Source organism: Halobacterium litoreum (assembly GCF_021233415.1).
Classification (GTDB): domain Archaea; phylum Halobacteriota; class Halobacteria; order Halobacteriales; family Halobacteriaceae; genus Halobacterium; species Halobacterium litoreum.
The window spans coordinates 1,418,112-1,472,772 of sequence record NZ_CP089466.1 but is presented as its reverse complement, the minus strand read 5'-3'; the positions used below and the strand labels follow the sequence as shown (position 1 = coordinate 1,472,772).

Genomic DNA, 54,661 nt, shown 5'->3' with positions numbered 1-54,661 from the left:
GCTCGTGAGATTGATCTCCTGGACGTTCGCGCCCTCGACCTCTTCGCCCTCGTGGACGACCGGAATCTCCGCGGCGGTGTCCAACTGCTGGATTTCGAGCGCCTCGTAGGCGTTCACGGTCGGCTTGTACCCGCCCTTCGGGCCGGGGACGCCCTCGACCAACTGGAGGGCTTTCAGGCTCTGCATCTGGTTCCGGATGGTGCCCGCGTTCCGGTCGACCTCCTCGGCGATGTCCTCGCCCTTGACCGCCTCCTCGCGCTGGGTGTAGAGGTCGACCAGCGCCCGGAGAATGGTCTTCTGGCTAGAGGTCAACTCGATTGATGACATACCGAGAACTTCGCCGCTGTTTTTCTTAAAACCCCCGATGGCGAAGGTCGATGCGGTAGGTTTTACGGGGGGAACGACGACCCCCACGTATGAACGGGAAACGCGTACTCGTGACCGGTGGCGCGGGGTTCATCGGATCGAACCTCGCGAACCACCTCGCGACCGACAACGACGTGGTCGCGCTGGACAACGGCTACCTCGGCACCCCATCGAACCTCGACGACGGCGTGGAGTTCGTCGAGGCGGACGTGCTCGACGACGACCTGCCGACGGACGTGGACGCCGTCTTCCATCTCGCCGCGCTCTCCTCGCGCGCGATGCTCGAAGACGACCCGCAACTCGGCGCGCGCGTCAACGTCGAGGGGTTCGTGAACGTCGTCGAGCAGGCCCGCGACGACGGCTGTGACACCGTGGTGTACGCCTCCACGTCGTCGTTCTACGACAACGACCCGCCGGGCCGCGAGACCGACGACCTCACCGCGAAAACCGGCTACGAGGCGTCGATGCTCTCGCGGGAGCGCTACGGTGAGTACTACAACGACTTCTACGACGACCTCGCGGTCGCCGGCACGCGCTTTTTCTCCGTCTATCAGGGCTACGGCGGTGCCGAGGAGCACAAGGGCCAGTACGCGAACACGGTCTCGCAGTGGGCCGAGAAGATGGCCAACGGCGAGGCGCCCGTGCTCTGGGGCGACGGCGAGCAGACCCGCGACTACACGCACGTCAGCGACGTGGTTCGCGCGCTCGAACTCGTCGCCGACGAACGCCTCGAAGGCGTCTACAACGTCGGCACCGGCGAGAGCGTGTCGTTCAACGAGACGGTCGAATTGCTGAACGACGCGCTCGGCACGGACATCAATCCCGAGTACGAGCCGGTCCAACTCTCGAACTACAACTTCGAGCAGCGCTCGGACGCGTCGAAACTCCGCGAGGCGACCGGCTGGGAGCCGTCCGTCTCCTTCGAGGAGGGCGTCGAACAGGTCTGTGCGCCGTACGCCGACGACGCCTAACGGTTCCGCGAACCCGATTCTCGGTGAGCGTCCCGGTTCTCGCTACGCGTGCGTGAGATGCCAGTCGAGGAGGAGCGTTCCGACGACGAGCGTCCCGCCGAGCGCGACGCCCATCGCGCTTCCCATCGTGAGTACGACCTTGAACTCGGTCGGCATGTTCAACGCGAGGTGGACGGCGACGCCGGCCACGAGGACGAGCGGGAGGGCGTGTGCGAGTAACTGCTTCGGGGTGAGGCGCCGGAGTTGTCCGTACGTCCGGTCGTGGTTCACTCTCCCGGTCAGCACCACCCACACCGCCCACACGGCGACGCCGCGGACGATGTGACGGAGGTCGGTCAGGGCGGACATACGACCCAAACAGTGTTGTCTTTCTATAAAAAATCTCGGTGACGTGAGCCGGTGAACCGGACGTACTAAACCCTGCTCGCCGTACACGCGAACGTGACCAGGACTGTCCACCTCATCGGTGCGCCGATGGACTACGGCGCGGACCGACGCGGCGTCGACATGGGACCGTCGGCGATTCGGTACGCCGACCTCGCCGACGAACTCGCGGCCGCGGGCGTCGAAGCGGTCGACGCCGGCGACCTGCTCGTCCCCCGTGCCGAAGAGCGCGACCCCGGCGACGAATCCGCGAAGTTCCTCCCCGAAATCGAAGACCTCTGCACCCGCCTCGCGGACGAAGTTGCGGACGCCATCGACGGCGACCGCACCCCGCTCGTCCTCGGCGGCGACCACGCCGTCGCCATCGGCTCGATGGCGGGCTGTGCCCGCGACGCCGACATCGGCGCCGTCTGGTTCGACGCGCACGGCGACTTCAACACCCCCGAGACCTCCCCGAGCGGGAACGTCCACGGGATGCCGCTGGCCGCCGCGCTCGGCCGCGGCGACTTCGCGAACATGCCGTGGGCGAACGCCGCCGGCCTCCGCGAGGAGAACGTCGTCTACGTCGGCCTCCGCACCCTCGACGAGGCCGAACGCGACGCCATCCGCGACAGCGACATGAAGGCGTACACGATGAGCGACATCGACGAAGACGGCATCACCGAAGTCGTCGAAGCAGCCCTCGACTACGCCACCGACGGCGTCGACGGCATCCACGTCTCCTTCGATATGGACTGGCTCGACCCCCACGAAGCCCCCGGCGTCGGCACCCCGGTCCGCGGCGGCGCCACCTACCGCGAAGCCCACGCCGCCCTCGAAACCGTCGCCGAACGCGACCGCGCCGAGGACGTCCTGCGCTCCATGGACATCGTCGAAGTCAACCCGATTCTGGACGAATCCAACCGCACCGCCGACATCGCCGCCGAACTCGCCGCCAGCGCGCTCGGGAAGCGTATCCTCTGAAACCCACTTTTTGCGCTGCGTGAGGCGCGGCTCTGCCGCGCCTCACTCGGCAAAAACTTGGGGAAAAAGCGCCGTCGCACCCCCTGCCGGGGGTGCTCGGCGCCTGCGCTCATTCGCGTTGCTCACTCGCGCAGAGAACCGCTTCGATCGGGTTCTTCGAACCACTCGCTCGCGGATGCTAGCCGCAGAAAGTGTGGGTTAGCGCGCTACTCGTCGGCTTCTTCGGCTTCGGTCTCTTCTTCGGCTTCGTCCTCGTCGTCGCCCGCGTTGGGGTTGTAGACGGAGACGGCGGCGACTTCGTCGCCCTCCTCGACGTCCATCACCTTCACGCCCTTCGTGTTCCGGCCGTACGTCGAGATTTCGTTGACCGGCATGCGGATGATTTGTCCGCCCTCGCTCATCGCGACGAGGTTGTCGTCGTCCGCGACGGTGTCCAGTGAGACGACGTTGCCGTTCCGGTCGCCGGTCTTGATGTCCACGAGGCCCTTCCCGTTCCGGGACTGCTTGCGGTACTCCGAGAGGTTCGTGCGCTTCCCGTACCCGAACTCGGTGACGGTGAGCAGGGTGCGGTCGTCGTCGGGCGCGACCGCGGCGACGCCGGCGACCCGGTCGTCGCCCTCGAGGTCCATCCCGCGCACGCCGCGGGCGTTCCGGCCCATCGGACGCACGTCGTTCTCGTCGAAGCGAATCGCCATCCCGTGTTCGCTCCCGAGGATGACGTCGCTCGCGCCGTTCGTCACCTCCACGTCCGCGAGTTCGTCGCCGTCCTCAAGCGAGATGGCGATGATGCCCGTCGAGAGGATGTTCCCGAACTCGGAGACGTTCGTGCGCTTCACGTAGCCGTCGCGGGTCGCCATCGTGAGGAACTCGTCCTCGGCCTCGAAGTCGAGGTCGTCGGCGGTGACGACGGCGGAAATCTCCTCGCCGTCGTCCAAATCGAGGATGTTCACAGCCGAGGTGCCCCGCGCCGTACGGGACATCTCGGGCACCTCGTAGACCTTCAGGCGGTAGACCTGCCCCTGATTCGTGAAACAGAGCAGGTAGTCGTGCGTGCTCGCGGAGAACACCGTCGAGACGCGGTCGCCCTCTTTCAGGTCGGTGCCGATGATGCCCTTCCCGCCGCGGTGCTGGGCGTCGAACGTGTCGGCGGGCACGCGCTTGATGTAGTCGCCCTCGCTGAGCACGACCACGACGTCCTCCTCGGGGATGAGGTCCTCGTCGGTGACGGTGCCCGCGTCCTCGATGAACGAGGTGCGGCGCTCGTCGTCGTACTCATCTTTGACCTCGCGGAGTTCGCCTTTGATGACGTCGAGGAGTTCCTGCTCGCTGCCGAGAATCTCGTTCAGGCGCTCGATGCGCGCCGTCACGTCCTCGTACTCGGCCTCGATTTCCGCCGACTCCATCGACGTGAGGCTCCCGAGTTGCATCCGGACGATGTGGTCGGCCTGCTCTTGGGTGAACTCGAACGTCTCCTTCAGCGCTTCCTTCGCAGCGTCGCGGTCCTCGGCGTTCTGGATGGTGTCGACCACGTCGTCGACCTCTTCGAGGGCCTTCAGGCGGCCTTCGAGGATGTGCGCCCGGTCCTCGGCCTCGGCGAGGTCGTGCTCGGAGCGCCGCCGCACCACTTCCTTCCGGTGAGCGACGTACTCCTCGAGCATCTCCTTGAGCGTGAGGACCTTCGGCTGGCCGTCCACGAGCGCGAGGTTGATGACGCCGAACGTGCGTTCGAGGTGGGACTCCAGCAGGCGGTTCTCCACCACGTCGGTGTTCGCGTTCTGCTTGAGTTCCACGACGATGCGCACGCCGTTCCGGTCGGACTCGTCTCGCAGGTCCCGAATCCCCTCGAGTTTCCCGTCGCGAACGTCGTCGGCGATGCGCTCGACGAGCTTCGACTTGTTCTGCTGGTAGGGGAGTTCGGTGACGACGATGCTCTCGTTTCGCTTCCCCTCCTCGACGTGGTACTCGGCGCGCATCCGGACGCGACCGCGGCCCGTCTGGTAGGCCTGCTTCACGTCCGAGCGCCCGACGATGTTCCCGGCGGTCGGGAAGTCCGGCCCCTTCACGTACTCCATCAGGTCGACGACCGTGCAATCGGGATTGTCGATGAGGTGAATCGTCGCGTCGATGACCTCGCCGAGGTTGTGCGGCGGGACGTTCGTCGACATCCCGACCGCAATCCCCGAGGAGCCGTTGACGAGCAGATTCGGGAACGCCGACGGCAGCACCGTCGGCTCCGTGAGGCGGTCGTCGTAGTTCGCCTCGAAGTCCACCGTGTCCTTCTCGATGTCAGTCAGCAGTTCCTCCGCGATGGGCGCCATCCGGGCCTCCGTGTACCGCATCGCCGCGGCCGGGTCGCCGTCGACGCTCCCGAAGTTCCCCTGGCCGTCCACGAGCGGGTGGCGCATCGAGAAGTCCTGTGCCATCCGCACGAGCGCGTCGTAGATGGCGGAGTCGCCGTGCGGGTGGTAATCGCCCATCGTGTCCCCGACGATGTTCGAGGACTTCCGGTGGCTGGAGCCACTCGTCACGCCCGCCTCGTGCATCGCGTACAGGATGCGGCGGTGGACGGGCTTCAGGCCGTCGCGGACGTCCGGGAGCGCGCGCCCCGCGATGACGCTCATCGCGTAGTCGATGTACGACTGCTCCATCTCCTCGTCCACGCGGACGTTCTTCACTCGGTCCGCGACGTCGTCTGGTAGGTCTGGTGTGTCCGAACTCATCGTTAGATGTCCACCCACTCGGCGTCCTGCGCGTGGTCCTGGATGAACCGCTTGCGCGGCTCGACGGCGTCACCCATCAGCACGGAGAACATCTTGTCCGCCGCCGCCGCGTCCTCCACGGTGATGCGCTTGAGGATGCGGTTGTCGGGGTCCATCGTCGTGTCCCAGAGCTGCTGGGGGTTCATCTCACCGAGGCCCTTGAACCGCTGGACCTGCGTCGGGTTGCCGTTGCACTTCTCCTCGATAATCTGTTCGCGTTCGGCCTCGGTCATCGCGTCGTACGTGTTCCCGCGGTACCGGATGCGGTACAGCGGCGGCTGGGCGGCGTACACGTAGCCCGCCTCCAGCAGCGGCTTCATGTGCCGGTAGAAGAACGTCAACAGCAGCGTGCGGATGTGCGCGCCGTCGACGTCGGCGTCCGTCATCATCACGATCTTCTTGTACCGGAGGTCGTCGATGTCGAACTCGTCGCCGATGCCGGTGCCGAGCGCGGTGATGATGTGACGCAGTTCCTCGTGTTCCAGAATCCGGTCGAGGCGGTGTTTCTCGACGTTCAGAATCTTCCCGCCGAGCGGGAGAATCGCCTGGAACTCGGGGTTGCGTCCCTGCTTCGCGGAGCCGCCCGCGGAGTCGCCCTCCACGATGAACAACTCGGCGTCGTCGGGGTCTTTCGTCTGGCAGTCCGCGAGCTTCCCGGGGAGGCTCGTAGAAGACAGCGCGGACTTCCGGCGCGTCAGCTCCTCGGCCTTCTTCGCGGCCTTTCGGGCTTTCGCGGCCTCGACGGCCTTCCGCACGACGACCTCGGCGGTGTCGGGGTTCTCCTCGAAGAACGTCCCGAGTTCCTCGTGGACCGCGCTCTCGACGATGCCACGGACCTCGCTGTTCCCGAGTTTCGTCTTCGTCTGCCCCTCGAACTGCGGGTCGGGGTGTTTCACGGAGATGACGGCGGTGAGCCCCTCGCGGATGTCCTCGCCCTTGAGGTTCTCGCCGTCCAACTCCCCGAGCAGGTCGTTTGCGTTCGCGTAGTCGTTGACCGTGCGCGTCAGCGCGGTCTTGAACCCCGTGAGGTGGGTGCCGCCCTCGCGGGTGTTGATGTTGTTCGCGAACGCGTGGGTCGAGGACTGGAGGTCGTCGGTCGCCTGCATCGCGATTTCGACCTGGATGCCCTCCTCCTCGTCCTCGAAGTAGATGACGTCCTCGTGGAGCGCGTCGCGGCTCTCGTTGAGGTATTCGACGAACTCCCGGATGCCGCCGTCGTACTTGAACGTCGACGTGCGGCCGTCTTCGCCGTCGCGCTCGTCGGTGAGCGTGATTTCGACGCCGGAGTTCAGGAACGCGAGTTCACGGAGGCGGGTTTCGAGCGTGGAGTAGTCGAACTCCAGGGTCTCGAAGATGTCGCCGTCCGGTCGGAACCGAATCAGCGTCCCGGTCTCGCCGTTCTCGACGTCGCCGATGCGTTCGAGGTCGGTGACGGGTTCGCCGCGCTCGAACTTCTCGCGGTACTTCGCGCCGTCGCGAGCGACCTCCACGGCGAGGCGCTCGGAGAGCGCGTTCACCACGGAGACGCCGACGCCGTGCAGGCCGCCCGACACCTGGTAGGACTTGGCGTCGAACTTCCCGCCGGCGTGCAGGACGGTGAGGATGACTTCGACCGCCGGGCGGTCGTACTCCTCGTGGGTGTCGACGGGGATGCCGCGGCCGTCGTCTTCCACGCTGACGGAGCCGTCCTCGTGGAGCGTCACCTCGATGTGGTCGCAGTACCCTGCCAACGCCTCGTCGATGGAGTTGTCCACGACCTCGTAGACGAGATGGTGGAGGCCACGAGCGTCAGTGGACCCGATGTACATCGCCGGCCGTTTCTGTACGGCTTCCAGGCCTTCGAGGACCTGGATTTGGCCAGCGCTGTACTCACTTTGGTCAGACATGAACGTTGAACCTTCGTAGACGCCCCGGGGGTAAAAAAGGCTCGCACGCGTGTGCGCGCGAGCGTCGCCGGTCGCCAGAGTCAAGACGCAACTCTGCGAGGATTCGTCCGTGCGACTGTTCACGACGCAACGGGACCGAACGCGCGCGCTGGCCGCGCTCGCACTCCTCGCGACCCTCCTGTTCGCGGGGAGCGCGTTGTTCTCCCAGTTGCTCCCGTCCGACCCGCAGGCGGTGCGGACGTGGGTGCTCTCGTTCGGGCCGTTCGCGCCCCTCGCGTTCGTCGCCCTGCAGGCGTTGCAGGTCGTCGTCGCGCCGATTCCCGGACAGGTGCTCGCGTTCGCCGGCGGCTATCTGTTCGGGAGCGTCTGGGGAACCGTCTTCAGCGTCGCCGGCGCGGCAGTCGGGAGCGTCGTCGTGTTCGCGCTCGCGCGCCGCCTCGGCCGGCCGTTCGTCGAGGACGTCCTCGACCCCGACGTACTCTCGGAGTTCGACAGCCTCGTCGCGGGCGACGGCGTCGTCGTGCTCTTCCTCGTCTTCCTCGTGCCCGGCCTCCCCGACGACGCAATCTGCCTGCTCGCCGGCGTCACGCGCGTCCCCATCTGGCAGCTGACTGTCGTCGCGATTCTGGGTCGCCTCCCCGGCTACTTCCTCGTCGCGTACGCCGGCGCGCAGGCCGCCGCGGACCAGTTCGTCACCGTCGGCGTCGTCCTCGGCGCGCTCGCGTTGCTCTCGGTCGTCGTCTACTGGCGGCGTGACGCCGTCCTCGAAGCGGTCCGGTGACGCGCCCGCATCGTTCACTTTCACTTTCACTCCGCACACCGCGCCGGTTTTATCCCCCCGACTGGAAAAGAAACGCACTGAATGACGTCCTTCCAGTCGACACTCGGCGAGGAGGAGGGCATCGCGGAGGAGTTGGCCGCGAGCCAGCGGGAGATCTCCATCGCCGAGTTCTTCGAGAAGAACAAGCACATGCTCGGCTTCGACAGCGGAGCGCGAGGGCTCGTCACGGCCGTCAAGGAGGCCGTGGACAACGCCCTCGACGCCACCGAGGAAGCCGGCATCCTCCCCGACATCTACGTGGAAATCGAGGAGAACCGGGACTACTACACCCTCGTCGTGGAGGACAACGGCCCCGGCATCACGAAAGAACAGATTCCGAAAATCTTCGGGAAGCTCCTGTACGGGTCGCGGTTCCACGCCCGCGAGCAGTCGCGCGGCCAGCAGGGTATCGGCATCTCGGCGGCCGTCCTCTACTCCCAACTCACGTCGGGGAAGCCGGTGCGCATCGAGAGCCGAACGCAGGACTCGGGCGTGTCGAACTACTACGAACTCATCATCGACACGGACACGAACGAGCCCGAAATCGACGTGGAGAAGGAACTCTCCGCGGGCGAGAGTTCGCTCCGGGGCACCCACGGCACGCGCATCGAGATGGACATGGAGGCGAACATGCGCGCCCGCGGCCAACTCCACGACTACGTGAAGCACACGGCGGTCGTGAACCCCCACGCGCGCATCGAACTGCAGGAGCCGGCCGGCGAAATCAAGGCCGAGCGCGCCGAGGACGCCGGCCTCCCCGAGGAGACCGACGAGATTCGCCCGCATCCGCACGGCGTCGAACTCGGGACGCTCATCAAGATGCTCTCGGACACGGACTCGCACTCCGTCTCCGGGTTCCTGCAGGGCGAGTTCACGCGCGTCGGGAAGAAGACCGCCGACTCCATCGTGGACGCGTTCCGAGACCGGCACTTCGGGCGCGAGATGCGGTGGCGGCCGCCGGGCGTCGACGCCGACGTCGACCTCGAAGCCGTCGCGGTGGGCGCCGTCTCGAACAAGGACGCGACCCACACCAAGCAGTTCGCGCGCGCCGTCGTCGAAGCAATCGAGGACGCCGAGCGCGTCGCGCACTCGGAACTCGAAGCGCTCGTCGCCGACACCGCCGACGACGTGGAGGCCGACACCGGCACCTCGTTCGGCGACACCGTCCAGTCGAACGTCGTGGACGCGCTCTGGAGCGAACTCACCGCCGACCGCGCCGCGGACGTGTTCGTCGCCGTCGATGCTGCCACGACCTCCCAGAAGGACGACGCGACGGTGCGCGGCCTCGCGGACCGAATCGCGAGCAAGTTCGACGGCGACGGCCGCGACCGCGTGACGAAGGACACCCTCGACGAGTACGTCCACCGCGCCGCCGAGCGCACCGAGGAGTTCGAGGACGCGACCGTCGGCGAGACGGCCCGCGAGAACGTCGTCGAGGAACTCTGGGACCTGACCGCGACCGTCCCCGACGACCCGCCGCTGACGCGGGAAATCGCGGACGACCGCGACACCGCGAGCGAACTCCTCGAAGCGATGGAGAGCGTCAGCGTGATGGCGCCGCCCACGTCGTGTCTCTCCCCCATCGAGGCCGACCTCGTGGAGGCGGGTCTGCGCAAGGAGTTCGACGCGGAGTTCTACGCCGCCGCCACTCGCGACGCGGACGTCCACGGCGGCGACCCGTTCATCGTGGAGGCCGGCATCGCGTACGGCGGCGAACTCGAAGCCGAGGGCGGCGTCGACCTGATGCGGTTCGCGAACCGCGTGCCGCTCGTCTACCAGCGCGGCGCGTGTGCCACCACCGAGGTCGTGAAGGACATCGGCTGGCGGAACTACAACCTCGACCAGCCCGGCGGCTCCGGCCTCCCGCAGGGCCCGGCGGTCATCATGGTACACGTCGCCTCCACGAACGTCCCGTTCACGAGCGAATCGAAGGACGCCGTCGCGCACGTCCCCGAAATCGAGGACGAAATCGAGCTGGCGGTCCGGGAGGCCGCCCGCGACCTGAAGTCCTTCCTGAAGAAGCGCAAGTCGATGCGGAAACGCCAGCAGAAACAGAACGTCATCATGGACATCCTCCCGACGATGGCGGAGAAGGTCTCCGAGATGACCGAGCGCGAGGCACTCGACGTCGAGGACTCGCTGGCCCGCATCATGAACAACGTCCTCGTCGAACGCGAAGTCGACGACGGCACCGTGACGATTCGCGTCGAGAACCACGGCAGTTCGACCGCCGACGTGGACGTCACCGACATCGTCGCCGCCGACCCCGGCGACCCGAGCGACGGGAGCGTCGTCGAGATGGACGGCGAGTGGTTCGTGAAGTGGTCGCCGTCCGTCTCCGGCGGCGACACCGCCGAACTGACCTACGAGGTCGACGGCGACGCCGACGGCGACCTGACAGTGCAGGGAATCGAGGACGCACGCCTCACCGTAACCCAATGAGCGACGCAGACCAATCCACCGACGCCCGCGACCAACTCGTCGAGTTGGCCGAACAGTTCTACGACCAGTTCGAGGACGGCGACGTCCCCCGGATGTCCCTCCCGACGCGCTCGAAGACGAACATCGAGTACGACGAGGACGCCGACGTCTGGGTGTACGGCGACCGCGAGAGCACGCGCTCGGCGAACTCCGTCCGGGGCGCCCGCAAACTCCTGAAGTCCGTCTACACCATCGATTTCCTCGCCCAGCAGTTGGACGAAGACCGCTCGTCGACCCTGCGTGAACTCTACTACCTCTCCGAGTCCTGGGACGAGAAGGAAGCGAAGTTCAACGACCAGAGCGAGTCCGACAAACTCGTCGAGGACCTCGAAATCGTCTCCGGCGTGAAACGCGAGGACTTCCACATGCGCCCCGAGGAGTCCGGCGCGAAAGTGATGGGGCCGCTCCTCCTCCGCGAGCAGACCAACCGCGGCGACCGCGAGATTCACTGCCAGGAGGACGTCGGGCAGGGCGGCTACCAGATTCCGAACAACCCCGACACCATCGACTTCCTCGACTGCGACGCCGACTTCGTGATGTGCGTGGAGACCGGTGGGATGCGCGACCGGCTCGTCGAGAACGGCTTCGACGACGAGTACGACTGCCTCGTCGTCCACCTCGGCGGCCAGCCGGCGCGTGCCACCCGACGCCTCACCAAGCGCCTCCACGACGAACTCGACCTCCCGGTCACGGTGTTCACTGACGGCGACCCGTGGTCGTACCGCATCTTCGGGTCCGTCGCCTACGGCTCCATCAAGTCCGCGCACCTCTCGGAGTACCTCGCCACGCCCGAAGCCCAGTTCGTCGGCATCCGCCCGCAGGACATCGTCGACTACGACCTGCCCACCGACCCCCTCGGCGACTCCGACACCAACGCCCTCGAATCCGAACTCGAAGACCCCCGCTTCCAGAGCGACTTCTGGACCGAACAGATAGAACTCCAACTCGACATCGGGAAGAAGGCCGAACAGCAGGCCCTCGCCTCCCGCGGTCTGGACTTCGTGACCGACACCTACCTCCCCGAGCGCCTCGACGAGATGGGCGTCATCTAAACCCACTTTTTGCGCTGCGTGAGGGGCGCGCAGAGCGCGCCCCTCACTCGGCAAAAACTTGGGGAAAAAGCACAGCGTCGCTCCCGTCGCGCCCTTCGGGCGCGGTGGTCACTCCTCGGCCTGCGCTCCCTTCGGTCGCGCAGCGAACCGCTCGCGCCGGCGGCGCTCGCGGATGCTTTGCTCTGCATCTGTGTCGCTGCTTGCGCTCGTGCTCGTCTGGTTATCCGAGCAGCGCTGGAACGTCCGCGAGCGAGTCGACGACGTGGTCGGGTTTCGCCTCGCTCTCCGAGACTTCCTCGTCGCCGTCGACGCCGGTGCGCACGAGCACCGTCGTCATCCCCACCGACTCGCCCATCGCCACGTCGGTGTCGAGTCGGTCGCCGACGAGCACGCACTCGCGGGCCGGGACGCCGAGGCGGTCGGCGGCGAGGCGCGCGGTGGTCTCGGAGGGCTTCCCGAGGACGGCCTCCGGTTCGCGGTCGGCCACCCCCGCGACGGCGTTCACGATGGCGCCCGACCCCGGTTTCCGGCCGCTCTCCGTGGGGACGGTGCGGTCCGGGTCGGTGCCGACGAGCGCGGTGTCGTCGTCCAGCGCGTCGAGTGCCGTCTGGAGGTCCCGGTAGTGGAACTCCCGGTGGTAGCCCGCGACCACGACGCCGGCCGCCTCTGCGTCGTCGGTGAGCGTGAGGCCCGCGTCCCGAAGTTGGGCGGCGATGCTCTCCTCCGCAATCGGGAGCACGTCGTCCTCGGCGTGGCGCTCTCGGAGGTAGTGAATCGTCGCCGTCGTGGCCGTCAGCACCTCCGCTGCCGTCGCGTCGGCGCCGAGCGCGCGGAGGCGACGCGCGTACTCCGCCGGGGGAACGGTCGGGTTGTTCGTCAGGAACAGGACGCGGTCGACGCGCTCGCGGAGCGCCGTGAGGGCGTCGAGAGCCCCCGGAATCGGGTCGCCGCCGCGCACGACTGTGCCGTCCAAGTCCACGACCGCGCCGCGGTAGGTCATACCGGGGGTTGGCGCGGACGCGACGTGAAGACTCGGGCGGCGGCCCGCGTCGCTCCCTCTCAGAGCAGGAAGGTGACGATTGCGAGCACGAGGAACGCGATGACCAGCCACTTCGCGATGCTCATCGTGAGGCCGGCGACGCCGCGCGCGCCGAACACCGCGGCGACGATTGCGAGCACGACGAACACCACCGCGAGTTCGAGCAGGTCGCCGCCCGACTGCAGGGGCGTCGCAGCGACGGCCGGTGCGAGTGCTGTAAGCATACCCGGTAGACGCGCCGGCGACGATTCGTTATAGGGGTTGTAAACCGAGTAGGGGTGGCTTCAGGACTGCTGTTCGGCGAGTCGCTCGACGCGCTCGATGGCGTCGGCGGTCGCCGGCGTCTTGTCCTCGCGCACGGAGACGAACCGCGGGAACCGGAGCGCGTACCCCGAGGAGTAGGTCGGCGACTCCTGTATCTCCTCGTAGCCGACCTCGAAGACGACCGACGGTTCGAGGTCGACCTCCTGGCCGTCCTCGCTCCGGACGTGGGGTTCGAGCAGGTCGGTGAGGTCCGCGAGCTGTTCGTCCGTGATGCCGGTGGCGACCTTCCCGATGGTCTCGAAGTCGCTCGTCTCGTCGTCGCGCGCCGCCAGCAGGAAGGTCCCGAGGAACGACGCGCGTCGGCCTTCGCCCCACTCCGCGCCCGTCACCACCAAATCGAGAGTCTCCACGTCGGGCTTGCGTTTCAGCCAGTGTTTCCCGCGGTCGCCGGGCGTGTACGCCGCCTCGGGGTCTTTCAGCATGATGCCCTCGTGCCCGGCGTCGAGTGCGCGCTCCTCGAACGCCGCAATCTCGTCGGCGTCCTCGGACACGAGAATCTCGGAGACGGCCGACTCGTCGCCGACCACCTCGCGGAGTCGCTCGTGGCGCTGTGCGAACGGCGCGCCGAGCAAGTCCTCGCCGCCGTCGGACTGCGTCCGACGAGCCTCCGAGTCCTCACCGGACTCGGGGACGCCCGCGTGCAGGCAGTCGAACGCGTGCAGTTCGACGCGCACCTCCTCGCGCATCTGTTCGACGTCGTGTTTGCGCCGGAAGCGCTTGAGAATCTCCTGGAACGGCAGCGGGTCGCCGGCCTCGGAGACGGCGACGGCCTCGCCGTCCAGAATCGCGGGCGCGTCCACTTCGTCCTCCACGAACTCCACGAGTTCGGGGAGCGCGTCGGTCACGTCCTCCATGTTCCGGGAGTACAGCGTCACGTCGTCGCCGTCCCAGTGGACTTGGACGCGCGCGCCGTCGAACTTCGTCTCCACCGCGGCTTCCTCCCACTCGTCGAGTGCGTCCGTGACGGTGCCGGCTTGCGCGAGCATCGCCTGCACGGGGCGCCCGACTTCCAGGTGCATCGCGTCCAGTCCCTCGACGCCCTCGTCGCGGGCCGTCTCCGCGACCAGTCCGTAGTCGTTGGACACCTGAAGCGCGCGCTTGACCGACTCCTCGGGCACGCCGAACGCCTCGGCGATGGCGTCCCGGACAGTGCCCTCGCCGACGCCGATACGCATCTCGCCGAGCACGAGGCGGGAGAGGTACCGGGCTTCCTCGCTCGAACACCGGTTGAACAGCCCGAACAGCAGGGTGACTTTCTCGTCCTGGCTGCCGTCGCCCTCGGCGGCCGCGAGGCCCGCGAGCTCGGCCGCGACTTCGCCGACACCGAGGTCGTCGGCTCCGCCGCCGGACGCGAACGCGCCCAGGCCCGCCTGCCCGCCGAGGTCCAGATTCGCCGCCACCTCGCCGATGTCACCGGATTCCGCGAGGGCGGACTCCACATCGCCGACGCTCACGTTCGTGCCGGCGGCGCGCGCGAGCGCCTCGTAGCAGAGCCGCGGCCCGATGTCGAGTTTCGTCTCCGAGTGCGCCGGGAACACGCGCCCCTGCACGAACCGCGCGACGACGCCGAGGTCGTCGTCCGCGTCGTCGAGCAGGGATGCGACCAGCGAGACGACTTCGAGGTCCGCGGGCTCCGCCTCGATGTCGGCGGCGCGCGCGGCGAACGAACCGAACTTCATCGACTCACGGTAGCCAGTACCCCCGGATAAAACGCGCGAACCGTCGGCCGGCGTCGTCGCCCTCCCGTCTCCCGCCGCCCGCCTTCCGCCGTCGCTTATTAGGCCCGGGGCGTCGAACTCACCCCCATGCCACCGTCGGACCTCGTAGACAGAGTCGGTGACGTACTCGACGTGGACCCCGAGGCGTTCCAGGCGCGGGTCCGGGAGGACGCCGAGGTCGTCAAAGAGGAGATAGCCGCGGGGACGTTCGACAACCCGCAGGCCATCGTCGGCCTCGAGTACGAGTTCTACGCGACGAGCGACGACGGGTCGCTCGCGCGCGTCCCCCGGCGCGTGCTGGAGTTCGTGGGCTTCGAGAAGGAACTCGGCCTCCACAACGCCGAAATGTCCACCAGCCCCCAGCCGTTGAACCAGTACGGCCTCCGCGCGCAGGAGGCCGAGGTGCAGGCGAATCTGGACGCCGCGATGGAGCCGATGGCCGCCGAGGGCCTCCACCTCGTGAGCGACGGAATGTGGACGATTCCGCCCGAGGGCGAGACGGCCACCGAGTACCTCACGGACAGCGTCACGCGGGACGGCGCGGAGATGGCGGCGAACATGAGCGATTCGGCGCGCTACCACGCGATGGCGAACACCGACCAGCCCGCGGGGATGCGCCTCGACGCCCCCCACGTCTCCCTGCAGGCCGAGACGGTGATGCCGGAGGCGCTCATCACGTCCATCCAGCCCCACTACCAGGTGCCCCAGGCCGTCGACCTGCCGACGTACTTCCGGTACGCGCTCCGCTTTACGGCGCCCCTGCTCGCGCTCTGCGTGAACGCCCCCGTGTTCCCGCCGGACCTCTACGACGCCGACGCGACGCCCGAGGAGATTCTCGCGGACGGCTGGCAGGAGTCCCGCATCGACGTCTTCGAGTCGGTGCTGAACGTCCCCGGCGAACAGGAGAAGGTGCGGTTCCCCGAGGACTTCGACAGCGTCGCCGACGCGGTCGACCAGGTCGCCGAAGACGAGACCATCGTCCCGATGCCCGTCGAGTCCGGCGGGCGCTTCGACGACGAGTTCGCGCACTGGCGGCGCAAGCACGGCACGTTCTGGCGGTGGGTCCGCCCGGTGTTCGGCGGCTCGAGCCGCGAGAAGGCCAACGCCCGCATCGAGTTCCGCCCCATCGCCGGCCAGCCCACCGTCCGTGACACCATCGCGGTGCAGGCGGCGTTCGCGGGCCTCCTCGAGAACCTCCCCCGCACCGAACACCCGCTCTACGACCTCGACTGGGAGACCGCCCGCGACAGTTTCTACGACGCCGCGAAAAACGGCCTCGACGCCGACCTCGCGTGGATAGACGCCGACGGCGACCGCGTCACCGACCCGCGGGAACTGTACGCCGACCTCTTCGAGCAGGCCGAAGCGGGACTGCGGCGCCGCGGCCTCTCGAAGGACGAGGCCGCGAAGTACCTGTGGCCGCTCCGCCAGCGCGCCCGCCACGGCGTCACGCCCGCCGGATGGAAGCAGGCCCGCATCCGGGAGGCCTTAGACGAGGGCAACTCCTTCGAGAACGCGGTGTACGCGATGCAGTGCGAGTACATCGAGAACCAGCGAGAGACGCTCCTATCGGGGAGTTTCGCGGACTGGGTGGGGCGCGGCGACGAACTGGAGTGAGAGAGGAGAAGCCGCTTACAGCAGGTCGTCGAGTTCCTTGTGGCCGACGATGTCGATGCCGTCCTCCGTGATTCGGGTGATGTGGATGCCGTTGCCGGAGGCGGTGTCGCGTTCGCTCGCGGACTGGATGGCGCGCGCGCCGACCTGTTCGGCTTCGTCCATCGTCAGGTCGTCGGTGAACTCCTGTTCGAGGACACCGAGCGCGTACGGCATGCCGGAGCCCTGCGCGGTGTACTCGTCGGACATGGAACTTCCGCCGGGGTCGAGGCTGTAGACGTGTGCGCCGTCCTCGTCGACGCCGCCGAGAATCGGGACGACGAGGAAGAACGGGCCGCCGCGGAGGAGATTCGACGCCATCGTGGAGAGCGCGTTGATGGACATGTACTCGCCGCGGCGCGCCTCGTAGAGGTTCGCTTCGGCGCGCAGCGAGCGGATGAAACTCTGGGAGCCGCCGACGGAGCCGGAGATGGAGAGGGCGGCGTTCGGCTGAATCTTCTCGACTTTCTGGACGTTCTTGTTGGAGATGACGCGACCGCCGAGGCTCGCGCGCATGTCGGAGGCCATCAGGACGCCGTCCTCGGTGGTGATGCCGACGATGGTGGTGCCGGTCTTGTTCACGTTCTCCATGTCGGCCTTCGAGACGTCGTTCTCGGGGAGGGAGCCGACTTCCGGTTCGTACGGGTTCGGGGTGTCGTCGAACCGGGCCCGGTTCCGGGCGAAGTCCGCGCCGTCGTTGGAGTTGAACATTACCAGAGGTTACCAGTCGGGCACTGATAAAACCATCTTTTCCGGGGATTCCCTGCCCGTTCGAAAGGGCGTCTGAGGCGCTGAGCGGCGGATGCGTCAGTTCGCGGACTCGTAGGCGTGTTCCGCGCGCTCGACGAGTCGGCCGACCGGGAGCGTGACGCCGGCCCGGCGGACGAGCATGGCGAGTGGCATCAGGACGATGCCGAGTGCGAGCGTGGACTGGTAGGCCGCGAGCAGCCCGAGTCGGGTGATGCGTTCGAACATCTGAATGGTGCGTCGACAGGCGGAGGCAGTATAAACGTGTTTCGGACGGGGTGGCGACCACACCCCGTCGCAGTCTTGCGATTCAACTCCAGTGGTGTCCCGCGCAAGCAGCGACGCGCTCCGTCACAGGAGAGCGTAGGCGTGACGTTGGTGTGTCGGCGCCACTCTCTAAGTTATGCGAATCGTTCGAGTCACGTCCGCCGGGAGCCGAACCACAAAGCACGACTTGCCCCGCCTCATTTGGTCGGACATGAGCAACTACGTCGTTGCGATGGAAGCCGCGTGGCTGGTCCGTGACGTCGAGAACTCCGACGACGCCATCGGCGTCGCCGTGAGCGAAGCCGGCAAGCGACTGAACGACCAAGACCTCGACTACGTGGAAGTCGAGGCGGGCGTGACGGGCTGTCCGGCCTGCGGCGAGCCGCTGGACGCCGCGTTCCTCGCCGCCGAGACGGCGCTCGTCGGCCTCGTGCTGGAACTCACCGTGTTCAACGCTGACAGCGAGGAACACGCCGAGCGCATCGCGAAGAGCGAGGTCGGCGGCGCGCTCCGCGACGTCCCCCTCGAAGTCATCGAGGTCATCGAGGAGGGCGGCGGCGACGAGGAGGACGCGTAACGCCCGAACCTTTATCAATAACTGCTGGTAATCGGTGCGTATGCACCTGCCGACGCCCAAGGACTTGCGCGAGCGTCGGACCTCGCTCGAACTCACGCAGAGCGAGCTCGCCGACCGCGCAGGCGTCTCTCAGCCGCTCATCGCCCGCATCGAAGGGGGCGACGTCGACCCCCGGCTCTCCACGCTCCGCCGCATCGTCGAAGCCCTAGACGAGGCGGAGGGCGACGTGGTGCGCGCGGGCAACCTCATGCACGAGGAAGTCGTCCACGTCGCGCCCGACGACGCCGTGAAGGACGCCGTCGAGAAGATGCAGGACGCGGGATACTCCCAACTCCCGGTCATCACGAACGGCGTGCCGGTCGGCTCCATCAGCGACAGCGACGTGGTCCACGCCGGCGAGGACGTCGGCGACCACGCCGTCCGCGAAGTGATGAGCGAGAGTTTCCCGACCGTCTCGAAGGACGCGACGCTCGACGAGATTTCGAGTCTCCTCGACCACTACAAGGCCGTGATGGTGACCGAGGACGGCGTCACCGCCGGCATCATCACGCAAGCGGACGTGGCGGCCCGCGTCAGTTAGAGTTCCAGTCCGCGAACCGCCACTTCTTCGCCCTCCTCGACGCGACCGATGAGTTCGCCGTCCGTCGCTTCCGCCAGCGCCTCGGCGTCGTCGTCGGGGAGCGCGACGACGAACCCGGTCCCCATGTTGAACGTCCGGTGCATCTCCTCGTCGCTGACGTTCCCGGCGTCCTGCACGAACGCGAACACGTCGTGGGCCGGTAAGGGGTCCGTAATCTCGTAGCGGAACTCGCCCATCCGTTCGAGGTTCGTCCACCCGCCGCCGGTGACGTGCGCGGCGGCGTGGACGTCGCGCTCGCGCAGGTGGTCGAGCAGGTACGCGTAGATTCGGGTCGGTTCCAGCAGGGCCTCGCCGACCGTCTCGTAGCCGTCGCCGGGGAACGGTTCGTCGAAGCCGCCCTCGCGCTGGGCCGCCTCGCGGGCGAGCGTGAGGCCGTTCGAGTGGATGCCCGACGACGGGAAGCCGACGAGCGCGTCGCCCGCCTCGGCCTCGCCCGGGAACAACTCAGACTCGGTGGCGAGGCCCGCCACCGTCCCCGCGAGGTCGAAGCCCTTCACGACTTCCGGCATCACGGCCGTCTCGCCGCCGACGAGCGCCATCCCCGCCCCCTCGGCGCCCGCGGCCAGCCCCGCGCCGAGTTCGGCCTCGCGGCCCTCGCTCGGTTCGTCCACGGCGAGGTAGTCCACGAACGCCGCCGGCGCGACGCCCGCCGCGACGAGGTCGTTGACGTTCATCGCGACGCAGTCGATGCCCACCGTCGTGTAGTCGTCCAGCGCCTCCGCGACGAGCAGTTTCGTGCCGACGCCGTCCGTCGCCAGCGCGAGGTACTGGTCGCCGAGGTCCACGAGACCCGCGTACTCCGTGGTGTCGGCCGTCTCGGAGACGGCGCCGACGAGCGCCGCCGTCGCGGCCTCGCTGTCCTCGATGTCCACGCCCGCCTCGGCGTACGTGAGTTCCTCGTCCTCGCTGTCGGTCATACACGGACGTGCGTAATTATCGGCGAAAAGCGTGCCGGTCTATGCGCGATGAATCAATTCAGCCGAAGAACAGCAGGAGCGCCGGGCCGATTGTCGGCACGGCCGCCGCCGCGTACGCGGTCGGACTCCAGTCGAGGACCGTCCGCCCGTCGAGGGGGCCGAACGGAATCATGTTGAAGCCCGCGAGCAGGACGTTGATGAACAGGCCGCGCCACCCGAGTTCGGGCGCGACGGTCACCATCAGCGCGTACGAGACGACCGCGAGGCCGACGTTCGTCACCGGGCCGGCGAGCGCCACGAGGCCGTGCTCGCGGGGCGTGATGTAGCCGCGGTGGTGGACCGCGCCCGGCGCCGCGAACAGGAACCCCGCGAGACCGCCCGCGACGGCGAGCGCGAGCATCCCGAAGTCCGCGCGGAACTCCGCGTGCTGACCGAACCGCACCGCGACGACCTTGTGCGCGAGTTCGTGCAGGAGGAAGGCGACGCCGACGGTGGCGAGACTGAGCAGGAACTCCTCGGCGAACGGCGCGCTCGTCAGCACGTCGCCCATCGTCGTCGCCGTCACGTCCACGTACAGCAGGCTGAACGCGAATCCGAGTGCCAGCCACGCCACGGCGAGGTCGCGCAACTCCCGGGTGCTGAACTGCATCAGAACAGCCCCCAGATGGCTTCGGCGCTGTTCTCCGCGCCGCGCACCATCGCGTCAGTCAGGGCGCCGACGCTGTCGAACGGCCCGCCGACCAGCGGCAACACGACGAACGGGAACAGCGCGCTCGCGACGAAACTCCCGACGTTCGTCATCGCCACCACGGAGATGAGGCGGAACAGCGGCACGTCGAGCATGTCCGAGAGGATGGCGCGAATCGGGCGCTCCTCGTCGTCTAAGAGTTCGTTCAGCGTGCTGATGTCCGCGACCCGCACCTGGAGGTAGCGCAGTTCGACGTAGCCCGCGAACCACCCCGGCGCGAGCAGGGGATTCACGCTCGTCAGCCACGCCACGCCGCCGCCGACGCCCGCGCTCGTCCAGTGGGCGCCCCCGAGTTTCGCGGCGGCCGCCGAAATTATCCCGTTGAACAGAAACCACGCCGCGAACACCTGCAGGAGCACGGTGTTGTCCACCCCCGCCATCACCAGCAACACGAAGAAGGCCAGAAAGCCCAGCGTGAGCAACAGACCGAACAGTTTCCCGATAGAGAATCGCTTCTCGTCGACGCCCGTCAGCGAGTGCATCGGCGGCAGTTCCTCCGGATGTTCGAGATAGCGTTCGATGCCCTCGCGGTGGCCGGCGCCGACGACGGCGACGACGTGTTTGCCCTGCTCGCGGAGCGCGACCAGGTTGTGCGCGATGAACGCGTCGCGCTCGTCGATGAGCGCGGCCGCGCCGTCCGGGCTGAACCGCCGGAACTCCTCCATCATCGCGGACACCACGTCGGCGTCGGTGAGTTCCGCCATGTCGAACTCCTCGACGTCCTCGTCTGGTGCGCTCCGCGCGAACAGCGCGACGAAGACGACGCCGAGGACGAGCGCGCCGCCGATGGCGAACAGGCCGGCCTCGGCGATACCGCCGACTATCGCGAGCACCGTGGATGCGGCTCCGAGACCAGTCGGTGCGGCCGGGAGGACGAACGGCCCGCCGAGTGCGACGGCGACGACGCCGACCAAAAAGCCGACGACGCCGCCGACCGCGAGGCCGAGCGTGCGACTGTCGGTGACGCCGAGGGCGAGTTCGCCGACGAGTCTGAGTTTCTCGATTGCGGTCATCCGCGACCAGAACCGCTGAATCGTCACCTGGATGTCGCGGTCGACGAGCGCCACGTCCGCGCCGACCGCCTCGGCGGCGTCGACGCCGGCTTTCATGTCCGCGCCGGGTTCGATGCCGAACTTGTCGCCGAGGCGCTGTTGCACGTACGAGAGCAGCCAGTACGCGAGGAACTGGAACGCCATGCTCCCCTTCAGGAGGTCGCTGGCGTTGAGGTCGTCGGGCGCCTCGCCCTGCATCTGCCGGAACCGACCCTCGTCTAACTCCACCGCGACGGTGTCCGGTTCCTCCTCCTCGATTACGCGTTCCACCTCCTCGACGCTGTCCGCGGAGACGTGGGCGGTGCCGACGACGCGGACCGACCCCTCGCTCGCCGCGGCTTCCTCGCTCATTGGTTGTGACTTACTCGGGCCGGCCTTACGCTTGTCGGATGTGACCACGCCCGCCCGCGCCCGGGACGGAAGGTTTCAATGCCCGGCCCGCGAACGCCGAGCCATGACCGACGACGTGCGACTGATGGACTCGTACACGGAGATGACCGAGTTGCTGCTGCCCAACGACACGAACAACCTCGGACGCGCGCTCGGTGGCGCCGTCCTCCACTGGATGGACATCTGCGCGGCCATCGCGTCGATGCGCTTTGCGGGCAATCAGTGCGTCACGGCGTCGATGGACCACGTCGACTTCATCAGCCCCATCGAGATGGGCGAGGTCGCCGTCGTGGAGGCGTACGTCTTCGACACCGGGTCGACGAGCATCGACGTGAAAGTCGACGTGCGCGCGGAGGACCCCCGCGAGGGCACGAAGCGCAAGACCACGTCCTCGCTTTTCACGTTCGTCGCGCTGGACGACGACGGCAAGCCGACCGACGTGCCGGACCTCGTCTGCGAGTCCGAGGCCGAGGAAGGCCTGCGCACCGCCGCGTTCGACGCGAAGGCCGAGCAGGCCGGCGACGCCTAACCTTTTCACCGCTCGCCGCCTACCGTCGGGCGTGTCACTCGACGCGCCCGCACCCGACCCGCCGGACCTCGAAGGCGACCCCGACGAGTACGAGGACGTCTCGGTAGAAGGAACGGACTACCACCGCGACGACCTCCAGTCGTTCCTCGAAGACGGCGCGTGGGAGCAGGCCTTCGAGTCGTGGGCCGAGACCACGAATCTCGACCGCGAGGCCTTCGACGTGGCCGTCGACCTCGGCCTGTTCGACCAGTTCGACTTCTTCTGGGACGACTTCGCGGACCGCGTCGGCTACCACGCGCCCGGCCTCCCCGAGAACTGGCGCGAGCGCGACATCCACGCCGATTTGGACTCGTGGGGCACCGTCTCCGGCATCAACGCCGCGCTCGCCGAACTCGGCGCCGAGGTCTCCCGCGTCCTGAAAGACGACTACGTGGACTGGGAGGCTGACTACGACGCGCCCGACGACCTCCCCGACTTCTGACTCGCCGCCCCGGTTTCGCCATCTACTCTCGCGTTACCTCTCGGCTCTCTCACGCCCCCTCGTCGGGCGCGTCGTCGCCTGATTCGTCGGACGGCGACCGCACGACGACCACTGGCCCGAGGCCTTCGGCAGCGATGCGGTCCTCGAGTTCCCCGAACAGGAATTCCCTGAGCGTCGGCGTCGGCTCGCTCACGACGACGGCGTCGTACTCGCGGCCGATGTCCGCGACGGCGTCCACGACGCCGCCCGTCTCGCGCTCGAGCGTGGTGATGCGGCCGGCGGGCACGCCCGCGTCTCGAATCGCGCCGGCGGCGTCGCTGGCCGACGGCACGTCGCCCGGCGTCTCGGGCGCCGTCAGCGTCGTCACGGACACGTCGCGATCGGCGGCGAGCGCCGCGACGACGCCCGAAAGCCGGTCGAGGTCGGTGCCGGCCACGAGCGGCACGAGCAGGTCGTCGGCATCCGTGGCCGGATTGAGGTGGACGACGGCGTCCGCGTCCCGTTCGGCGGCGGTGCGGTCGACCGTGGCGTCGCCGTCGTTCGTGAACGCGAGCACCGTCTCGACGCTCGCGCCGGCCTCGCGGAACGCGTCGGCGGCGTCTTCGAGGGCGGCGGTGGCGCGCTCCTCGAACTGGTCGCGTCCCTGCTCGGGCGGCGTCTGCTCGGGGAGCACGTGGTAGCCGAGGACGACCACGTCGGTCGGCGCGAGCAGTTCGGCGACGCCGGGCGGCACGGACTCGCCGCGGAGCACGCGCACCGGAACGAGCACGCGCATCACGCGCTCACCCCCGAGAGGTCGACGTCCCGGGCGTAGTAGCCGTACCACGCGACTGCGGCGAGCATCAGCGCGACGCCGACCGCCTGCGAGAGCGGCTGCATGAACAGCAGCATCGCGAACGACGCGGCGGCGCCGACCAGCGGGACGACGGGGTGGCCGGGCACCCGAAAGTCGGGGTCGTACCAGTCCGGGTCGCGGCGGCGGAGCACGACCAGCGCGACGCAGACGAGACCGTACATCACGAGGTGGAGGAACGACGCCACCTCGGCGAGTACCTCGACGCGGCCGAGCGCGACGAGCGCGAGAACGGGGACGCCCGCCATCCCGAGCGCGACGTGCGGGGTGCCGTACCGGAGGTTCACTCGGCCGGCCCGCGACGGCAGGAGCGCGTCCCTGCTGAGCGCGTACACCGCCCGGGAGGAACTGAGAATCGACGCGTTCGCCGACGAGACGGTCGCGAGCAGCCCCGCGACGAGGATGGCGTACGCGCCCACCGGCCCGACGAGCGCCCGCGCGACGTTCACCATCGCCGTCTCGCCGAACGCGCCCAGTTCGGCGCTCGGGAACGCGCTCGTCGCGACGAGCACGGCGACGACGTACAGGAAGCCGACGGCGAGCACGGACCCGACCATGCCGAGCGGGAGGTTCCGCCTCGGCTTTTTGATTTCGCCGGCGACGGTCGCCACCTGCGCGAAGCCGAGGTAGGACGTGAACACGAGCGCGGACGTGGTGAGAATCGGCGCGAGACCGAAGGGCGCGAACGTCTCGGGCGCCGTCTCGCGGCCGAAGACGCCGAGCGCGTCGAGACCACCGTAGGAGAGGAACAAGACGAGAATCCCCAACAGCAGGCCGACGACGACGTTCTGGAGTTTCGCGGTGTTCTCGGTGCCGGTGACGCTGACGCCGGTGAGCACCGCGCCGAACGCGAGCGCGAGCGGCGGACCGGGGTCGAACCGGGGGACGGCTCCGGCGGACGCGAGCAGTTCGGCGGCGTAACTCCCGAACCCGAGGAGGTAGAACGCGGACGCGAACACCAGCCCGAGCCAGAGGCCGATACCGACGACGGCGCCGGCGAGCGTGCCGAGCGCCCGCGACACGAAGTAGTATCCGCCGCCGGACCGCGGCATCGCCGTCGCCAACTCGGAGGTGGGGAGCGCGACGAGGAGCGCGACGACAGCGCCGATTGCGAACGACGCGGCCGCGGCGGGGCCCGCTTCGCCGGCCGCGATGCCGGGGAACACGAAGATGCCGGCGCCGATCATCGTCCCGACGCCGATGGAGAGCGCGCCCGCGAGGCCGATGGAGCGCTCGAGTTGGGTGCCCTCCTCGGTGACCGTCACGTCGGCCTCGTCGGTGTAGTCGGTCTCCGCGGCGACCGGCTGGTCGGGGCCGGGGCCCGAGCCACCCTCGGCGCGTGCCATGTGTCACCGTGGGGCGGCCAGCGAGAAAGCGTTAGGGGGAGAACCGGTCAGTCTTCGACCGCGGCGGCGGCGTTGACGATGGTCTCCTCGCCGAACTTCGGGCCGACGAGTTGGAGGCCGACCGGGAGGCCCTCCGAGGTGCCGGCGGGCACGGAGATTGCGGGGAGGTTCGCGAGGTTCACGGGGGTGGTGTTGGCGTCCGCGAGGTACATCTTCAGCGGGTCGTCGAGGCTCTCGCCCAACTCGGGCGGGAGCATCGGCATCGTCGGCGACGCGAGCACGTCCACGTCATCGAACGCCTCGTCGAAGTCCTGTTTCACCCACGACCGCGCCTCCTGGGCCTGCTTGTAGTACTTGTCGTGGTAGCCCGCGGAGAGCGCGTACGTCCCGAGGAGGATGCGGCGCTTGACCTCGTCGCCGAACCCCTCCGAGCGCGCCTTCGCGAACGACTCGTTCCAGTTGCCGTCGTAGCCTCCGCTGTGGCCGTAGCGCACGCCGTCGAAGCGCGCGAGATTCGAGGACGCTTCGGACATCGCGATGACGTAGTACGCGGCGACGGCGTACTCGACGGACGGCAGGGACACCTCCACGACCTCGGCGCCCTGCGCTTCGAGGTCGTCGAGCGCGTCCTCGAACACGTCCACGACGGCGTCCTCGGCACCTTCGACGAGTTCGGTGGGGACGCCGATGGTGAGGCCGTCCACGTCGCCCTCGGCGGCGCCCGCGTAGTCCGAGTCGGCGCCCTCCTCGCGGGTCTCGCGGGCGTCGCCCGCTCGACTGTCCGAGGTGCGTCGCACCTCGCGTGTCGTCCCGTCGTGTTCGTCCGGGCCCGCGACGACGTCGAGGAGCGCGGCGGCGTCCTCGACCGTCTCGGCGATGGGGCCAATCTGTTCGAGGCTGTTCGCGTACGCGACGAGGCCGTACCGGGAGACGAGGCCGTACGTCGGCTTGATGCCGACGACGCCGCAGTACGCGGCCGGGCACCGAATCGAGCCGCCGGTGTCCGACCCGAGCGCGAGGTCGGCCTCGCCCGCCGCGACGGCGGCCGCCGAACCGCCGGAGGAGCCGCCGGGTACGCGGGACTCGTCGACGGGGTTCTTCGTCGCGCCGAAGTACGACGTCTCGGTGGTGGTTCCCATCCCGAACTCGTCCATGTTCGCCTTCCCGACGATGGTCGCGCCCGCGTCCTTCAGGCGGGAGACGACGGTGGCGTCGTAGGGCGGTTCGTACCCTTCGAGCATCTTCGACCCGCAGGTCGTCTCGACGCCCTCGGTGGAGATGTTGTCCTTGACGGCGACCGTCGCGTCCGCGAGCGCGCCGTCGTCGTCGCCCTCGATTCGCTGTTCGGTGATGAATGCGTTCAGGCTCATTACGATACGTTCGGACCCTTGAAGCGGCCGTCCTCGGTCTCGTCTGCGTTCGCGAGCGCGTCGGCTTGGCTCAGGCACTCTTCGACCTCGTCGGCGCGCATCACGTTCACGAGGTCGGGTTCGGCCTCAACCTCGGGGACGTCTTCGAGCGCCTCGAAGTGCGCGAGAATGTCGCCGAACTGGTCGACGAATTCGTCGACCTCGTCGTCGTCGAGGTCGACGCGCGCGAGGTCCGCGACGTGACGGACTTCCTCGGCGTCCACGGAATCGGGCATACCCGTTCGGTGTCGCGTGCCGGCGGTAAGCGTTTCGATGAGGTCGCTCGCGCCCCGGGTGTGCTAACGACTGCCAAAGGTCTTTTGTTCTCTCGCGCCCTCAGTTAAGTCGTACTCACCGTTCTCCCAGCCACGGGACAAGTGGCCAGCCCTCACCATGCGCGACACCACGACCCGCGAATCGGAACAGGACGCCGACGAGACCGAACAGTCCGAGTCGGCCGACGAGACCCAGCGCTGTCCGGAGTGCGGCGGCAACCTCGTCGTCGACGAGGAGCGCGGCGAGACGGTCTGCGAGGACTGCGGGCTCGTCGTCGAGGAGGACAGCATCGACCGCGGGCCCGAGTGGCGCGCCTTCGACGCCGCCGAGAGCGACCAGAAGTCCCGCGTCGGCGCGCCCACGACGAACATGATGCACGACAAGGGGCTGTCGACGAACATCGGCTGGCAGAACAAGGACGCCTACGGGAACGCGCTCACCGGCCGCCAGCGCCGGAAGATGCAGCGACTCCGGAAGTGGAACGAGCGCTTCCGCACCCGGAGCTCCAAGGAGCGCAACCTCAAGCAGGCGCTCGGCGAAATCGAACGCATGGCCTCCGCGCTCGGCCTGCCGGACAACGTCCGCGAGACCGCCTCTGTCATCTACCGACGCGCGCTCGACGACAACCTCCTCCCCGGCCGGAGCATCGAGGGCGTCGCGACGAGCGCGCTGTACGCCGCCGCCCGGCAGGCCAACGCCCCGCGGAGCCTCGACGAGGTGGCGAGCGTGAGTCGCGTGGAGCGCGACGAAATCGCGCGCACCTACCGGTACGTCGCGCGCGAACTCGGCCTCGAAGTCGCGCCCACCGACCCCGCGAGTTACGTCCCGCGCTTCTGCTCGGAACTCGACCTCCCGGACGAGGTCGAGCGGCGCGCACGCGAACTCTTAGACGCCGCCGCGAACGCCGGCATCACCTCGGGGAAATCGCCGGTCGGCCTCGCCGCCGCCGCCGTCTACGCCGCCAGCCTCCTCTCGAACGAGCGCATCACGCAGAGCGAGGTCAGCGACGTCGCGAACATCTCCGAGGTCACCATCCGGAACCGTTACCACGAGATTCTGGAGGCTGGCGGCGAGGAGTCCGTCGAAGCGTAACCCCTTTCCGCGGTCTCGCGGACTCCCGAGCATGGAGACCACCCGCCACTTCACCGCCACCGTCTACGTCGTCAACGACGGCGCCGTCGCCCTCCACGAGCACGCCCGCCTCGGCATCCGCATCCCGCCGGGCGGCCACGTCGACCGCGACGAACTCCCCCACGAGGCCGGGAAGCGCGAGGTCCGCGAGGAGACCGGTCTCGAACCGACGATTCTCGGCGACGCGCCGGACGTACCGGCGCCCGACGGCGAGGCGCTCCCGACGCCGCGCTACCAGATGTGTTACGACATCAACGTCCACGGGAACGGGTCGGTCGGCCACCAGCACATCGACCACCTCTACTTCGCCACCGTCCCCTCGCGGGACATCGACCCCGCACACGGCGAGGAACCGCCGTCCGCGTGGGACTGGTACACCGCCGCCGACCTCCGGGACAGCGACCTCGACGCCGACACGGTGCAACTCGGCCTCGAAGCCATCGCCGCCGCCGAGTAGTCAGCCGGGGGAGTCAGTTCGTGTTCGTCATGCCGCCGTCGACGGTGAGGCTCTCGCCGTTCACGTAGTCGCCCATGTCGCTCGCGAGGTAGACGGCGGCGTCCGCGATGTCGCCGGGGTCGCCGAAGCGGCCCGAGGGCACGTCTTCGAGGAATTCCTCGCCGGACTCGGCGCCGACGATGGGCACGTCCTCGGTGGTCATCGACGTGTCGATGATACCGGGGTGGATGGCGTTCACGCGCACGCCTGCCGGTCCCAACTCGGCGGCCAGCGAGTACGTGAGCAGGCGGACCGCGCCCTTCGACGCGCAGTACGTCGCGAACCCCGCCGACCCTTCGAGGCCGGCGACGCTGGAGAGATTGATGATGGTGCCGCCGTCACCCGCGACCATCTTCTCCGCGGCGGCCTGCGCGCCGAAGAAGGTCCCCTTGACGTTCACGTTCATCAACTCCTGGAACTGCGTCTCGCTGACCTCGGTGAACTCCTCGCCGCGGAAGATGCCGGCGTTGTTCACCATGCACGTGACGCCGCCGTACTCCTCGGCCGCCTCAACCGCCGCCTTCGTGCGCGTCGGGTCGCTCACGTCGCAGTCCACGAACATCGCGGACCGTTCAGTCTCCGACTCGATTACCTCCGCGGTGGTCCGGTCCTCGTCGGGGTCCCGGGAGTCCTCGCGCACGTCCGCGACGACCACGTCCGCGCCCTCCTCGGCGAACGCGAGGCAAATCGCGCGCCCGATGCCCGAACTCCCGCCCGTCACGACCGCCGTCTGCCCGTCCAGTAGGTCTGACATACACTCGACTAGTAGGGCTGCTCACACCTTCAACGTGGGTGTGCGTCCCAGAATCAGAGACGGCTCTCGACGTACTTCGTGACGTGGTCGTCCATCCGGCGCTTGAACCCCGCCTGCCGAGCCAATCTGTCAACCTCGCGAGCGACGAGGCTGCCGTACTGCACCGCCTTCTTGTCCCGGGACGCGACCGAATCGGGGAGTCGCTCGCGGGCGGCCTCGCGGAGCGCTCGCTTCCGCGTCTCCCCGGAGACCAGCCACTCGCCCGGCAGCGAGAGCGCCGCGCGCACCACGTCGTCGCGGAGGAGCGGCGTCACCGGTTCGACGCCCGCGGCGCGGAGCGCGAGCAGGTCGCGTTCCAGTTGGTCGGGGAGCGACAGCAGCGTCTCGCGGCGCGCGCCACGCACCGTGTCGGCGTCCGTGCGCGGGTCGTCGGGCGCCTTCGCCACCTTCGCGTAGCCGCCGAACAGTTCGTCCGCGCCCTGCCCGAGCGCGAGACGCTCGAAGCCATCCGCCGCGACGCGCTCGGCGACCAGATACAGGGGGAGCGCGATTTGCACGTCCATCGCGTTCGTCCGTCCGATTGCGCGCGCCACCGGCGGAACCGCGGCCTCGATGTCGTCGAGTGTCACCTCGTGGACGCGCAGGTCTTCGGCCCGCCCCATCGCGTCCGCGGCGTCTCTCGCGGCCTCGATGTCGGTGCTCCCCTCGTACCCGACGACGTACAGCGGCGCCTCGACGGCCGACGCGATGAGCGCGGAGTCGACGCCCCCCGAGAACGCCACCGCGAGTCCCGACTCCGAGAGCCCGGCGAGCGCACCCTCGATTGTCTCGCGGACGCGCTCGACCGGTCGCTCGCCGTCGGCGGGCGGGTCCGGGAGCGTCCACGCTTCGCCGACCTCGCCGTCCTCCCGGACGTGTCCCGCCGGGAGCAGCGTCGGGTTCGAGAGGTCGCCGGGGTCGTAACTCCAGTCGTCGCCGTCGTAGTAACAGAGTTCGCGGCCGAGCACGTCCCGGACGAGGCGGCTGTCCGGGAGTTCGCCCGCGAAGCCCGCGGTGCCCGGCAAGGGGTCGCCGTCGGCGAGCGCGGTTTCGACCGCGTCGGCGGCCGCGCCGCGCATCACAGGAACTCCCGGATTCGGTTCTTCACGCGGCGCTTCGCGCCGCCCGCGGCCTGCCGGAAACTGATGTGCCACGGCGTGCGCTTCCCCTCGACGCTCGTCTCCCCGGCGCGAATCGCGTCCAGAATCGCGTCGACGGAGCGCTCGGTCGCGCCGACGCGGGTCACCGCCTGCCCCACCATCTCCGCGATGTGGGCGTCGCTCCCGGCGGTCATCGGGAGGTCGTGTTCGCGCGCGAACTCCTCGGCTTTCCGGTTCGCGCGCCCGGTCAACAGCCGCGAGTTGTACACCTCGATGGCGTCGGCGGTCGCCAACTCCGCCCGCGAGATGTTCGCCATCACGCCGCTGCGCGAGGACTGGAACGGGTGGGGGACGACCGCGATGCCGCCTCGCTCTCGAATCTCGGCCAGCGTCTCCGCGAACGGCAGGCCCGCGGGCACCGCTTCCTCGACGCCGATGGCGAGCACGTGACCGTCCGCGCTCGTCACCTCCATGCCGGGGATGCCGACGAGGCCGTACTCCGCGGCGAGGTCGGCGGCGCGCAGGCTCGCCTCGATTTCGTCGTGGTCCGTCACCGCGAGGGCGTCGAGCCCCACCGCCTGCGCCTGCTCTAACAGCATCTCGACGGGGTCGCGGCCGTCGTGGGAGAGCGCGGAGTGCGTGTGGAGTTCGACCGACAGCACGCCCCGAGGTTACGGAGGGGTCGGCAAAAGCGCCTCGGTCCGAGCGTGGATGGCTGTCTCCGACGCGACGTTGCTCACGAACGTGCGTATAGAAACGACTAAACGCCCGTAGAAGAACCAAGAAAGTGAATGCCACTCGCCGACTCGGACCGCCGTCTGGTCGAGGCCGAACTCGGCCGCGACCCCACGCCCGCGGAGGCCGCGCTCTTCGAGAACCTCTGGAGCGAACACTGCGCGTACCGCTCCTCGCGTCCGCTGCTGTCGGCGTTCGACAGCGAGAGCGAGGACGTCGTCGTCGGCCCCGGCGACGACGCCGCCGTCGTGCGCGTGCCCGGCACCGACCAACTGCTCACGTTCGGCGTCGAGAGCCACAACCACCCGAGCTACGTCGACCCCTACGACGGCGCCGCCACGGGCGTCGGCGGCATCGTCCGCGACACGCTCTCGATGGGCGCGTACCCCATCGCGCTCGCGGACTCGCTGTACTTCGGTGACTTCGCCCGCGAGCACTCCCGGTACCTCCTCGACGGCGTCGTGGAGGGCATCAGCGACTACGGGAACGCCATCGGCGTCCCGACCGTCACCGGTTCCACGCAGTTCCACGAGGACTACGAGGGCAACCCCCTCGTGAACGTCGCCTGTGTCGGTCTGCTCTCCGAGGACCGCCTCGTCACGGCGGCCGTCAAAGAACCCGGAAACACCCTGCTGCTCGTCGGGAACGCGACGGGCCGCGACGGCCTCGGTGGCGCGAGTTTCGCGAGCGAGGACCTCGCGGAGGACGCCGAGACCGAGGACCGGCCCGCGGTGCAGGTCGGCGACCCGTACACGGAGAAACTCCTGATAGAGGCCAACGAGACCTTACTCGACCGCGACCTCGTGGTCGCCGCCCGCGACCTCGGCGCGGCGGGCCTCGGCGGCGCATCCTCCGAGATGGTCGCGCAGGGCGGCCTCGGCGCGCGCCTCGACCTCGAAGCCGTCCACCAGCGCGAGCCGAACATGAACGCGCTCGAAATCCTGCTCGCCGAATCCCAGGAGCGGATGTGCTACGAGGTCCGACCCGAGGACGTCGAGGCGGTCCGCGAGGTCGCCGAGCGCTTCGACCTCGGCTGTTCGGTCATCGGCGACGTCACCGAGGGGAACTACGTCTGCGAGTTCGATGGCGAGGTCGTCGTGGACGCGCCCGCGGAGTTCCTCGCGGACGGCGCGCCGATGAACGATCTCGAGCGCGAGGAGCCCGCGCCGGCCGAGACGGACCTCCCGGACGCCGACCTCGCCGAGGCGTTCGACGCCGTACTCGCGAGTCCGAACACCGCGAGCAAGGAGTGGGTGTACCGCCAGTACGACCACGAGGTCGGGAACCGCACGCTCCGACGTCCCGGCGGCGACGGCGCGCTGCTCACGCTCCCCGAAACCGACGAGGAGACCGCCGTCGCGCTGTCGGCGGGCGCGAATCCGAACTGGACCGACGCCGACCCCTATCGGGGCGCGTACGCGACGGCCGTCGAGAACGCTACGAACCTCGCGGCGGCGGGCGCACGACCGCTCGCGGCGGTCGACTGCCTGAACGGCGGAAACCCCGAGAAGCCCGACGTGTACGGCGGCTTCGCCGCGGCGGTCGACGGCCTCGCCGACGGCTGTCGGGACCTCTCGGTGCCCGTCGTCGGCGGGAACGTCAGCCTCTACAACGACTCGAACGCCGGCCCCGTGCCGCCGACGCCGACGCTCGCGGTGCTCGGCGTTCGGGACGGCTACGACGCGCCCGGTCTCGAACTCGCGGGCGACGGCAACCTCGTGCTCGTCGGCGGGCACGCCGACGCCCTCGGCGGCTCCGAGTACCTCGCGCAGTGCGGCGGGAGCGACGCCTTCCCCGAACCCGACGACTCGGGCGTCGCCGCCGTCCGGGACGCCGCGCGCCACGACGCGACGCTCGCCGTCCACGACGTGAGCGACGGCGGCCTCGCGGTGACGCTCGCCGAGATGGTGACCGACGACGCGGGCGTCGACGTCGAACTTCCGGACGCCGCGGCGCTGTTCTCGGAGGCACCGGGTCGCGCTGTCGTGGAGACGACGGACGCCGACGCGCTCCGCGAGACCGTGGACGCGCCGGTCGTCGACCTCGGGACGGCGACCGGCGACGGCGTGCTGTCCGTGACGGTCGGTGACGAGACGGTCGCGTACGGCGTCGAGGCGATTCGCGAGGCTCGGGACGTGCTCGCCCGCGAACTCGACTAGGTTCCGGAACCGGAGAAGATGCGAGTATTTTGCGCGCCGTGACCGTCTCTGTCTAGAACAGCGCGGGGAACGCGTACGCCACCGCGAGGCCCACGAGCAGGACGACCAAGCCGGTCGTGACCTGCCCCATCGAGTAGTCCTGCATCGGTGACGTGACGCGCCCGCTCTCGTCGTCGTGGTCGTGGTCGTCGGACATACGCGGCGGTTCTGTGCGGTCGTACTTGGCAGTACCGAACCGGCCCGGTCGACTACGCGCCGTCGTGGCGGACGATGTGGACGTCGTAGCGGTCGTCCGCGGAGACGTTCTGCCCGACGGACGTGATGCCGCCGACCATCCGACCGGCGTTGTCGCTCCCGATGAACACGACCGACGCGTCGGCCTCGACCGCCATCTCTCGAATCGCACGGCTGACGCGGCCGTGGGGCGCGTACTGGTCGACCGCGCGGTGTCTGAGTTCCACGTCCGGGTCGAACTCGGCCACGGTCTCCGTGAGGTTTTGCGCCACCGTCTCCACGTCGAACGTCTCGTCGCCACTCAGCCAGCCGTGCTCTCGGGCGTGCCCGGAGTCTCGCTTGATGGCAGTGACGGCGACGACGTCCTCCCCCACGGCGTCCCCGTACTCGACGGCGCGACGCAGCGCCGTCCGCGACAGCGGCGTGTTGTCGAACGCGACCACGTAGGTCATCGATGCCACCGAGGAACCCGAGTGCCCTTAGCGTAACGGAGTGCGGGAGGCGTGTCGCGTGCCAGTCTCGACGCACACCTTCGCGTGGATTTATGTAGTGTGACGCCCCCAACAGGAGACGTGACCGAGGAGACACGGGACTCGCGGACGGTCTGCCGACGGCGGTACCTCGCTGCCGTCTCGTCGCTCGCCGCGACCGGCCTCGCCGGGTGTAGCGCCGCGACCGGCCTCGCCGGGTGTAGCGCCGCCCCCGGCGGGAGTGGCGGCCGCTCTCTCCCCGCGTTCGCCTCCCTGCTCGCGGACACCGACGGCAGGGACGGCACCTACTCGTTCGTCTCGCTCGACGCGGCGTTCGACGGCGGGGGCGACAACGGCGGCGAGGACGACACCCTGCCGACCGACCCGCTGGTGGCAAACCCCGTCGCGTCCGTCTCCGAGTTGGTGTTCCTGTACGCGTTCGTCGAGATGGGTGACGTCGGCACGGTCGTCGACGAACACGACGCCTCGAAGCAGGGAGACCAGCGAATCCTCTCGGTGAACACCGCCCTGCTGCGAACCGGCGATTTCGACGTGCCGGCCGCCGCCGACGCCCTCCGCGGCCTCGACGCGTTCGGCTTCGAGACCGTCGCCGACGCGGACCGGGGCGTGGTCCTCGACAGCGCCGAACTCGGGTTCGCGGTCGGACTGACGCCGGACGCGTTCGTGTTCGCGCGCGACCTCCCGGACGCACCGTCGGACCCCGCGTCGGTCGCCGAGGCGCACGTCGCGACGCTCGCCGGCGACCGCTCCGCGAAACACGAACGCGACGACGAGTTCGCCGAACTGCTCCGGCGCGCGGACACGTCGGGGCTCGCGTTCGGCGTCTACGCGGACGACGCGCCGGCGGTCGACGCCGGCGAGGCCGCCGACGCTGACTACGGCGAGTGGACGCGAAACGAGGACGTGCCTACCGGGACGCTCGCGCCGTTCGACGGCGCGCGCGGGTTCGTCCAGCGACTCGGACCGGTCGCCGCCGTCGACGAGTACGTCAGCCCGCTCGCCGTCGTCCCGCCGGAGTCAGACGACGGCGACCTGTCCGCGACCGCGGTGGTCGCGTCGGGCGGCCGGAACGTCGACCCGGACGGCCTGGGCGACGCGGTCGGGCGCCGGGCTGAGGACGTGACGGTCCGCTCCGGCGACGGCTTCGTTCGCGCGCGAGCGACGTACCCGCCGTCGGCGTTCGAGTAGGCCGTCGACACCGAACGGTTTTCCTTCGCCTCGCTCCTTCGTTCGAGCATGTACACACCGACCGGCCGAACGGGGGGAAAGCGATGACGCTCACGAAGCGCGTCATCCCCTGCATCGACGTGGCGCTCGACGACGACGGCGAGGCCGCCGTCTACACGGGCGTCAACTTCGAGGATTTGGAGTACACCGGCGACCCGGTGGAGATGGCGAAACGCTACAACGAGGCGGGCGCCGACGAGTTCGTCTTCCTCGACATCACCGCGTCGGCGGACGGCCGCGAGACGATGCTCGACACCGTCTCCGCGGTGGCCGACGAGGTGTTCATCCCCCTGACTGTGGGTGGCGGCATCCGGGACACCGACGACATCAAGGAGACGCTGCGCGCGGGCGCCGACAAGGTGTCCATCAACACCGGCGCGCTCGAACGCCCCGAACTCATCACGGAGGGCGCGAAGGCGTTCGGAAACCAGTGTATCGTCATCTCCGTGGACGCGCGTCGGCGCTTCGACGAGCAGGGCGAACACTACGAGCAGGTCGACGGCGAGTCCTGCTGGTTCGAGTGTACCGTCAAGGGCGGCCGCGAGGGCACTGGCGTCGACGTCGTGGAGTGGGCCCGAGAGGCCGAAGAGCGCGGCGCCGGCGAACTGTTCGTGAACTCCATCGACGCCGACGGCACGAAAGACGGCTACGACCTCCCGCTGACCGGCGCGGTCTGTGACGCTGTCTCCACGCCCGTCATCGCGTCCTCCGGCTGTGGCTCCCCCCAGCACATGCTCGAGGCGTTCGAGTCGGGCGCGGACGCCGCGCTCGCCGCCTCTATCTTCCACTTCGACGAGTACTCCATCGACGAGACGAAGGCGTACCTCGACGAGCACGGCGTCCCCGTCAGACGTTGATTGCGCGCGTCGAATGACTTATAGTCCGCCTCGAACATTCCAATAGTATGTCACAGAACGGCGCGCCGGGTGCCGACGACGCCGGCCCCACGCAGTGTCCGGCCGACGGCCCGCTCCCGCCGGGCCGCTCGGTCGAGGACGCCGTGGAGTGCAACACGGCGCGATTCGTGGACTTGACCCGCGACGCCGGCGGCGTTGCACCCGTCTACCTCGTCGTCTGCGACGCCGACGAGCGAGGGACGTCGCTCACCCGAACGGAGGTCGTCGCGCTCCCCGAACTGCAAAACGGGCTCGCGTATCTCGGGCGCGAGACGGACAGCGTCCGCGTCCGGACGCACCCGGAACGCCGCGTCCAACTGGAAGAACACGTCGAAGCACTCTCTTCTCGCGACGAACACGACGCCTTCGAGTTCGCCGGTCGCCGGTTCACCGTCGACGTCGTTCGCGGTTAGACCGCGGCCTCGAACGTGTCCGCGAAGTCCCGCAGTTCGTCACCGGTGTTGCTCGCCGCCGTCTCCAGTGCGTCGAGCGGGTCGGTTCCCTCCTCGGTCTTGATGGTGAGCAGCGGCTCCGTCTGCCCCCCGGACTGCTCCGGGTTCACGTCGTAGGACGCCGCCGTGACGCCATCCGTCTCCAACAGCGACCCCTTCAGGACGTTCATGAACGTGTGATTCTCGCCCGCCACCTCGATGGTGAGCTCCGCGTCGCCCTTCTCGATGACCCGCAAGTCCATGGCCCGTGATTCGCTCGTGTGGCGTTTCAACGTTTCGAACGTCGCCGCCTCGCGGGGCGACCCGGCGCCGCGTCGTGGCGGGACCGAGGTCCGATATCCTGCTCCGGACGGTCCCGGTGGGCGGTTCCGACGCCGCCCCTTTTTTGTCCCGCGTTCGCCTCGTGGCTGTATGGACTTCCCGCCGCTGGTCGTCGTCGCCGCCGCGGCCGCCGTCGTATTCGCGGTGTTCGCCGCAGTGCCGCGGTTCCGCGGGCGCTCGCTGTTCGTCTACGGCGCGCCCGGCGCGGCACTCGCTGGCGTCGCCGCCGCCGTCGCGCTCGGCGCCGTCGGCCGCTGGCACGCCGTCGCGTACGCCGCCGTGGTCGTCATCGCCGGCACCGGACTCGGCGTCACCTCGACTGCCGAAGGTCGACGCGCCGTCCGCGCGGTGCGTGCCCGACTCCTGTTCGGCGTGCCGTGGGGGACGCTCGTGGTCACCGCGGCCGTCGCCGCGTTCTACCTGTTCGTGCAGGGCGGCGCCGACGCCGGCCTGCTCGTCGTACCGTTCGTCTCGTGGTCGTACTTCTACCCCCTCGGCGTCGTCACCGCGCCGTTCGCACACGCCAGCCTCGGGCACGTCACGGGGAACCTGCTCGCGACGCTCGCGTTCGCGCCGCTCGTCGAGTACGCCGTCTCGCACTACCCGACCGGGCGCGGCGAGTCGTCGTTCTCGTCGTGGCGCACCAACCCCTACGTGCGGGCGCTCGTCGGCTTCCCGCTCGCCGTCCTCGCGGTGGGTCTGCTGACGGGCGTGTTCTCGTGGGGCGCGACCATCGGCTTCTCGGGCGTCGTCTACGCGTTCGCCGGGTTCGCGCTCGTGCGCTTCCCGCTCGCGACCGTCGTCGCGGCCACGGGACGCGAGGTGCTGTCCGTGCTCTGGACGGTCGTTCAGGACCCCATCACGTTCGCGTCCGCGTCGCCCTCCTTCGGCCCGCCGTGGTGGGCGGGCATCGCCGTGCAGGGCCACCTGTTCGGGTTCCTCGTCGGCGCCGTGCTCGCCGCCGTGCTGGTCGCGCGACGCGGCGACCGGCCGTCCGCGCTCCGCATCTGGGTCGGGTCGGTCGTGCTCGCCACGTCGCTGTCGTTCTGGGCGGTGTGGTGGTACGGGCAGTCGGCCCAGTACGTGCTCTTCCGGGCGCTCGGCGTCCTGCTCGTGGCGGCGCTCGCGCTCGTCCTCACCGCCGTCGTGCAGGCCGACGAGCGCACGCTGTTCCGCGACGTGACCGGCAGGCGGGCCGCGTTCTTCGCGCTCGCGTTGCCCGTCGCGACGATGGCAGTCGTCGCCGTGCCCGTGAACCTCACCACCGTCGAGGACGCCCAACTCGGCGGCGACCCGGTGGAGATTCGCGGCTACGACGTGACCTACGCCGAGGACGTGCAGAACGAGCGCGTCGCCGCCGTCGACGTGCCGTTCTTCGCGCAGGCGACGAACGTCTCGGCGAGCGGCGTCATCGTCGCCAGCGAGTCCCGGAACATCTGGACCGAGGAGGTGGGCGCGGGCGAACTCGCGTTCTACGGCGACACCGCCGTGACGGTCGGGGGACTCGACTGGCAGGAGACGGTCTGGGTCCACCGCCGGGGCTGGGTCGCCGAGGGCGGCAGTCCGGTGTACAACGTCTACCTGAACCCGCCCGACGAGTACGCCGAGACGGACAACTGGCTGCACGCGTACGCCTCCGAGAGTTCGACCGCGTCGCCCGTCGTCGCGGGGCGACAGGTGCGCGTGGACGCCGAGAACGGCGCGTTCGGCGTGCAGGTCGTGAAAAACGGGAGCGTCGTGGACGCCGTCGGGATTCCCGGCGACAACGAGACGGCGCGCGCGGGCGGACTGACGTTCGTGCGCAACGAGAGCCGGCTGCTCGCGGAGTACGGGAACACGTCGGTCACCGTCGCCACGCAAGAAGAGTACGAGTAGGCTACCGCCAGTCGACGCGGAACAGTTCCACGTCGAGGGTCTCGCGGTCGCTCGTGTGGAAGTCGAACTGCCGGCTCACGTCGAACTCGGCGGCGAACGCGTGCGTGACTTCGCCGCCCTCGTCTGCTGCGAACGACTCCACGAACGACTTACTGCCGGCGTTGTGAACGGAGTAAGAGACGCCGGCAATCTCGCTCGCCGCCGCGAGGAAGCGCCGGTCGGCGTGTTCGTTGCCCGTCTGCGCGCCGAAGGGAGGATTCATCACGACCGTGTCGACGTTCGCGAGCGGCGGGCGGGTCGCGTCGCCGCGCAGCCAGTCGATTCCCGCGCCGGGGTCGACGCGCCGTTCGTTCTCGCGGGCGACGGCGAGCGCGCTCGGGTCGTACTCGACGGCGAGGACGCGCGTGGGGTCGCGGGTGGCGGCAGCGAGCGCGAGCATTCCCGTCCCGCTCCCGAGGTCTGCGACCGTCCGACCGGCGAGGTCGCCCTGCAGGTCGGCGACGTGAATCAGGTGGGCGGCGAGGCCGGCGGGCGTCGGGTACTGTTCGAGCGCCGGGTCCGGGTCGCGAAACCCCTCCGCCTCGGCGAGTCGCTGTTCGAGCGCGCGCTTCACGCTCGGGGAGAGGCGGCGGACGGCGAAGAATCCTGCGTCCGAGAGCGGGCAGTCAGTTCAGCGAGAGTCCCTGCACGTTGAGGGCGACGCCGTCGCGGCGCGCGCGCTCGGCGACGGCGGAGAGCGCGGGGCGTGCCTTCTCGGGCGATTCGACGGCCTCGACGGTGACCGTGAGGGCGTTCGCGCCGAGGAACGCGGCGGCCTCCACGAGGTCTCGGAGGCGGTCGGCCTCGCGCTGAGTGGCGAGCGAGCAGTCCTCGTCGAAGCGCGCGTCGGCGGTGACTTCGGCGGGGACGTAGCCCTCGCTGGCGAGGTCGCCGGCGAGCGTTCGCAGGTCGTCGCGGGACGCGTCGGCGATTGTGGTGGCGTCCACGGCGACCGGCGTCTGGTTCGTGGGGCGACAGCCTTCGACGGGACCGGAACGGCGCGTCGTGCTCATGCTACCCACACATACATAGTGGAAATACAAAAACCTTTGCTGATGCACAGTAGTAATTCAGTCTGTCCCGGTGGCCATCACGTTATTTAGCGGCGAGGCTCCTACCGTCGAACCGTTATGAACTTTCGGGGGCGGGGCGGCAGCGACGACGGGCGGATTCGCGTGCTCCACGTCGACGACGAGCCCGGCTTCGCAGACCTCGCCGCCACGTTCCTCGAACGCGAAGACGACGCCTTCGAGGTCGAGACGGCGACGAGCGTGAGCGACGGCCTCGACGCGCTCGACGACCGGGACGTCGACTGCGTCGTCTCCGACTACGACATGCCCGGACGGAACGGCATCGAGTTCCTCGAAGCCGTCCGCGAGGACCACCCCGACCTCCCGTTCGTGCTGTTCACCGGGAAGGGAAGCGAGGAAATCGCCAGCGACGCCATCTCCGCCGGCGTCACCGACTACCTCCAGAAGGGACCGGCCACCGAACAGTACGCCATCCTCGCCAACCGCATCCGGAACGTCGTCGACCGCGTGCGCTCCCGGCGCGCGCTCGACGAACGCAACCGCCGACTGGAGACGCTCATCCAAAATCTCCCCGGCATGGTGTACCGGTGCCGGAACGAACCCGAGTGGCCGATGGAGTTCGTCGGCGGCGAGTGCGAGGCCCTCACCGGCTACGCCGCCTCGGCGCTCGAAACCGGCGACGTGGCGTGGGGCTCCGACGTCCTCCACCCGGACGACGACGAGCGCGTGTGGGACGCCGTTCAATCGGCCCTCGACGCCGGCGACCCCTTCGAGGTCACGTACCGCATCCGCACCCGGAGCGGCGACGAACGCGTCGTCTGGGAGCGCGGCCGCGGCATCTACGCGGACGACGACCTCGAAGCCCTCGAAGGCTTCATCACCGACGTCACCGAGCGCGAACACCGCAAACGCCAACTCGAACGGAAGAACGCGCGCCTCGAAGCGCTCTTCGAGAACTCCCCGGACATGATAAACGTCCACGACGAGGAGGGCGTCATCGTCGACGCGAACCGCCGCTTCTGCGAGGAACTCGGCTACGACGAAGAGACGGTCGTCGGCATGGCCGTCTGGGACGTGGACGTGAACGCGACGCCCGAGGACGTCCGGGCGATGGACGCCGAAACCACGACGGGCGACCTCCGCCGCATCGTCTCGGAGTTCCAGCGCAGTGACGGCTCCGAGTTCCCGGTCGAAGCGCACCTCACGCAACTCGACATCGACGGCGACGACCGCTATCTCGCCATCAGCCGCGACATCTCCGAGCGGAACGACGAGTAGCGTCCGCGAGAGAACAGCCGGCTACCGGCGGCCTACCACGTGCCGTGGAACGTGTCGAAGGAAAGCGAGTCGAGGGGTTCGTTCCCCACCGCAATCTCGTACTCGCCGGGCGTCAGCATCGGCTTGTGGAACTGCGGGCCGTCGTCGGTCGTGATGCGCGGACAGCCGGTGTTCACGAACGCGTCCATGTCGAAGTTCCGCAGCCTATCTGGCGTCACCTCGTCCATCGTGATGAGGTAGGCGTTGTCGTTGTTCTCCACGATTTCGTTCGCCTGGTCCCAGCGCCCCTGCCCGATCTTCGTACAGAAGATGACGCCCCACTTCTCGGCGTCCATCGCCTTGTGGACGGAGGCGTAGCGCTGCTTCAGGAACTGCTCCGTGTCCGCGACGGAGACGGAGTTGTTGACCGGGTCTGCGATGACGACCTTCTTGTCGGGGTGTTCCATCGCGAGGCCGAGCGGGTGGAACTTCCCGCCGCCGACGTACAACACCTGGTCGGCGTCGATGTCCGCGCTCGCGTAGTTGCAGCCGAGTACCTGTCCCTCGTGGGTGAGGCGGTCGTCGCCTCGTCGCGTGTGGACGTCGAAGCCGCGCTCCTCCAGCCACTCCCGCATCTCCTCGAAGAGGTTCATGTGCTGGGCGGTCGTGACGAGGCCGACCTCCTCTCCCTCCAGTTCGTCGAGGGACTGCTCCATGATGGGTTCGACGTCGACGTTCGAGAACAGCGGCACGTAGATGATCTTCTCGGACTCCTTCATCGGGGAGTGCCCGAAGTGGACGAAGACGTCCGTCCGCCGCATCATGTACGTGTCGAGGTCGCAGGCGCCGTAACACGGCTGGCCGGAGATGAGGACGCGCACGTCGTCGGGGAGCAGTTTCCGCAGGTCGTCCGCGACCATCGGCGCGCGGCGCTTCAGTCCCTCGGGGAACTGCAGGCCGACCTTCTCGGCGTCCCGCTCCTCGACCTCGTCGACGATGCGGTCGAGTTCGTAGTCCCACGTCCGGTCGTGTTTCAGGGAGAGACCGGTGTTCCGGAGGTCTCCCGCCGAACGCGTCTCTTCGTGACTCATTGCAGACTGGTACTGGCTTCGCTCGTTTAATCCCGACGGTTCCCCCGCCAGCGCCACTCACCCCCGGTTCCGGCACCTTGAAAGACCGTCGGGTCCAACTGCGAGTCATGAGTGTCGATTCCGACGCCGACGCGGCGGCCGCGACCGAGACCACTGACGCCGACGACCTCGCGCGCCAACTCGGCGAGGCCATCACCGAGACGCCGGAGTACCGGGCGTACGAGGAGACCAAGGAGGCCGTCGAGACCAACGAGGAGGTCCAGTCCCGCATCAGCGACTTCGAGGACCTGCGCCAGGACTTCATGCTCGCGCGCCAGACCGGCGACGCCACCCAGGAGGACGTCCAGGAGGTCCAGGAGGCCCAGGCCCACCTCCACGACCACCCCGTGATGGCGGAGTACCTCGACGCTCAGGACGCCCTCGAAGCCAAATTCGAGGCGCTGAACGAACTCATCTCCGAGCCGCTTTCGGTGGACTTCGTCGGGGAGTCCGGCGCCTGCTGTCAGGACTGAGCGCTCCGTTTTCGGATTTCAGTCGACCGCGTCCCGCACGAGGTGGCGGGCGGCGCGCCGCAGTCGCTCCGAGACGGACTGCTCGGAGACGCCGATTTCGTCGGCGACTTCGGCGAGCGAGCACTCCCTCGGGACCTCGAAGTAGCCGCGTTCGAGCGCGATTTCGAGGGCTTCGCGCTGGGCGTCGGTGAGCGGACCGGGCGCTTCGGGAACCGGTTCGTCGTAGATGCGCTGGAGGCCGAAGTCGATGTCCTCGCCCTCGCAGAACGTCCGGAATTCGCGGAGCGCGCCGCGGTCCGGGAACCGCATTCGCGCCTCCCACTCGCCGTTCTGGCCGTCGAGGTTGAGGAGGACGGCGCCGGTCGAGAGCCAGTGCGGGTAGAGGACGACGCCGACGTCGTCGCTGAACTGGATGCGGTAGAGGTAGCGGTCGTCGAGGACGTCGAGTCGGGAGACTGTCCCGACCGACGGGTCTTCGCGGAGGGCGGCGTCGAAGTCGTCGAGCCCGGTGCCTTTCGCCCAGAACACGAACTCCGGCTGTTCGGGGTCGAGGCCGTCGAGCGATTCGATGTCGACGGTGACGTCGGGCGCGGCCGTCATCGACTCGTGTAACACTATCTTCGGCGACGAAAGTGTCAGTTCTGCGATGACGGTCATCTGCTCTCGCTAGTGTGCCCTCGGTGTTAAGAATGGTGGCGACCCCGGAAGGCTTAGGGGCGGCGCGGGCGACCCGCCGGTATGGTACACTCGGACTGGGGCGACTGGCTGCCGACGGCCGTCGCGGACGCCGACCCGGACGGCGTGGCGGTCTGGTATCTCGGCTGCAACGGCTTCGTGTTGAAGGGCAGCGAGGGGACGACGCTGTTCGTCGACCCCTACCTCGGAACCGGCGACCCGCCGCGCACCGTGCGGATGATTCCGGTGCCCTTCGACCCGCGGGACGTGACTGAGGCGGACGCCGTGTTCGCGACGCACGAACACACCGACCACGTCCACGGCCCGAGCCAGGCGCCGATTCTCGCGGAGACCGGCGCGACGCTGTACGCGCCCGACGACTCCGTGACGGTGGCCCGCGACGAGGAGGAGTGGCACGACCGCTACGCCGTCCAGCAGGACCAGTACCAGACGGTCGCGGAGGGTGACACCGTCGAGGTCGGCGAGTTCACGGTACACGTCGAAGTAGCCAACGACCCGGACGCCACCCACCCCGTCTCCTACGTGTTCGAACACGACGCCGGCACCGTCTTCCACGGCGGCGACACGAAACCGAGCGACGACTTCGCGGCCCTCGGCGAGCGCTACGACGTCGACCTCGGCATCCTCGCGTTCGGGACGGTCGGCCGGATTCCCGACAAGCAGACCCGCGAACCGAAGCGCACGCGCTGGTACAACGACGAGAACCAGATAATCGAGGCGGCCAGCGACCTCCAGTTCGACCGCCTGCTCCCCTCCCACTGGGACATGTGGAAGGGACTGACCGCGGACCCGACGGCGCTCCACCACCACGCCCGGAGTTTCGACTACCCCGAGCGTCTGGACGTCGTGGAAATCGGCGACCGCGTGAACGTGACAGGCGACTGAGTGGCGGTCGTCGGCGCCGGGTAATTTAAGTCCTGCTCCGCGTACGTTGGCCTATGCACGACCGACACGTAGGTGGTTCTCGTGAGTGACGAGACAGTCGTCGAGACCGACGGCGTCACCGTCAGCAAGTTCTTCAACGCCGAAGACTTCCCGGTGCCCGCCGTCGCGTTCGAGGTGTCGTCCACACGGGACGACGCCGTCGAGTTCGCCATCGTCGACGAGATTCCCGACGAGTTCGGCATCGACCAGATCGGCTTCCACCCCGAGTACGGGAGCGAACACTGGACCGCGAGCGGCGACGGCGTCGTCCAGTTCGAGCGCGAAGTCGAGGCCGGCGAGGAGTTCACGACCGTCTACGGCGTGCGCATGGAGGACGGCCAGGACGAGACGCCGTTCCTCTCCGCGCCGACCGTCGAGGTCGACGGCGACGACATCGACGAGGTCGTCCCGCCGGAGTCCACGGACGTCGTGCGCGAACTCGCTGGCGGCGAGCGCGACACGGTGCCCGGTCTCGAAGACGACGAAGCGGCCGAAGCCGACGCGGGCGACGGCATCGAAGCGGAAGTCGCCGGCGACGTCGGCGCGGTCGCCGACGACGACGCCGAGATTCTTGAGGGTGACGTGGCCCTCGGCACCGAGTCCGAACCCGGCGTCTCCGCCGACCCGGAATCCGTGACCGACGAGGACCCGGCGGACGACGCGGACGAGGACGCCGCACCGGCCGACCCCGGTCTCTCCGCGGAACTCGACGACGACCCCGTGGTCGAGGAGTCGACCGAACCGGTCGCGGACGACGACCCCGTCGCGGTCGACGAGAGCGAGTCTGTCGCGCCGACGTTCGACGCGGGCGACGTGGCCGGCGCGCTCGCCACCGCGATTCGCGAGGACGCCGTCGACGACGACGACCTCGAGACCATCCAGGAGGCGTTCGGCGGCGTGCCGAACTCCACGCAGGTCGAAATCGAGCACGTCCAGAGCCGCGTCTCCGAACTCGAAGCGTACACGGACGCGCTGGAGGCGTTCATCGACGAGAACGGTCCGGCACAGGACCTCCTCGCGGAGATGGAAGACGACGTGGCGAGCCTCGAGAACGACCTCGCCGAGGTCGAGGCGAGTGTGGAGAACGCCGCCGACGAGCGCGAGACCATCCGCGGGCGCGTCGCCGACGTCGAGGAGAGCCTCGGCGCGATTGACGACCTGGAGGGCGACCTCGAACGCCTCCGCGGCGACCTCGACGCGCTCGACGAGCGCGTCGCGGACGCGGAAGACGCCGTGCTGGACGTCGAGGACGTCGAAGAGGACGTGGACCGCCTCGAATCCGACCTCGACGACGTGGAGGAGCACGTCGAGGAAATCGAGGCGTGGCGCGACCAGCTCTCGGACGTCTTCGGGACGTAGACCGACGAACCCCCGGAATCACAATCGTTTTCGGCGCTCGGACGCTGTTCTCGACAATGACAGCGCCGGTTCGCGTCGCCGTCCCGCGGAAGGGGCGGCCGCTGGAAGCCGTCCTCGACCGTTTCGCCGCTCGCGCGGACGCGACCGCGGTCGCGGACGACGTCGTGTCGACGCTCCGCTACGAGAAGGCGGTGGCGAAAGGCGAGCAGTCCGACGACCGCGGCGTCTACGACCGGCTCGCGGCGTACAGCGAACCGTCGAACTCGCATCGACCGGACTTCACGCTGCTGCGGGACGCGCGCGCCGGGAAGCCCCGCCGCATCGTCTTCGACTCGCTGACCCTCGACGTGGACGGGACGCCCGTCCAGTTGGTCGGGCGCGAGGAGCCGTTCCGCGCGCTGCGCACCCACGAGTTCGCGCTCGGGTTCGACAGCGCGGACCTCGTGTTGGAGGAGGTCGTGGAACTGCGGCCGGAGCCGCTGACGAGCATCGCGGACGTGAACGACCGCATCGACCCGGTGGACACGGACGTGCGCGTGGTCTCCGGGCTCGGCGACACGGTCTACCACACGCTGCTGGCGACGCCGTCGGTCCAGCGGGACGTGGCCGCGCCCGAACTGGACCGCGAGTTCCTCGCGGCCTACGAGGGCGAAATCTGCATCAGCCCTCGGTACGAGCGCCTCGTGGAGGCCGTCCTCGGGACGGACGCGACTGACGGCGTCTCCTTCGTCTACCCCGACGGCGGGCGCGAGGAGGAGGCCGCCATCGCGGACACGGGCGTCGGCGTCTACCTGACGGTGACGGGTTCGACGGCGCGCGACCACGGCCTCGACCTCGGGGAGCGCCTGTTCCCGAGCGAGACGGTGTTGATGGAGAACCAGTGCGAGGCCGACGGCGAGGACGTGGCCGCGGCGAAGCGCGCGCTCGCGACCGAGCCGACCGAAACCGCGATTCCGCCCCAGTAGGCGAGCGGCGCGCCCCGCAGGCGCCCGCTCCTGTCAGGAATATTTCCCCCCCCTATATAAATGCGTGAATAGTGGGGGCGCCGCAAACGGGTGATAGCGGCCCTGTTTCGTGGACGCGCACTCACACCGCGAACGTGTTCGTACAGAATTGTCCAATGTTCAACGATGATAACCCTGGGTGTACTTACTTACGTCCGGCCGGGTTTCCACGAGAGGCATGACGGAACGAACTGTCCTCTGTGTCGACACGGAGGACGACGTGGGTGCGACAGCCTCGACGGTCGAGGACGAACCCACTCTGACGGCAGTCGAAGCGACGACGGTCGCAGACGCGCGGTCGACCCTCGAATCCGAGGCCGTTGACTGCGTCGTCACCGAGTACGAACTCGAAGACGGTAGCGGCCTCGAAGTCGTGGATGCCATCCGCGAGGAGACCCCGCAGACGCCCTGCGTGCTGTTCACCGACGCTCGCCCCGGCGACGTGGACACCAGTTCCTTCGAGGATCTCATCGTCGAGTACCTCGGGAAACACCTTCCGGACGCCCACGACCGCCTCGGGTTCGTCGTGGACGACGTCATCACGCACTCCAGCCAAGTCGGCTTCCTCCTGCCCGACAACGAGGACGAACGCCTCGAAGCCCTCGCCGAGTACGACGTCGACGAACTCCCCATCGAGGAGAGTTTCGAGCGTCTCACCGACCTCATCGCCAGCCACTTCGACACGGCCGTCGCGTTCATCGGCCTCGTCGAACGGGACGAGGAGGACATCCTCGCGTGCCACGGCGCCGACTGGGGGTCAATCACTCGCGAAGACACCATCTGCACGCACAGCATGCTCCAGGAGGACGTGATGGTCGTCGAGGACATCAGTTCGGACAAGCGCTTCGACAGCAACGAGGGCCTCCACAACCTCGGCATCGTCTCCTACGCGGGCGCGAACATGACCACCGACTCCGGCGAAGTCATCGGGCAGGTGTGTCTCATCGACCACGAACCGCGCACGTACGACGCAGACCAGCGAGCCGACCTCCAGCAGTTCGCCGACGAGGCGATGGAGATGCTCGAACTCCGGCAACGCGTCATCGACGCCGAGATGGAGGTGGCACAGTGAGCGCCACCACCGACGACTTCGCCTTCGGCGACCTCGGCCTCGACCCCGTGGCGAACGGAACGAGCGTCCTCCTCACGGGCGAGGACTCGGACGCCATCGAGACGCTGTTCTACCAACTGGTCGCGGGCGGCGACGACGAGAACAGCGTCGTGCTCGCGACCGACTCGTCGGCCCGCACGGTCAAGCGCGGCCTCGGCGACTCGGCCGACGGCGCGCGCATCCTCATCGGCGACGGGCCGGACCGCGCCGACGACGTGCGGAAAATCGAGGACCTCACTGACCTCACCGCGCTCGGCATGGAGTTCTCCACCGAAGTCGCGGAGGCGCAGGTCGAACGCGACCGGTTCCGCGCCGGCATCCTGCTCTGTTCTTCGATTCTCGACGCCGTCGAGGACACGCGCTCGGTCTACCGGTTCCTGAACTCGAATTTCCTCAACCACTTCCGCCGCGGTGACGGTATCGGCGTCTGCGCGGTGGACACCAGCATCGACCTCGGCGGCGGCACCCGGAGCACCATCAAGGGGCTCGAAACGTCGTTCTCCGGGCGCGTCCACGTCGAGGACGCTACCCGGCGCGAGGCCACGGTGACGGTCTCGGGGCTCGGCACACAGAACGGCGAGTACACCGTCAGCCTGTAACCGAGCAGTTCCGCTCGACGATTCTCTTTTTCTCCGTCGGCTCCGGACCGCCGAGTCGCGTCGGTTGCGCGACGGCTGACACCGACACCGACTGTGGGTCCAGGCCCCTGGCTTCGAGTCGCCGGCAGAGGTGGCCCGCCAGCCCCCGTGAAATCACCGGCGAGTCCTCTCGCTGGACGTTAGTGAGGTACTTCCGCCAGCGCGCCGACCGGTAGGAGTCGGCGACGTCCGGCGGTTTATCCCACGACACCGCCCCGCCGTCGAAGGCGTCCACGCGCTCACCGGAGTCGAGGGGCGCGGGCGCGACGAACCAGTAGTCCGTGCCGAGCGGCGACGGCGCGAACATGTTCCAGCGCGCGTCCGGCGACTCGTCGACCGGCGCGGCGTCGGGTACCGGGACGGCGCCGACGGTGGCGGCGTTCCAGACGAGAACTCCCGCGAGCACGACGGCGAGGCCGACGGGAACGACGCGCTCCCGGACGAACGCGACGGCGGGAGGAAGGTCCGGGAGGGCGACTACCGGGAGGCGAGTCGAGAGCGCCTCACGCCACCGCGCGACCGGTACCGACCGGAGGCCGGGCACGCGCTCTCTGGTCGGGAGCGCGTCCCAGGCGCGAGACGGGAGGAACGGCAGGAGCGCGGCGACCGACACCAGCGGGAAGACGCCCAGTTGCATCGTGGCGAGCATCCCGAGGTGCATCGCGGCGAACGCGCCGGCGAGCGCGGCGCGCGGCCACCCAGTCAGCGCGACGAGCAGCACGGACAGGGAGACGAGCGCGAGCCACAGGTGGGAGAACGTCACCAGCACGCCGGAATGGCCCGCGAGCACGTCACCGAGGCCGACGACGAACATGTCGAGGCTGAACACGTACCGCACTGCTTCGCCGGAGAGCCACGCGTCACTCCGAAGTTTCAGCGCCGCGTTCACCGAGTAGAGGGCGACGACCTGCAGGAGCAATCCCGCCGTCGCCACGGAGACGACCCGCGTTCGATGGTCCGCGGACCGCAGGGCGTCGACGGACCAGCGTTCACCGAGGGGGAGGAACACGGCCCAGAGGAACAGCATTCGGAGGAGCGTGTCGCCGCTGTTCAACACGAGCGGGTTCCGGTACTGGAGGGACACCACGAGGAGGCCGGTCGCGAGCGTCGCGAGCGTCGTCCGGTAGCCCGCGAGCATCGCGACCGCGGCGACGCCGGTGAGCGCGAACAGCGCCCACTGGAACCACGCCGCGCCCGAGAGCGCGTGCAGTGAGAGTCGCCCGAGCGTCGGCGCGACCTCGAACAGGCGCGCTCGCGGGAGGACGCCCGAGTCGGTGTAGAAGGCGACGAGACTCCGCGACCGCAGCGCCAAATCGAGGACGACGAGCGCAGCGAGCGAGACCCGGAGTGCGGCGAGCGCGCGCGAGTCGACCGCGAACCGTCGCCGCAGGGCGGCGCGGAGAGACACGACACGGACTCCCCGCCGCCCGAGAATAAGTCTTCGGTGGCGGCGGCACGCACGTCACCGGTGGAGCGACGCGTCCGCGACGACGGACGCGACAGTCTCCCTGCCGGCGGTTTCGGCGGTCGCGACGAACCGCGACGCACACGCGTTCGCCAGCGAGAGCGCCGGCACCAACGAGAGGCCGTCCCCGAGGCCGAACGCGAGCGCGCCCCCGAACCGGTCGCCCGCGCCGGTCGTCCGCTCCACGTCGTCGACGACCACGTTGGGTACCCGGTGGACGCCGCGCTCGGTCGCGGCGAGCGCTCGCGTCACGTCGTGGACGACTGCCGCCAGAACTCCGGTCTCGGACTGCACGGCGGCGGTCTGTTCGGCCAGCGAGCCGTCGTCCTCGGCGAACGAGGCGGCGATTTGCCGCATCTCGCCCGCGTTCGTGCTGAGCACCACGTCGCGTTCCGCCGCCAGCACCGACACCGACGCCAGCAGCGACGCCACGTCGCCGGGGTCGTGGTGTGTCAGGTCGCCGGGGTCGAACACGACCGGGCCGAGCCCATCGACGGACGCGAACGCTTCCAGCGCATCCGCGACGCCGCGGGCGGACACCCAGTTCCCGACGAACACGGCGTCCGCGTCCGCGAGCGACGCGAACCCCGGGTCGACCGACCGGAGCGCTTCCGGCGTCCAGTCACGGAGGTCGGTCGACTCCTCGGAGAGCATGAACTCGCGGTCCTCGAACTCGAGGACGCGAATCTGTGCGGGCCGGCCCATCGACCGGGTCGCGAACGGGAGGTCGGCGAAGACGTCGTGGTCGAGGTGGCCGAAGACGCCCGCGTCGCCCCCGAGCGCGTGGACCTGTCGAGCGGCGTTGACCGCCTGTCCGCCGCCGTCGACGCCGTGCGGGACGGTCGTCACGGACTCGGCGTCGTCGCCCGCGACCAAGTCGGCGAACGCGGCCCTGGACGCGACGCGGTCGCTCCGCCCGTCGAACAGTCGGTAGTACTGGTCGACACTCCCGTCGGGCAGACACCTGACCGACGGCGTCCCGAACTCGTCGGGCGAGAGCGCTTCGTACGGCGTTCTCCCGGCGTCTTCCACCGTCACCATCGAACGTGCTATCGCGGGCGTCACCACGTAAAGCCAGGGGTCGCTCGCCGCCCGCGCCCCTCTCGACTTCTGTATAGCGCTATAGAATTTACGAGTGCGTTCTCTGACGCTACGTCAGCGAGTAGATGTGTTCCGAGTACACCTCCCGCACCCTGTCGCCCCAGTTGTGCGTGTACGTGTCGATGATGTCGTCGGCGACGTCCCCGCGGAGGTACTTCACGACGCCGCGGTCGCCCGTGCGGTCACGCAGGTGCGTCGTGAAGAAGTGCCGGAAGTAGTGCGGGGTGACGTTCTCCGCGGCGTCCCCGCCCTCGCGGTACCAGCCCGCGTCCTCGGCGTGTCGGCGGACCACGGACCGCACCATCTCCGGCGTCAGCCGCTTTCCCCACGCGTCCCGCGTGCTCACGAACAGCGGCTCCGCCGGGGACGGCGCGTCCGGCCGAATCGCCAGCCACGCCACGAGCGCGCGCTTCAACTCGCCGTCTATCGGAACGAGGGTCGCGCGCTTTCGCTTGTTCGACGCCGTGCGCTCCTCGCCGTTCGTCACCGCCCCCCGCGAGACGTCTGGGTCGACGAACAGCGTGTCCGGCTTCCCGTCCAGTTGGGCGCGCGTCCCGACGTCGTACGCGGATTCGACCGCCGGCGCGTCCAACGCGAGGTCCCGCACGTCGAGGTTGCACAGTTCGCCGACCCGCAGCCCGGTCTTCAGCAGCGTCACGACCACCGCGCGTTCGAGCGGGTGGGTCACGCCGGCGACGAACTCGCGCATCCGCTCGACGGACACCTCCCTGCGGGCGGGGTCCGTGTCGATGGCTTCGTCCATCTCCTGCATCACGAGCGCCATCGGGTTCCCGTCGAACGCGCCGACTTGGGTCATGTAGCCGTAGAACCGATTCAGGTAGGAGGCGTACGTCGCGACGGTGCTCTCCGCGTGGTCGCCGCGGAGTTCGTGGACCCACGCGAGGCAGTCCCGGCGGTCGGCGTCCGCGGGCGCCGCGTCGAACTCCGTGAGAAACGCCTCGAAGTCCCGGAGCACGCGGCCGTAGGCCTCCCGCGTTCGCTCGCTCTTCCCGTGGTAGGCCATGTCTTCGAGGAAGTACGCCACCGGGTCCTCGACGTCCTCGTCGTGGCCGCGCCGCGCGGCCGGCGCCTCCCCGCTCATGACTGACGGACGTACCCGCCGCGGCGCGGGTCGAAGCGAATCCGGCCGTCCTCGGACAGCGATTGGACGGCTTCGTCGAGGCGGTCCTCGAAGTCACCGGAGAGGTCCGCGACCAGTTCGTCCCACGACACGACGTCCTCCGAATCGAGCGCTCGGAGGACCCGGTCTTCGAGGCCTTCACCCCCAGGGGTAGCGTCCCCAGAACCGCCTTCCTCGCGGTCGGCCAGAAAGCCGCGTCTCCCGGCCTGCACCATCGTCCGCAGATACTCGCTCTGGGACATGTCCAGTTCGTCTGCGTGCTCTCGCCACGCCGACTTCTGCTCGGTCGGCACGTAGGTCTTCACGACCGCGCGGTCCTCGTCGCCCATATCGGGTGCGTTTCGGCCCGCCACCATCAATGTTCCTCTCCGAGCGGATAAGGTGTCTTATCACTCGTTAGGCACCCCCATTCTGCCCAAATGTAGTACTACAGAAAAGGATACAGCAGTTAGAGCATGCCGAATTCAGAGATAAAACTATTCCTCTGATAGTACTACCTTCAATCATAAGCAAAATTTCTGTGGCGGTGGTATCGAACCTGCTGGGGGTCGCCGACGCGAGTCGCTCGCGCTCACTCCCGCGTCACGGGCAGGAGCCAGGCGCGGTCTCGCGCCAACCTCGGTGATTGGTATTCGTCACGCGAGCGAATCGCAGTCGGGTCGCGCGGCGGTCGGCTCTCGTCGGCGGACACGATTCGATGGCGCGAACCGACCTGCAGGCGACACAGTATTCACTCGGTCGCCGTTCGTCGCTCTCAAGGCGGCGCTGCCGCCGAGGCCGCCCGCGTGCTCGACTCACCGCGCTCGGTCTTCCAGACCATCACCATCGCGTTCAGCGGTCCGCGTGAGATGCGATTCGTCGCCTATCGTCACACGCTGACTCGCTCAACGCGTCCCCCGTCCGCGCTGCGCCGAACCGATGAATCGTATGCCGCGATATCTAGTCTGGGGTTCGAGTCGGGCGGATTTCCGGCGCGTCGCCGGCCGGTCAGTTCGACGCGAACTCGTCCTCGTACTTGTACTGGAGGTAGACCAAGAGCGGCGTTCCGAGGACCGTCGGCCAGAGCCACCGCGCAATCGAGGGGAGGGCGGTGAAGTTCACCGTGGAGAACGCGCTGACAGTGGCGATGTAGCCCGCGCCCATCCGGACGACGTGCTCGCCGACCCACGCGAAGCGGTCCCGCTCGCGTCGGAACTTCCGAGCGTCGGTCACGGCGAACGCGCCCGCGATGGCGCCGAACACGAGGACGACGGCGGCGAAGTCGGCGCCGTCGAGGTAGTAGGTGGCGCCGACCGCGAGCAGGCCGACGCTGGCCGCGCCGAGCAGACCGACCGCCACCCAGTCGGGGAGCGCTGGGTCGTCGCTCGGGCGCTTCCGTCCGAGCACGCGGTAGCCGGAGAACGCGAAGTAGAAACTGAACACCGCGACGAGCCCGAGGAACAGGCGCATGAACGTCGGTTCGACGGCGTACAGTGCGAGCGACGTGCCGGAGACGAACGCCATCGCGTAGACGTAGATTCGGCCCGACTGCCGGTGGCGACGCCCGCCTTTCTCGGTTGCGAGCGCGCCGAGACCGGCGAACAGCGCGGCGAACCCCGCGACGACGTGTGCCTGCAGGACGGCGTCGCCGAGCGCGGTCACTGTCAGTCACCCAGACCGCCGGGCCGGAGTCCCCATGCGTGCCATTGTCTCCCGATACTGACCCGCGGGGCTTATGAGTACCGGGCGGACAGCACAAGAGCGACCGTTCGAGCGCCGGTGACCGCCTCGTGGCGTGCCGAGGGTTTATTTCGGTGCCACTCCCGTGTTCGTGTATGCGAATCAAGACGACGTTAAAGAGCAACTTCACGACCGGCTTGATTCTCGTCGGGCCGCTGCTCGTGACGCTGTTCGTCCTCCGGACCGTGATGGGGTGGCTCGGCGGCGTGCTCGTGCCGGTGGTCGAGGGGACGCGACTGGAGACGTTCACCGCGAACAACCTCCTGCTCGCCCAACTCCTCGTGCTCGTGTTGTTCTTCCTGCTGGTGACGGCGCTCGGATTCCTCGCACAGCGGAGCGCGGGCAAGCGGCTGTTCGGTCGCACCGGCCGCCTCGTGAACTTCCTGCCGGTGTTCCGCACCATCTACGGCACCATCCGCGGGATGGCGACGTCCGTCGTCTCCCGGAGCACCGACTACGAGTCGGTCGTCTACGTCGAGTACCCCCGGAAGGGCGTCTACCGACTCGGCCTGATGACCGGCGACAGCCCCGACGACCTGGAGACGTACGCCGGCGAACCCGCACAGAACGTCTTCTTCCCGGGGAGCCCGAACCCCACCCAGGGGTCGCTCATCATGGTGCCCGAGAGCAACGTCCACGAGTCGGACATGTCCGTGCGCGCCGCCATCCGGTTCCTGATGACGACGGGCATGGACAGCTCCCGCGGCCCCATCGAACTGGACGACGAGGAGATGCACATCCCCGGCGAACCACGCGACGAGCCGTCGGACGAGACGCCGGGCTCGGCCGACTGAATCACTGACGGGCTCTTTCTCTCGCTTTCGGTCGGTCAGCGACGCGTCGCGTCGAGGTGCCGGAGTTCCGCGCGAATCGCGGGGAACTTCGCCGCGACGAACCCCGCGAAGATGCACGCGAACCCGGCGACGGCAGTCGCGGTGACGGCCTGCCCGAGCAGTAGCCAGCCGCCGAGCGCGGCGAACACGGGGATGACGTACTCGATGAAACTCGACTCGAT

At 68.8% G+C, this 54,661-nt stretch carries 57 protein-coding genes (2 of these 57 only partly in view); 25 read left to right on the top strand and 32 right to left on the bottom strand.

Going from position 1 to position 54,661, the window contains the following annotated elements; all coding sequences use genetic code 11:
• Positions 1 to 327 carry the 5' portion of an Rrf2 family transcriptional regulator gene (locus LT972_RS08080; RefSeq protein ID WP_232569283.1) on the bottom strand. It extends 207 nt beyond the left edge of the window, so the window shows 327 of its 534 coding nt (coding positions 1-327); it begins with the start codon at positions 325 to 327; its stop codon lies off the left edge, out of view.
• Positions 328 to 416: 89 nt separating this feature from the next.
• Here LT972_RS08080 and LT972_RS08075 point away from each other — a divergent pair, with 89 nt between their 5' ends.
• Entirely contained in the window at positions 417 to 1,337 is a 921-nt protein-coding gene (locus LT972_RS08075) for an NAD-dependent epimerase/dehydratase family protein (protein WP_232569281.1), read from the top strand.
• A 42-nt stretch (positions 1,338 to 1,379) separates the two neighbouring features.
• Here the strand turns inward: LT972_RS08075 and LT972_RS08070 are convergent, their stop codons facing one another.
• Positions 1,380 to 1,685, bottom strand: a complete 306-nt coding sequence (locus tag LT972_RS08070; RefSeq protein WP_232569279.1) for a hypothetical protein — start codon at positions 1,683 to 1,685, stop codon at positions 1,380 to 1,382.
• A 93-nt stretch (positions 1,686 to 1,778) separates the two neighbouring features.
• On the opposite strand from LT972_RS08070, the gene rocF reads away from it, so the two are divergent.
• Positions 1,779 to 2,684: an arginase gene (gene rocF, locus LT972_RS08065; protein ID WP_269780526.1), complete on the top strand. Its 906-nt coding sequence runs from the start codon at positions 1,779 to 1,781 to the stop codon at positions 2,682 to 2,684.
• 206 nt (positions 2,685 to 2,890) lie between these two features.
• Here rocF and gyrA read toward each other — a convergent pair whose 3' ends face one another.
• Together gyrA and gyrB are read right to left on the bottom strand one after the other, a co-directional pair.
• Positions 2,891 to 5,404: a DNA gyrase subunit A gene (gyrA, locus tag LT972_RS08060; protein ID WP_232569277.1), complete on the bottom strand. Its 2,514-nt coding sequence runs from the start codon at positions 5,402 to 5,404 to the stop codon at positions 2,891 to 2,893.
• Between the two features lie 2 nt (positions 5,405 to 5,406).
• Positions 5,407 to 7,329: a DNA topoisomerase (ATP-hydrolyzing) subunit B gene (gyrB, locus tag LT972_RS08055; RefSeq protein WP_232569274.1), complete on the bottom strand. Its 1,923-nt coding sequence runs from the start codon at positions 7,327 to 7,329 to the stop codon at positions 5,407 to 5,409.
• Between the two features lie 109 nt (positions 7,330 to 7,438).
• Here gyrB and LT972_RS08050 point away from each other — a divergent pair, with 109 nt between their 5' ends.
• From LT972_RS08050 to LT972_RS08040, 3 genes are all read left to right on the top strand, one after another.
• A complete protein-coding gene (locus LT972_RS08050) occupies positions 7,439 to 8,110 on the top strand; it encodes a TVP38/TMEM64 family protein (protein ID WP_232569272.1) in 672 nt (223 codons plus the stop codon).
• Between the two features lie 81 nt (positions 8,111 to 8,191).
• Positions 8,192 to 10,591, top strand: coding sequence for a DNA topoisomerase VI subunit B (locus LT972_RS08045; RefSeq protein ID WP_232569270.1), 2,400 nt, complete (start codon positions 8,192 to 8,194; stop codon positions 10,589 to 10,591).
• Positions 10,588 to 11,682, top strand: coding sequence for a DNA topoisomerase IV subunit A (locus LT972_RS08040; protein ID WP_232569268.1), 1,095 nt, complete (start codon positions 10,588 to 10,590; stop codon positions 11,680 to 11,682). The genes LT972_RS08045 and LT972_RS08040 overlap by 4 nt, the downstream gene beginning before the upstream one ends.
• Before the next feature lie 220 nt (positions 11,683 to 11,902).
• Here the strand turns inward: LT972_RS08040 and LT972_RS08035 are convergent, their stop codons facing one another.
• From LT972_RS08035 to ligA, 3 genes are read right to left on the bottom strand one after another with little or no spacing between them, the layout of a single operon-like run.
• Entirely contained in the window at positions 11,903 to 12,682 is a 780-nt protein-coding gene (locus LT972_RS08035) for an HAD-IIA family hydrolase (protein WP_232569266.1), read from the bottom strand.
• Between the two features lie 59 nt (positions 12,683 to 12,741).
• Entirely contained in the window at positions 12,742 to 12,945 is a 204-nt protein-coding gene (locus tag LT972_RS08030) for a DUF1328 domain-containing protein (protein WP_232569264.1), read from the bottom strand.
• 60 nt (positions 12,946 to 13,005) lie between these two features.
• On the bottom strand, positions 13,006 to 14,724 hold the full coding sequence (gene ligA / locus LT972_RS08025; protein ID WP_232569262.1) for an ATP-dependent DNA ligase LigA: 1,719 nt from the start codon (positions 14,722 to 14,724) through the stop codon (positions 13,006 to 13,008).
• A gap of 126 nt (positions 14,725 to 14,850) precedes the next feature.
• Here ligA and LT972_RS08020 point away from each other — a divergent pair, with 126 nt between their 5' ends.
• Entirely contained in the window at positions 14,851 to 16,380 is a 1,530-nt protein-coding gene (locus LT972_RS08020; protein WP_232569260.1) for a hypothetical protein, read from the top strand.
• Between the two features lie 15 nt (positions 16,381 to 16,395).
• Here LT972_RS08020 and psmB read toward each other — a convergent pair whose 3' ends face one another.
• On the bottom strand, positions 16,396 to 17,127 hold the full coding sequence (gene psmB, locus LT972_RS08015; RefSeq protein WP_232569258.1) for an archaeal proteasome endopeptidase complex subunit beta: 732 nt from the start codon (positions 17,125 to 17,127) through the stop codon (positions 16,396 to 16,398).
• Positions 17,128 to 17,223: 96 nt separating this feature from the next.
• A complete protein-coding gene (locus LT972_RS08010; protein WP_232569256.1) occupies positions 17,224 to 17,391 on the bottom strand; it encodes a hypothetical protein in 168 nt (55 codons plus the stop codon).
• A gap of 250 nt (positions 17,392 to 17,641) precedes the next feature.
• Here LT972_RS08010 and LT972_RS08005 point away from each other — a divergent pair, with 250 nt between their 5' ends.
• Both LT972_RS08005 and LT972_RS08000 read left to right on the top strand, forming a co-directional pair.
• Complete coding sequence (locus LT972_RS08005) at positions 17,642 to 18,007, top strand: DUF555 domain-containing protein (protein ID WP_232569255.1); 366 nt, start codon at positions 17,642 to 17,644, stop codon at positions 18,005 to 18,007.
• A 40-nt stretch (positions 18,008 to 18,047) separates the two neighbouring features.
• A complete protein-coding gene (locus tag LT972_RS08000) occupies positions 18,048 to 18,587 on the top strand; it encodes a CBS domain-containing protein (protein WP_232569253.1) in 540 nt (179 codons plus the stop codon).
• Here LT972_RS08000 and purM read toward each other — a convergent pair.
• Genes purM through LT972_RS07985 form a run of 3 tightly spaced genes read right to left on the bottom strand, consistent with a single transcriptional unit; the run spans position 18,584 to position 21,715 of the window.
• On the bottom strand, positions 18,584 to 19,564 hold the full coding sequence (purM, locus tag LT972_RS07995) for a phosphoribosylformylglycinamidine cyclo-ligase (protein ID WP_232569251.1): 981 nt from the start codon (positions 19,562 to 19,564) through the stop codon (positions 18,584 to 18,586). The genes LT972_RS08000 and purM overlap by 4 nt on opposite strands.
• A gap of 58 nt (positions 19,565 to 19,622) precedes the next feature.
• Complete coding sequence (locus tag LT972_RS07990) at positions 19,623 to 20,213, bottom strand: zinc metalloprotease (RefSeq protein ID WP_232569249.1); 591 nt, start codon at positions 20,211 to 20,213, stop codon at positions 19,623 to 19,625.
• The gene (locus tag LT972_RS07985; RefSeq protein WP_232569248.1) at positions 20,213 to 21,715 is read right to left on the bottom strand and encodes a TraB/GumN family protein; all 1,503 of its coding nucleotides are present in this window, start codon (positions 21,713 to 21,715) and stop codon (positions 20,213 to 20,215) included. The genes LT972_RS07990 and LT972_RS07985 overlap by 1 nt, the downstream gene beginning before the upstream one ends.
• A gap of 103 nt (positions 21,716 to 21,818) precedes the next feature.
• On the opposite strand from LT972_RS07985, the gene LT972_RS07980 reads away from it, so the two are divergent.
• Complete coding sequence (locus LT972_RS07980; RefSeq protein WP_232569246.1) at positions 21,819 to 22,283, top strand: acyl-CoA thioesterase; 465 nt, start codon at positions 21,819 to 21,821, stop codon at positions 22,281 to 22,283.
• Between the two features lie 31 nt (positions 22,284 to 22,314).
• Positions 22,315 to 22,764 (top strand): hypothetical protein, encoded by a 450-nt coding sequence (locus tag LT972_RS07975; RefSeq protein ID WP_232569244.1) that lies wholly within the window; start codon positions 22,315 to 22,317, stop codon positions 22,762 to 22,764.
• A gap of 49 nt (positions 22,765 to 22,813) precedes the next feature.
• Here the strand turns inward: LT972_RS07975 and LT972_RS07970 are convergent, their stop codons facing one another.
• Genes LT972_RS07970 through gatC form a run of 4 tightly spaced genes read right to left on the bottom strand, consistent with a single transcriptional unit; the run spans position 22,814 to position 26,608 of the window.
• On the bottom strand, positions 22,814 to 23,539 hold the full coding sequence (locus LT972_RS07970; protein WP_232569242.1) for a universal stress protein: 726 nt from the start codon (positions 23,537 to 23,539) through the stop codon (positions 22,814 to 22,816).
• The gene (locus tag LT972_RS07965) at positions 23,539 to 24,963 is read right to left on the bottom strand and encodes an APC family permease (RefSeq protein ID WP_232569240.1); all 1,425 of its coding nucleotides are present in this window, start codon (positions 24,961 to 24,963) and stop codon (positions 23,539 to 23,541) included. Before LT972_RS07965 ends, LT972_RS07970 begins: the two co-directional genes overlap by 1 nt.
• A gap of 47 nt (positions 24,964 to 25,010) precedes the next feature.
• A complete protein-coding gene (gene gatA / locus LT972_RS07960) occupies positions 25,011 to 26,333 on the bottom strand; it encodes an Asp-tRNA(Asn)/Glu-tRNA(Gln) amidotransferase subunit GatA (RefSeq protein WP_232569238.1) in 1,323 nt (440 codons plus the stop codon).
• Positions 26,333 to 26,608 carry an Asp-tRNA(Asn)/Glu-tRNA(Gln) amidotransferase subunit GatC gene (gatC, locus tag LT972_RS07955; RefSeq protein WP_232569236.1) on the bottom strand — a complete coding sequence of 92 codons (276 nt, stop codon included), beginning with the start codon at positions 26,606 to 26,608 and terminating at the stop codon, positions 26,333 to 26,335. The genes gatA and gatC overlap by 1 nt, the downstream gene beginning before the upstream one ends.
• Before the next feature lie 157 nt (positions 26,609 to 26,765).
• Between gatC and LT972_RS07950 the strand changes: the two genes are divergently transcribed.
• Both LT972_RS07950 and LT972_RS07945 read left to right on the top strand, forming a co-directional pair.
• Entirely contained in the window at positions 26,766 to 27,740 is a 975-nt protein-coding gene (locus LT972_RS07950) for a transcription initiation factor IIB (RefSeq protein ID WP_232569235.1), read from the top strand.
• A 31-nt stretch (positions 27,741 to 27,771) separates the two neighbouring features.
• Entirely contained in the window at positions 27,772 to 28,236 is a 465-nt protein-coding gene (locus tag LT972_RS07945; RefSeq protein ID WP_232569233.1) for an NUDIX hydrolase, read from the top strand.
• A gap of 13 nt (positions 28,237 to 28,249) precedes the next feature.
• On the opposite strand, the gene LT972_RS07940 is transcribed toward LT972_RS07945, so the two are convergent.
• From LT972_RS07940 to LT972_RS07930, 3 genes are read right to left on the bottom strand one after another with little or no spacing between them, the layout of a single operon-like run.
• Positions 28,250 to 29,029 carry an SDR family oxidoreductase gene (locus tag LT972_RS07940; protein ID WP_232569231.1) on the bottom strand — a complete coding sequence of 260 codons (780 nt, stop codon included), beginning with the start codon at positions 29,027 to 29,029 and terminating at the stop codon, positions 28,250 to 28,252.
• 53 nt (positions 29,030 to 29,082) lie between these two features.
• Positions 29,083 to 30,147 carry an asparagine synthase C-terminal domain-containing protein gene (locus LT972_RS07935; RefSeq protein WP_232569229.1) on the bottom strand — a complete coding sequence of 355 codons (1,065 nt, stop codon included), beginning with the start codon at positions 30,145 to 30,147 and terminating at the stop codon, positions 29,083 to 29,085.
• Positions 30,147 to 30,830, bottom strand: a complete 684-nt coding sequence (locus LT972_RS07930) for a PHP domain-containing protein (protein WP_232569227.1) — start codon at positions 30,828 to 30,830, stop codon at positions 30,147 to 30,149. Before LT972_RS07930 ends, LT972_RS07935 begins: the two co-directional genes overlap by 1 nt.
• A gap of 129 nt (positions 30,831 to 30,959) precedes the next feature.
• Between LT972_RS07930 and purL the strand changes: the two genes are divergently transcribed.
• Complete coding sequence (purL, locus tag LT972_RS07925) at positions 30,960 to 33,062, top strand: phosphoribosylformylglycinamidine synthase subunit PurL (protein WP_232569225.1); 2,103 nt, start codon at positions 30,960 to 30,962, stop codon at positions 33,060 to 33,062.
• Positions 33,063 to 33,114: 52 nt separating this feature from the next.
• Here purL and LT972_RS07920 read toward each other — a convergent pair whose 3' ends face one another.
• Complete coding sequence (locus tag LT972_RS07920) at positions 33,115 to 33,258, bottom strand: DUF7550 family protein (RefSeq protein WP_232569223.1); 144 nt, start codon at positions 33,256 to 33,258, stop codon at positions 33,115 to 33,117.
• Positions 33,259 to 33,310: 52 nt separating this feature from the next.
• Positions 33,311 to 33,748 (bottom strand): universal stress protein, encoded by a 438-nt coding sequence (locus tag LT972_RS07915; RefSeq protein WP_232569222.1) that lies wholly within the window; start codon positions 33,746 to 33,748, stop codon positions 33,311 to 33,313.
• Between the two features lie 120 nt (positions 33,749 to 33,868).
• Here LT972_RS07915 and LT972_RS07910 point away from each other — a divergent pair, with 120 nt between their 5' ends.
• The 3 genes from LT972_RS07910 (at position 33,869) to LT972_RS07900 (ending at position 36,323) form a co-directional block, all read left to right on the top strand.
• Positions 33,869 to 34,975 (top strand): hypothetical protein, encoded by a 1,107-nt coding sequence (locus tag LT972_RS07910; protein ID WP_232569220.1) that lies wholly within the window; start codon positions 33,869 to 33,871, stop codon positions 34,973 to 34,975.
• 83 nt (positions 34,976 to 35,058) lie between these two features.
• Positions 35,059 to 35,871, top strand: coding sequence for an imidazole glycerol phosphate synthase subunit HisF (gene hisF / locus LT972_RS07905; protein ID WP_232569218.1), 813 nt, complete (start codon positions 35,059 to 35,061; stop codon positions 35,869 to 35,871).
• Positions 35,872 to 35,918: 47 nt separating this feature from the next.
• Entirely contained in the window at positions 35,919 to 36,323 is a 405-nt protein-coding gene (locus tag LT972_RS07900; protein WP_232569216.1) for a hypothetical protein, read from the top strand.
• On the opposite strand, the gene LT972_RS07895 is transcribed toward LT972_RS07900, so the two are convergent.
• Positions 36,320 to 36,604: a DNA-directed RNA polymerase subunit L gene (locus tag LT972_RS07895; RefSeq protein ID WP_232569214.1), complete on the bottom strand. Its 285-nt coding sequence runs from the start codon at positions 36,602 to 36,604 to the stop codon at positions 36,320 to 36,322. The two genes, LT972_RS07900 and LT972_RS07895, sit on opposite strands and share 4 nt — an antisense overlap.
• Positions 36,605 to 36,773: 169 nt before the next feature.
• Between LT972_RS07895 and LT972_RS07890 the strand changes: the two genes are divergently transcribed.
• A complete protein-coding gene (locus LT972_RS07890; protein ID WP_232569212.1) occupies positions 36,774 to 38,558 on the top strand; it encodes a rhomboid family intramembrane serine protease in 1,785 nt (594 codons plus the stop codon).
• 1 nt (position 38,559) lies between these two features.
• Here LT972_RS07890 and LT972_RS07885 read toward each other — a convergent pair whose 3' ends face one another.
• Both LT972_RS07885 and LT972_RS07880 read right to left on the bottom strand, forming a co-directional pair.
• The gene (locus LT972_RS07885; protein ID WP_232569210.1) at positions 38,560 to 39,171 is read right to left on the bottom strand and encodes an METTL5 family protein; all 612 of its coding nucleotides are present in this window, start codon (positions 39,169 to 39,171) and stop codon (positions 38,560 to 38,562) included.
• A gap of 52 nt (positions 39,172 to 39,223) precedes the next feature.
• Positions 39,224 to 39,610 carry a hypothetical protein gene (locus tag LT972_RS07880; protein ID WP_232569208.1) on the bottom strand — a complete coding sequence of 129 codons (387 nt, stop codon included), beginning with the start codon at positions 39,608 to 39,610 and terminating at the stop codon, positions 39,224 to 39,226.
• 117 nt (positions 39,611 to 39,727) lie between these two features.
• Between LT972_RS07880 and LT972_RS07875 the strand changes: the two genes are divergently transcribed.
• A complete protein-coding gene (locus LT972_RS07875; protein WP_232569206.1) occupies positions 39,728 to 40,906 on the top strand; it encodes a PAS domain-containing response regulator in 1,179 nt (392 codons plus the stop codon).
• A gap of 32 nt (positions 40,907 to 40,938) precedes the next feature.
• On the opposite strand, the gene dph2 is transcribed toward LT972_RS07875, so the two are convergent.
• Positions 40,939 to 41,976, bottom strand: a complete 1,038-nt coding sequence (gene dph2 / locus LT972_RS07870) for a diphthamide biosynthesis enzyme Dph2 (RefSeq protein WP_232569205.1) — start codon at positions 41,974 to 41,976, stop codon at positions 40,939 to 40,941.
• 107 nt (positions 41,977 to 42,083) lie between these two features.
• On the opposite strand from dph2, the gene LT972_RS07865 reads away from it, so the two are divergent.
• Positions 42,084 to 42,488, top strand: coding sequence for a YlbF family regulator (locus LT972_RS07865; RefSeq protein ID WP_232569203.1), 405 nt, complete (start codon positions 42,084 to 42,086; stop codon positions 42,486 to 42,488).
• Between the two features lie 18 nt (positions 42,489 to 42,506).
• Here LT972_RS07865 and LT972_RS07860 read toward each other — a convergent pair whose 3' ends face one another.
• Complete coding sequence (locus tag LT972_RS07860; RefSeq protein WP_232569201.1) at positions 42,507 to 43,145, bottom strand: helix-turn-helix domain-containing protein; 639 nt, start codon at positions 43,143 to 43,145, stop codon at positions 42,507 to 42,509.
• Between the two features lie 81 nt (positions 43,146 to 43,226).
• Between LT972_RS07860 and LT972_RS07855 the strand changes: the two genes are divergently transcribed.
• From LT972_RS07855 to LT972_RS07835, 5 genes are all read left to right on the top strand, one after another.
• Positions 43,227 to 44,069, top strand: a complete 843-nt coding sequence (locus LT972_RS07855; RefSeq protein WP_232569199.1) for an MBL fold metallo-hydrolase — start codon at positions 43,227 to 43,229, stop codon at positions 44,067 to 44,069.
• A gap of 81 nt (positions 44,070 to 44,150) precedes the next feature.
• On the top strand, positions 44,151 to 45,467 hold the full coding sequence (locus LT972_RS07850) for a hypothetical protein (RefSeq protein ID WP_232569197.1): 1,317 nt from the start codon (positions 44,151 to 44,153) through the stop codon (positions 45,465 to 45,467).
• Between the two features lie 56 nt (positions 45,468 to 45,523).
• Positions 45,524 to 46,432 carry a hypothetical protein gene (locus tag LT972_RS07845; RefSeq protein WP_232569195.1) on the top strand — a complete coding sequence of 303 codons (909 nt, stop codon included), beginning with the start codon at positions 45,524 to 45,526 and terminating at the stop codon, positions 46,430 to 46,432.
• A gap of 217 nt (positions 46,433 to 46,649) precedes the next feature.
• Complete coding sequence (locus LT972_RS07840) at positions 46,650 to 47,543, top strand: GAF domain-containing protein (RefSeq protein WP_232569193.1); 894 nt, start codon at positions 46,650 to 46,652, stop codon at positions 47,541 to 47,543.
• On the top strand, positions 47,540 to 48,181 hold the full coding sequence (locus LT972_RS07835; RefSeq protein ID WP_232569191.1) for a DUF7504 family protein: 642 nt from the start codon (positions 47,540 to 47,542) through the stop codon (positions 48,179 to 48,181). The genes LT972_RS07840 and LT972_RS07835 overlap by 4 nt, the downstream gene beginning before the upstream one ends.
• Here LT972_RS07835 and LT972_RS07830 read toward each other — a convergent pair.
• The 5 genes from LT972_RS07830 to LT972_RS07810 form a co-directional block, all read right to left on the bottom strand.
• Positions 48,171 to 49,628: an HTTM domain-containing protein gene (locus LT972_RS07830; protein ID WP_232569189.1), complete on the bottom strand. Its 1,458-nt coding sequence runs from the start codon at positions 49,626 to 49,628 to the stop codon at positions 48,171 to 48,173. The two genes, LT972_RS07835 and LT972_RS07830, sit on opposite strands and share 11 nt — an antisense overlap.
• A 54-nt stretch (positions 49,629 to 49,682) precedes the next feature.
• Positions 49,683 to 50,726 (bottom strand): PfkB family carbohydrate kinase, encoded by a 1,044-nt coding sequence (locus LT972_RS07825; RefSeq protein WP_232569187.1) that lies wholly within the window; start codon positions 50,724 to 50,726, stop codon positions 49,683 to 49,685.
• 109 nt (positions 50,727 to 50,835) lie between these two features.
• A complete protein-coding gene (locus LT972_RS07820) occupies positions 50,836 to 51,888 on the bottom strand; it encodes a tyrosine-type recombinase/integrase (RefSeq protein WP_232569185.1) in 1,053 nt (350 codons plus the stop codon).
• Complete coding sequence (locus LT972_RS07815; RefSeq protein WP_232569183.1) at positions 51,885 to 52,256, bottom strand: DUF5805 domain-containing protein; 372 nt, start codon at positions 52,254 to 52,256, stop codon at positions 51,885 to 51,887. The genes LT972_RS07820 and LT972_RS07815 overlap by 4 nt, the downstream gene beginning before the upstream one ends.
• Positions 52,257 to 52,914: 658 nt before the next feature.
• On the bottom strand, positions 52,915 to 53,568 hold the full coding sequence (locus LT972_RS07810; RefSeq protein WP_232569181.1) for a DUF2306 domain-containing protein: 654 nt from the start codon (positions 53,566 to 53,568) through the stop codon (positions 52,915 to 52,917).
• Between the two features lie 173 nt (positions 53,569 to 53,741).
• Here LT972_RS07810 and LT972_RS07805 point away from each other — a divergent pair, with 173 nt between their 5' ends.
• Positions 53,742 to 54,440, top strand: coding sequence for a DUF502 domain-containing protein (locus tag LT972_RS07805; RefSeq protein WP_232569179.1), 699 nt, complete (start codon positions 53,742 to 53,744; stop codon positions 54,438 to 54,440).
• Between the two features lie 35 nt (positions 54,441 to 54,475).
• Here the strand turns inward: LT972_RS07805 and LT972_RS07800 are convergent, their stop codons facing one another.
• Positions 54,476 to 54,661: the final stretch of a DMT family transporter gene (locus LT972_RS07800; RefSeq protein WP_232569177.1), read on the bottom strand. The gene runs 732 nt beyond the window's last position; the window shows 186 of its 918 coding nt (coding positions 733-918); its start codon lies off the right edge, out of view — the gene reads right to left on this strand; its stop codon occupies positions 54,476 to 54,478.

Coding starts and splice junctions, on each gene's coding strand:
- LT972_RS07825 (WP_232569187.1), bottom strand. CDS start 50,726: ATGGTGACGGTGGAAGACGCCGGGAGAACGCCGTACGAAGCGCTCTCG.
- ligA (WP_232569262.1), bottom strand. CDS start 14,724: ATGAAGTTCGGTTCGTTCGCCGCGCGCGCCGCCGACATCGAGGCGGAG.
- LT972_RS07805 (WP_232569179.1), top strand. CDS start 53,742: ATGCGAATCAAGACGACGTTAAAGAGCAACTTCACGACCGGCTTGATT.
- hisF (WP_232569218.1), top strand. CDS start 35,059: ATGACGCTCACGAAGCGCGTCATCCCCTGCATCGACGTGGCGCTCGAC.
- LT972_RS07875 (WP_232569206.1), top strand. CDS start 39,728: ATGAACTTTCGGGGGCGGGGCGGCAGCGACGACGGGCGGATTCGCGTG.
- dph2 (WP_232569205.1), bottom strand. CDS start 41,976: ATGAGTCACGAAGAGACGCGTTCGGCGGGAGACCTCCGGAACACCGGT.
- LT972_RS07950 (WP_232569235.1), top strand. CDS start 26,766: ATGCGCGACACCACGACCCGCGAATCGGAACAGGACGCCGACGAGACC.
- LT972_RS07945 (WP_232569233.1), top strand. CDS start 27,772: ATGGAGACCACCCGCCACTTCACCGCCACCGTCTACGTCGTCAACGAC.
- LT972_RS07880 (WP_232569208.1), bottom strand. CDS start 39,610: ATGAGCACGACGCGCCGTTCCGGTCCCGTCGAAGGCTGTCGCCCCACG.
- LT972_RS07890 (WP_232569212.1), top strand. CDS start 36,774: ATGGACTTCCCGCCGCTGGTCGTCGTCGCCGCCGCGGCCGCCGTCGTA.
- LT972_RS07855 (WP_232569199.1), top strand. CDS start 43,227: ATGGTACACTCGGACTGGGGCGACTGGCTGCCGACGGCCGTCGCGGAC.
- gyrB (WP_232569274.1), bottom strand. CDS start 7,329: ATGTCTGACCAAAGTGAGTACAGCGCTGGCCAAATCCAGGTCCTCGAA.
- LT972_RS07965 (WP_232569240.1), bottom strand. CDS start 24,963: ATGGCACGCGCCGAGGGTGGCTCGGGCCCCGGCCCCGACCAGCCGGTC.
- LT972_RS07970 (WP_232569242.1), bottom strand. CDS start 23,539: ATGCGCGTGCTCGTTCCGGTGCGCGTGCTCCGCGGCGAGTCCGTGCCG.
- LT972_RS08040 (WP_232569268.1), top strand. CDS start 10,588: ATGAGCGACGCAGACCAATCCACCGACGCCCGCGACCAACTCGTCGAG.
- LT972_RS08035 (WP_232569266.1), bottom strand. CDS start 12,682: ATGACCTACCGCGGCGCGGTCGTGGACTTGGACGGCACAGTCGTGCGC.
- LT972_RS07865 (WP_232569203.1), top strand. CDS start 42,084: ATGAGTGTCGATTCCGACGCCGACGCGGCGGCCGCGACCGAGACCACT.
- psmB (WP_232569258.1), bottom strand. CDS start 17,127: ATGTTCAACTCCAACGACGGCGCGGACTTCGCCCGGAACCGGGCCCGG.
- gatC (WP_232569236.1), bottom strand. CDS start 26,608: ATGCCCGATTCCGTGGACGCCGAGGAAGTCCGTCACGTCGCGGACCTC.
- LT972_RS08045 (WP_232569270.1), top strand. CDS start 8,192: ATGACGTCCTTCCAGTCGACACTCGGCGAGGAGGAGGGCATCGCGGAG.
- LT972_RS07980 (WP_232569246.1), top strand. CDS start 21,819: ATGACCGACGACGTGCGACTGATGGACTCGTACACGGAGATGACCGAG.
- LT972_RS07815 (WP_232569183.1), bottom strand. CDS start 52,256: ATGGGCGACGAGGACCGCGCGGTCGTGAAGACCTACGTGCCGACCGAG.
- LT972_RS08075 (WP_232569281.1), top strand. CDS start 417: ATGAACGGGAAACGCGTACTCGTGACCGGTGGCGCGGGGTTCATCGGA.
- LT972_RS07845 (WP_232569195.1), top strand. CDS start 45,524: ATGACAGCGCCGGTTCGCGTCGCCGTCCCGCGGAAGGGGCGGCCGCTG.
- LT972_RS07915 (WP_232569222.1), bottom strand. CDS start 33,748: ATGACCTACGTGGTCGCGTTCGACAACACGCCGCTGTCGCGGACGGCG.
- LT972_RS08000 (WP_232569253.1), top strand. CDS start 18,048: ATGCACCTGCCGACGCCCAAGGACTTGCGCGAGCGTCGGACCTCGCTC.
- purM (WP_232569251.1), bottom strand. CDS start 19,564: ATGACCGACAGCGAGGACGAGGAACTCACGTACGCCGAGGCGGGCGTG.
- LT972_RS07940 (WP_232569231.1), bottom strand. CDS start 29,029: ATGTCAGACCTACTGGACGGGCAGACGGCGGTCGTGACGGGCGGGAGT.
- LT972_RS07985 (WP_232569248.1), bottom strand. CDS start 21,715: ATGAGCGAGGAAGCCGCGGCGAGCGAGGGGTCGGTCCGCGTCGTCGGC.
- gyrA (WP_232569277.1), bottom strand. CDS start 5,404: ATGAGTTCGGACACACCAGACCTACCAGACGACGTCGCGGACCGAGTG.
- LT972_RS07935 (WP_232569229.1), bottom strand. CDS start 30,147: ATGCGCGGCGCGGCCGCCGACGCGGTCGAAACCGCGCTCGCCGACGGC.
- LT972_RS07920 (WP_232569223.1), bottom strand. CDS start 33,258: ATGTCCGACGACCACGACCACGACGACGAGAGCGGGCGCGTCACGTCA.
- LT972_RS07840 (WP_232569193.1), top strand. CDS start 46,650: ATGACGGAACGAACTGTCCTCTGTGTCGACACGGAGGACGACGTGGGT.
- LT972_RS07900 (WP_232569216.1), top strand. CDS start 35,919: ATGTCACAGAACGGCGCGCCGGGTGCCGACGACGCCGGCCCCACGCAG.
- purL (WP_232569225.1), top strand. CDS start 30,960: ATGCCACTCGCCGACTCGGACCGCCGTCTGGTCGAGGCCGAACTCGGC.
- LT972_RS07990 (WP_232569249.1), bottom strand. CDS start 20,213: ATGCAGTTCAGCACCCGGGAGTTGCGCGACCTCGCCGTGGCGTGGCTG.
- gatA (WP_232569238.1), bottom strand. CDS start 26,333: ATGAGCCTGAACGCATTCATCACCGAACAGCGAATCGAGGGCGACGAC.
- LT972_RS08005 (WP_232569255.1), top strand. CDS start 17,642: ATGAGCAACTACGTCGTTGCGATGGAAGCCGCGTGGCTGGTCCGTGAC.
- LT972_RS08070 (WP_232569279.1), bottom strand. CDS start 1,685: ATGTCCGCCCTGACCGACCTCCGTCACATCGTCCGCGGCGTCGCCGTG.
- LT972_RS07895 (WP_232569214.1), bottom strand. CDS start 36,604: ATGGACTTGCGGGTCATCGAGAAGGGCGACGCGGAGCTCACCATCGAG.
- LT972_RS08020 (WP_232569260.1), top strand. CDS start 14,851: ATGCCACCGTCGGACCTCGTAGACAGAGTCGGTGACGTACTCGACGTG.
- LT972_RS07820 (WP_232569185.1), bottom strand. CDS start 51,888: ATGAGCGGGGAGGCGCCGGCCGCGCGGCGCGGCCACGACGAGGACGTC.
- LT972_RS08010 (WP_232569256.1), bottom strand. CDS start 17,391: ATGTTCGAACGCATCACCCGACTCGGGCTGCTCGCGGCCTACCAGTCC.
- LT972_RS08030 (WP_232569264.1), bottom strand. CDS start 12,945: ATGCTTACAGCACTCGCACCGGCCGTCGCTGCGACGCCCCTGCAGTCG.
- LT972_RS07860 (WP_232569201.1), bottom strand. CDS start 43,145: ATGACCGTCATCGCAGAACTGACACTTTCGTCGCCGAAGATAGTGTTA.